Origin of the sequence: Actinomadura sp. NPDC048021, from assembly GCF_040653135.1 — a bacterium.
Taxonomy (GTDB): Bacteria; Actinomycetota; Actinomycetes; order Streptosporangiales; family Streptosporangiaceae; genus Spirillospora; species Spirillospora verrucosospora.
In genome coordinates, this window is the sequence record NZ_JBEZJQ010000021.1 from 117704 (window position 1) to 164455 (window position 46752).

Sequence of the window (46752 nt, forward strand, 5' to 3'; positions counted from 1 at the left end):
GCGTTCGCACGTCCGGGCGGCCGGGTCTCCCCGGCGCCGGGACGCGGTCGAGGGGTGTGACGTGAAGCTCTTGCTGCTCATCGCCGTCGCCGTCGCCTGCGTGGCGCTCAGCTTCGCATGGCGGGAGCCCTGGATCGGCGGCGTCGGCCTGCTGGTCGCCTTCGTCGCCATGTTCACCGACCGCGACGACGTGCGGCTCGACGACGAGCGCGGCAGCTACGAGACCACCAGGTCGGTCCGCAACATGCGCGGCCGGGGCCGCTAGCGTTCCCAGCGGGTGTCGCCCGCGACGTGCTGGTCGCCGGTGGGCGGCTGGGCCTGGCCGGGCTGGTTCTCCCGCGCGTAGCGCCCGTACACGAGCGGTTGGGTGGTGTTGGACCCGGGCGGTTGTTCGGGCTCCTCCAGCCGCCGCTCGCGGACGCCGACCACCGCGAACCTGCCGAGCGCGAGCGCGGCGAGGAACACGATCACGACGCCGAGGCCGGTGAAGCCGGCGAGCTGCTCGGCGACGCGCCGCCCCTCGCTCGCGCCGAGGGGGGCGCCGACGCCCGGGACGTTCCACAGCGTGGCGAGGGTCGGCCCGACGGCGAACCAGGCGCCGGCGAGCGCTGCCAGCCAGCCGCCGAACATCCCGACGGCGCGGTTGGCGCTGAACAGCAGGATCAGCCCGCCCAGAACCGTGGCGGCTCCGGGGGCGATGCTGAGCTGCAGGCGGTCGGCGGTGTAGACCCAGGTGTCGTCCGGCGTGAATCCGAAGTGGAAGTAGGGGCCGACGAGGGGCAGCAGCGCGCCCCACAGCCCCAGCAGGATCAGCAGGATGCCGCTGAGGACGCCTCGGGTGCGCGGAACTCGCATGGTCCCAGCCATGATCGATTCCTCCTGACCGGGAGTGTGATTCTCTTATCAGCAGCGTTTACCCGTTGGTAAGCGGTCCACACGGCCAGAAAGGAGGCGCCGCATGGACGACGGCGTCACCCTCGTCCACGCGCGGGAGGAGCCGCCGGACCGCTGGGACGCGGCCGTCTTCCTCGCGGGCCCCACGCCCCGGGCGCCCGGGGTCGCCTCGTGGCGGCCCGGCGCCCACGCCGAGCTGCGGGACCGCTGGCGCGGCGGACGGCTCGTGGTGTTCGACCCCGAGCACCGGAAGGGCCGCTACGACGACTACGACGGCCAGATCGAGTGGGAGGAGCGCTGCCTGCACCTGGCCGACGAGGTCGTCTTCTGGGTGCCGCGCGACCTCGCGACCATGCCCGCCTTCACCACGAACGTGGAGTGGGGGATGTGGCACGACAGCGGCCGGGCGGTGTTCGGCGCGCCGCCGGAGGCGCCGAGGAACGGCTACCTGCGGCACTACGCGGAGAAGTCCGCGGTGCCGACGGCCTCCAGCCTGCCGGAGACGGTCGCGGCGGCGCTGCGCCGGATCGGCGCCGGCGCGCCCCGGGCCGGAGGGGAGCGCGAGGTCCCGCTGCTGCTGTGGCGGGACGCGGCGTTCCAGCGCTGGTACGCGGGCCAGCGGGGCGCGGGCAACGCGCTGCTCGGGGCGCGGGTGGTGTTCCGGTTCGGGGTGTGCTGGGGCCTGCGCGTCCGGGTCCGCGTGGCCGCGGAGGACCGGGTGAAGGACAACGAGATCGTCATCGGGCGGCCGGACATCTCGGCGGTCGTGCTGTACCGGCCCGGCGCGACGCTCGACGAGACGCAGGTCGTGCTCGTCCGGGAGTTCCGGAGCGCGGGCGCGGACGGGGCCGTCCACGAGCTGCCGGGCGGTTCCGGGCCGGGCGGCCCCCGCGAGGTGGCGCTCGCGGAGGTCGCCGAGGAGACGGGGCTGGCGCTGGAGCCCGGCCGGCTGCGCGAGCACCGCTCCCGCCAGGTGAACGCGACCCTCTCGGCGCACCGCGCGCACCTGTTCTCCGCCGAGGTCACCGCCGAGGAGCTGGAGCGGCTCCGGGGCTCGGGCCCGTACGGGGCGGCGGCGGCCGGCGAGCGCACCTACGTCGTGGTGGCCGCGTTCGGGCGGATCAGGCGGGAGGGGCTCGTGGACGCCGCCAACCTCGGGATGATCGCCGAGGCGCTGCTGGAGGCGCGCTGACTCAGCCGTCCAGGGCGTCGCGGACGAACGCGCCGAGCGCGGCGATCGCGGCGCGCGACTCGGGCAGGTACGGCCCGAACATCTGGAACACGTGCAGCTGCCGGTCCCACACCTGGAGCGTGACCGGCACCCCGGCCTCGGCGAGGCGCCGCGCCATCAGCTCGGAGTCGCAGTACAGCAGCTCGGTGGACCCGGCGGTGAGCAGGACGGGCGGCAGCCCCGCGAGGTCGGCGCGGACGGGGGAGATCGCCGGGTCGGTGAGGTCGAGGTGGCCGAGGAACCCCTCGACGAGGCGTTCCAGCAGCGCCCCGGGGTCGGAGGGGTCGAGGCCCATGTTGGCGTGGGCGAGCTTCCCGGTCAGGTCCATGTCGAGCATGGGGGACAGGGCCGCGAGCGCGGCGGGCATGGGCAGCCCCTCCTCGCGGGCGCGCAGCGCCGTGGCGAAGGTGAGGTGCCCGCCCGCCGAGTCGCCCATGATCACGATGCGCCCGGGGTCGATGTCGCGCTCCTCCAGCAGCCACCGGTAGGCGGTGACGCAGTCCTCGACCTCCCGCTCGAACGGGACCGCGGGGATCATCCGGTAGTCCACCGACAGCGCCGTGGCGCCGGACGCGGCCGCGAACGAGGCGACCATCCGGCGGTGCGTGTTGAGGCCGCAGGAGATCCAGCCGCCGCCGTGCAGGTAGAGGATCGCCTCGTCGCGCGGCGGCGCGGCGCCGGGCGCGGACACCCACTCGGCGCCGAAGCCGTCGAGGCGGACCTTCTCCACGCGGACGCGCCGCGGCGTCCCGGCCCGCGCCGCGAGCCGGTCGATGAGCGCGGCGCGGCGCAGCGCCCGTTCGTCGAACGGCCGGCCCGCGAACCGGGCGAGGCCGGGGCGCACCAGCCGCCGGACGCCCGCCGAGACCGCCCGGGAGCGCAGGCTCGCCGTCCCGTGCCGTTCGATCACCAGGGTCGCGGGGCCTTGTGCCGTCACGGGTCCTCCTCGCCTCGGGGGATGTAAGTAGATGGTGACATCCGGGCGAGCGCGAGGGAAGACGGGGTGGCGTCCGCCGTGCCTGCAAGGCCGATCAGGACAGAAGTGTCGCTATATCGAGTGACTTATCGCTCTTCCCCTTGCATTTGCGACTCTCTAGGATTTGCGGGGTGACGACGTTCAGGATCAGCGAGGCCGCCGCGCTCCTCGGGGTCAGCGCCGACACCGTCCGCCGCTGGGTGGACGGCGGCCGGCTCCCGGCGTCCCGGGACGAGCACGGGCACCGGCGGGTGCCGGGGGCCGCGCTGGCCGCCTTCGTGCGCGACCAGGCGCGCGGCAGCGGACCCTCCGACCAGGCCGAGCGCTTCTCCTCGGCGCGCAACCGCCTGCGCGGGATCGTCACCGAGGTCATCCGGGACGGGGTGATGGCGCAGGTCGAGATCCAGGCGGGACCGTTCCGCGTCGTGTCGCTGATGAGCCGCGAGGCGGCCGACGACCTCGGCCTGGAGGCGGGCGTGGTCGCCGACGCCGTCGTCAAGTCCACGAACGTCGTCGTCGAGGTCCCGGATCAGGGCTGAGGAGGCACCGTGTTCAAGCGAACGGCGTCGGCGGCGGTGCTGGCGCTCACCCTCCTGGCCGGCTGCGGCGACGTGGGGGGCGAGGGCTCCTCCGGGAGCGGGAAGCCGGGCGGCGCGACCCTGACGGTGTTCGCGGCGGCCTCGCTCACCGAGGCGTTCACCGCGCTCGGGAAGACGTTCGAGGACGCGCATCCGGGAGTGAGGGTCAGGTTCCAGTTCGGCGGCAGCTCGACGCTGGCCCAGCAGATCACGCAGGGCGCCCCGGCGGACGTGTTCGCGGCCGCGAGCCCCGCCACCATGAGGACGGTGACCGGCGCCGGGGACGCGTCGGGGCAGCCGCGGGTGTTCGCCCGCAACCGCCTGGTCATCGCGGTCCCGAAGGGGGACCCCGGCAAGGTCGCGAAGGTGGGCGACCTCGGCAGGCCAGGGCTGAAGGTCGTGCTGTGCGCGGTGCAGGTGCCGTGCGGCGCCGCGGCCGGGACCGCCCTGGCCGCGGCCGGGGTCGAGGTCGAGCCGGTGTCGCGGGAGAAGGACGTCAAGGCCGTCCTGACGAAGGTGGGGCTGGGGGAGGCCGACGCCGGGCTCGTCTACCGCACCGACGTGAAGGCCGCCGGCGGCGAGGTCGCGGGCATCGAGTTCCCGGAGGCCGCCAAGGCGATCAACGACTACCCGATCGTCGAGGTCGCCAGGGCGCCGCACGGCGCGCTCGCCAAGGAGTTCATCCAGCTGGTGGTCGGTGAGCAGGGCAGGTCGGTGCTGAGCCGGGCGGGCTTCGAGGGGCCGTGACCCGACCGGGGAGAGCGCCGCGGGAGGTGGACCGGCTGCCGGGGAGGCCGCCCTGGGTGCTGCTCGCGCCCGCGCTGCTCGGGCTCGCCTTCCTGGTGCTGCCGCTGGCCGGCCTGCTCGTCCGGGCGCCGTGGTCGACGCTCGGCACGCGCCTCCTGCAGGCACAGGTCCTGGAGGCGCTCCGGCTCTCGCTGCTCACCGCGACCCTGGCCACCTGCCTGTGCCTTCTGCTCGGCGTCCCGCTCGCCTGGACGCTCGCCCGGGTCCGCTTCCCCGGCGTCCGGCTCGTCCGGGCCCTGGTGACCGTGCCGCTGGTGCTGCCGCCGGTGGTCGGCGGCGTCGCGCTGCTGCTCGTGCTCGGACGGCGCGGGCTGGTCGGCGGGTGGCTGGACCGCGCCTTCGGCCTCACGTTCCCCTTCACCACGGCCGGCGTCGTGCTCGCCGAGGCGTTCGTGGCGATGCCGTTCCTGGTGATCAGCGTGGAGGGCGCGCTGCGCGCCGCCGACCTGCGCTACGAGGAGGCGGCCGCCACGCTCGGCGCCGGCCGCTGGACGGTCTTCCGGCGGGTCACGCTGCCGCTGGTCGCACCGGGCGTCGCGGCCGGGACGATCCTGTGCTGGGCGCGGGCGCTCGGGGAGTTCGGGGCGACGATCACGTTCGCGGGCAACTTCCCCGGCCGGACGCAGACGATGCCGCTCGCGGTGTACCTGGCGCTGGAGACCGACCCGCAGGCGGCGATCGTGCTCAGCCTCGTCCTGCTCGCCGTGTCGGTCGCCGTTCTCGCCGCGCTCCGGGACCGTTGGGTGGGCGGCGCGAGATGAGCGGTCCCGGGGGGCTGGACGCGCGGCTGGTCGTCCGCCGGGCCGCGTTCGACCTCGATCTCGCGCTCACCGCGGGGCCGGGCGAGGTCGTGGCCCTGCTCGGCCCGAACGGCGCGGGCAAGAGCACCGCGCTGCGCGCCCTGGCCGGGCTCGTGCCGACGGCGGGCGGGCATGTCCGGGTGGACGGCGCGGACCTGCGGCCGCTGCCGCCCGACCGCCGCGGCATCGGCATGGTCTTCCAGGACTACCTGCTGTTCCCGCACCTCACGGCGCTGGAGAACGTCGCGTTCGGGCCGCGCTGCCAGGGCGCGGGGCGCCGGGCCGCGCGGCGGATCGCCGGGGACTGGCTGGAGCGGGTGGGTCTCGCCGAGCACGCGTCCGCGCGCCCGCGGGCCCTGTCGGGCGGGCAGGCGCAGCGGGTGGCCCTCGCCCGCGCGCTGGCCGTCGACCCGCGCCTGCTGCTGCTGGACGAGCCGCTCGCGGCGCTCGACGCGCACACCCGGCTGGAGATCAGGGCCGCGCTGCGCCGCCACCTCGCCGGGTTCGGGGGCGCCGCCGTGCTCGTCACGCACGACCCGCTGGACGCCATGGTCCTCGCCGACCGCCTCGTCGTCGTGGAGGGCGGCCGGCTCGTCCAGCAGGGGACCCCCGCCGACGTCGCGCGCCGGCCCCGCACCGACTACGTCGCGCGCCTGGTCGGCCTGAACCTGTACCGGGGCAGGGCCGAGGGGGGCACGGTCGCCCTGGGTGACGGCGCCGCGACCCTCGACACTGTCGACTCGCTCGAAGGTGAGGTGTTTCTCGCCTTCGCGCCATCGGCGGTCGCGCTGTACCGGACCCGCCCCGACGGCAGCCCGCGCAACCTCTGGCGCACGACGGTCGGCGCGGTCGAACGGCACGGGGACCGCGTCCGGGTGCGGCTGTCCGGCCCGCCTTTCGACGCCGTAGCGGACGTCACTCCCGCGGCCGTCGCGGAGCTCGGATTGGCGGAGGGAAGCCCCGTTTGGGCCGCCGTCAAGGCCACCGAAACCCACGTTTACCCAGCTTGAACGCCCCCGCGCCGTCCGGAGGGCGGATGCGGGCGGTCGGTGCCGTCGACCAGTGATATCCCTCACAGAACCGGGCATCATGCCCCAAAAGCGGACGTGATTGGTCCAGACCAAATGGCAAAAACGACGGGTCTTGTTCATCATGCAAAGATCCTGCGAACAGCTGAAGGAGACGCCCCGTGTCCAACCAGGTCCCCGGCCTCGACCAGGCCCCTACCGGCCACACCGAACTGATTGAGTGGGTACGCGGGATCGCCGAGCTGACCGGGCCCGACCGGGTCGAGTGGTGTGACGGCTCGGAGGAGGAGTGGGAACGGCTCACCGGCCTCCTCGTCGAGCAGGGCACCCTGACGCGACTCGACCCCGCCAAACGGCCCAACAGCTTCCACGCGGCCTCCGACCCCACCGACGTCGCCCGCGTCGAGGACAGGACGTTCATCTGCTCGGAGAAGCAGGAGGACGCCGGTCCCACCAACAACTGGATCGCGCCGGCCGAGATGCGCGAGACCCTGGGCGGCCTCTTCGCGGGTTGCATGAAGGGCCGCACCATGTACGTGGTGCCGTTCTGCATGGGCCCGCTCGGGGGCAACATCTCGCAGCTGGGCGTGGAGATCACCGACTCCGCCTACGTCGCCGTGTCCATGCGGATCATGACGCGGATGGGCGAGGGCGCGCTGCGCCTGATCGAGGAGCGCGGGTCGTTCGTCCGGGCCGTCCACTCCGTCGGCGCCCCCCTGGAGCCGGGCCAGGAGGACGTCAAGTGGCCGTGCAACTCCACCAAGTACATCACCCACTTCCCCGAGACCCGGGAGATCTGGTCCTACGGGTCCGGGTACGGCGGCAACGCGCTGCTCGGCAAGAAGTGCTACGCGCTGCGCATCGCCTCGACGATGGCCCGCGACGAAGGCTGGATGGCCGAGCACATGCTCGTGCTGAAGCTGACGCCGCCCACCGGTGAGACCCGCTACGTCGCCGCCGCGTTCCCGTCGGCGTGCGGCAAGACCAACCTCGCCATGCTGGAGCCGACCATCCCCGGATGGAAGGTCGAGACGATCGGCGACGACATCGCCTGGATGCGCTTCGGCGACGACGGCCGCCTCTACGCCATCAACCCCGAGGCCGGGTTCTTCGGCGTCGCGCCCGGCACCGGCGAGAGCACCAACGCCAACGCGGTCAAGACGCTGTGGGGCAACAGCATCTTCACGAACGTCGCCCTCACCGACGACGGCGACGTGTGGTGGGAGGGCCTCACCGACGAGCCGCCCGCGCACCTGACCGACTGGAAGGGCAACGACTGGACGCCGGACTCCGAGAGCCCGGCCGCCCACCCGAACGCCCGCTTCACCACCCCGGCCGGGCAGTGCCCGATCATCGCCGACGAGTGGGAGGACCCGAAGGGCGTCCCGATCTCGGCGATCCTGTTCGGCGGCCGCCGCGCCTCCGCAGTCCCGCTGGTCACCGAGTCGTTCGACTGGCAGCAGGGCGTGTTCCTCGGCGCCAACGTCGCGTCCGAGAAGACCGCCGCCGCCGAGGGCGCCGTCGGCGAGCTGCGCCGCGACCCGTTCGCGATGCTGCCGTTCTGCGGCTACAACATGGGCGACTACTTCGGCCACTGGCTGGAGATCGGCAAGGCGACCGACGCGGAGAAGCTCCCGCGGATCTACTACGTCAACTGGTTCCGCAAGAACGCCGACGGCAGGTTCATCTGGCCCGGCTTCGGCGAGAACAGCCGCGTGCTGAAGTGGATCGTCGAGCGCCTCAACGGCAAGGCCGACGCGGTCAAGACCCCGATCGGGCACCTGCCGACCCGGGAGGCGCTCGACACCGAGGGCCTGGACATCGACGACGCCGACCTGGAGACGCTGCTGTCGGTGGACACCGAGGTGTGGAAGCAGGAGGCCGCCCTCGTGCCGGAGTTCTTCGAGAAGTTCGGCGACCACACGCCGAAGGCGCTGTGGGACGAGTACCACGACCTGGTGCGCCGCCTGGAGCACTGACGCTCGGCCGGAGCCGTGCCACCGGCCGGACCCGTGGGCCGGTCGCGAACTTTGCGAAGTTCGCGACCGGCCTTTGCGTTCCCCGAAAGGGGCGGAGACGGACACTAGAGGAGGTTCCGTCCCCGGGGAGGCCGGCATGTTCGATCTGATGACCCGCCACTGGTGGGTGCTCGCGCTGCGCGGCACGTTCGCGATCATTTTCGGCATCGTCGCCTGGGTGTGGCCGGGCATCACCGTCTTCGCGCTGGTGGTGCTGTTCGGCGCGTACGCCCTGGTGGACGGCGTGTTCGCCGTGGCGCAGGCGATCCGCGGCACGTCCGGAGGGCCGCGCGGCCTGCTGGCCCTGTCGGGGGCCGCGGGGGTCGCGCTCGGCGTCGCGGCGCTGGTGTGGCCCGGCATCACCGCGTTCGTCCTGCTCATGCTGATCGCCGCCTGGGCGGTCGCCACCGGCGTGCTGGAGATCGGGGTGGCGCTCGCGATGCGCAAGCAGCTCAAGGGCGAGTGGGCGTACGTGCTCACCGGCGCCGTCTCACTGATCTTCGGGATCATGCTGTTCGCGTGGCCCGTCTCCGGCGCGATCGCCATCGTCTGGCTGATCGGGCTGCTGGCCGTCCTGACCGGCGCCGCCATGATCGGCGCGGCGTTCCGGCTGCGCCGGCTCGGCCAGGCCGCCGAGCGCCCGGGCGGGCCGAGCCCGGCCGCCCAGTACCGGCCGGGCCCCCACTACTGACCTGGTCGCCGCCCGCCAGGGCAACCTCAAGCGCGGTTGAGGAACGCGTAGGATCCGGTGCATGACGCGGCTGGAGCACCGGGTGCACGAACTCACCGTCGGGCAGCTCGCCGAGCGGAGCGGCGTGGCCGTCTCGGCGCTGCACTTCTACGAGTCCAAGGGACTGATCAAGAGCCGCCGCACGGCGGGCAACCAGCGGCGGTTCAGCCGGGACACGCTCCGCCGGGTCTCGTTCATCAAGGTCTCGCAGCGCGTCGGGATCCCGCTCGGCGACATCCGCGACGCGCTCGCCACCCTCCCCGAGGAGCGCACCCCCACGGTGGCGGACTGGGCGCGCCTCTCGGAGCGGTGGCGCGGCGACCTCGACGCGCGCATCCGGCAGCTCGAACGGCTGCGCGACGACCTCACCGACTGCATCGGCTGCGGCTGTCTGTCGATCAACAAGTGCGCCCTCGCCAACCCCTACGACCGGCTCGGCGACGAGGGGCCCGGGCCGCGCCGCCTGCTCGTGCCGGCAGGCGCCGGGGAGCCCGCGCCCCGCCCGGCGGACGGGACGCGGGCCTCCGGGGCGGACGGCTGCGCGCGCGTCTGCGCTCCGGGGAGCGACCCCGCCTAGCGGCGGCGGGGATCGCGCCCGTGCGGGTCGATGCGCCGCGGGGCCGGTTCCCGCCCCGCCGGCTGCGTCACCGGCGGGCGCACCGGGATCTGCTCGATCGGCAGCTCGACGGGCTCGTCGGCGAGCGTGAACCGCTCGCCGTGGTGCCACAGCGTGAGGCCCCGGCCGTCCAGCAGCTCGTAGCGGGCCGCCTCGCCCGTCACGCTGACCTTGATCCGGTTGCCGCGGTACCGCATCCGGAACGCCAGCCGGCTGATCCCGCCGGGCAGCCGCGGCGCGAACCGCAGCGTGCCCCTGCCCGCCCGCATCCCGCCGAACCCGGCGACCAGGCCGCTCCACGCGCCCGCCATCGAGGCGATGTGCAGCCCGTCGCGGGTGTTGTGGTTCAGGTCGTGCAGGTCCATCAGCGCGGTCTCGCCGAGGTAGTCGTGCGCCAGCTCCAGCTGCCCGACCTCGGCGGCGACGACCGCCTGCGTCTGCGCCGACAGCGAGGAGTCGCGGACGGTCAGGCCCTCGTAGTAGGCGAAGTCGCGCTCCTTCTGCTCCTCGGTGAACGCGTCGCCGCACAGGTGCAGGGCGAGCACGAGGTCGGCCTGCTTGACCACCTGCTTGCGGTAGAGGTCGAAGTAGGGGTAGTTCAGCAGCAGGGGATAGTGGTCGGGTTTGGTGGCCGAGAAGTCCCAGCGGGCGTGGTTGGTGAAGCTCTCGCTCTGCGGATGGACGCCGAGACGCTCGTCGTAGGGGATGAGCATCGCCGCCGCCGCGTCCCGCCACGACGCCGCCTCCTCGGCGTTCACGCCGAGCCGGTCGGCCACGTCCGGGTGGCGCATCGCCGTTTCGGCGGCCTCCTGGAGGTTCCGGCGCGCCATCAGGTTGGTGTAGACGTTGTTGTCGACCACCGCGCTGTACTCGTCGGGGCCGGTGACCCCGTCGATGCGGAACACCCCGCCCACGTCGTGGTGGCCGAGGCTGCGCCACAGCCGGGCCGTGTGGACCAGGATGTCCAGGCCGATCTCCCGCTCGAACTGCTCGTCCTGCGTGGCGTCCACGTACCGGACGACGGCGTCGGAGATGTCGGCGTTGATGTGGAACGCCGCGGTGCCGGCCGGCCAGTAGCCCGAGCACTCGTGCCCGCGGATCGTGCGCCACGGGAACGTCGCGCCCTCCAGGCCGAGCTGGTTGGCACGGTCCCGGGCCAGCGGCAGCGTCATGTGCCGCCAGCCGAGGGCGTCCGCCGCGGCGCCGGGGGAGGTGTAGGTGAGGACCGGCAGCACGAACGTCTCGGTGTCCCAGAACGTGTGCCCGTCGTAGCCCGGCCCGGTCAGCCCCTTGGCCGGGATCATGCGGCGCTCCGCGCGGGCGCCGGCCTGCAGGACGTGGAACAGCCCGAACCTGACCGCCTGCTGGATCTCGGCGTCCCCGTCGACCTCGACGTCGGCGCCCTCCCAGAACTCGTCGAGGTACTCGCGCTGCTCGTCCAGCAGGCCCTGCCAGCCGGTCTGCCGCGCGCCCGCCAGCGCCCCGACCACCTGGTCGTGCAGCGCGGGACGCGACCGCCGGCTCGACCAGCCGTAGGAGATGTACTTGACGATGCGCAGCCGCTGCCCCGGCTCCAGCCGCGTCGCGACCGTCAGCCGCCCCACGTCCTTGGAGCTCTCGGTGTCGATCGCCATCGACTCCGGGCCCTCGATGTCGTGCGACATCCCGGCGGCCATCCGCAGGCCGCTCTGCCGCGTCCGGTGCAGCAGCAGCACCTTGGTGCCGTTGGCGACGTGCTCCTCGCCGACGAGCGGGCTGCTCAGGATCGCCGACTCGCGCGGGTCCTTGCCACCGCCGGGCAGGGCCTCGTTGGCCACCAGCTCCGACTGGGCGACGACCCGGACCGCCTCGTCGACCGGCTCGACCTCGTAGCAGATCGCCGCGACGGCGCGCTGGGTCAGCGACACCATCCGGACCGAGGTCACCTTGATCGTCCGGTCGGCCGGGGAGGTCCACTCCACGTGCCGGGTCAGCGTCCCGGCGCGCATGTCGAGGATCCGCTCGTGGTGGTGCAGCCGGCCGTAGCGCACGTCGAGCGGCTCGTCGTCGACGAGCAGCCGGATCACCTTGCCGTTGGTGACGTTGATGACCGTCTGGCCCATCTCGGGGTAGCCGTAGGCGGTCTCGGCGTGCGGCAGGGGGCGCTGCTCGTAGAAGGAGTTCAGGTAGGTGCCGGGGAGCCCGTGGGGCTCGCCCTCGTCGAGGTTGCCGCGCATTCCGACGTGCCCGTTGGAGAGGGCGAACACCGACTCGGTCTGGGCCAGCCGGTCCAGCCGCAGCTCCGGCTCCCGCACGCACCACGGCTCCACGGAGAACACGGGCCGGTCGGCCCCGGCCTGGCCTTCGTGCGTGCTCACGGCGCCTCCAGCAGCTCGGACAGGTCGTCGACCACCACGTCGGCGCCGTGCTCGGCGAGCGCCTTCGCGTGCTCGTCGCCGACCCGGTTGACGCCGACGACGTAGGCGAACGCTCCGGCCCGCCCCGCCTGGACGCCGGCGAGGGCGTCCTCGAAGACCACCGCCTTGCCGGCCGGGACGCCGAGCTCCTCGGCCCCCGCGAGGAACGTGTCGGGGGCGGGCTTGCCGGGCAGGTTCCGCTCCGCCGCGACGACGCCGTCGACGCGCGCGTCGAACAGGTCGGTGATGCCGGCCGTCCGCAGGACCTGGACGGTGTTGGCGCTGGAGGAGACCACGGCCGTCTTCAGCCCCGCCTCCCGCGCCTTGCGGACGTAGTCGATCGAGCCCTCGAACGTCTCGACGCCCTTCTCCTCGATCAGCTTCAGGACCAGGGCGTTCTTGCGGTTCCCCAGACCCCTGATCGTCTCCTTCTCGGGCGGGTCGTCCGGATCGCCCTCGGGCAGGGAGATGCCGCGCGACTCCAGGAACGAGCGCGTCCCGTCCTCGCGCCTCTTGCCGTCGACGTACCGGCCGTAGTCGCGCACGGGGTCGAACTCGGTGAACGCCTCACCGGTCCGCTCCGCCCGCTCGCGCAGGTAGCCGTCGAACATCTCCTTCCACGCCGCCGCGTGAACTGCCGCGGTCCGGGTCAGCACCCCGTCGAGATCGAAAAGACACGCGGCCGCCTCGTCCGGCAGTCCCAGCATCGCACCCCCAGGTAGATGGCACTATCGATAGTGGTCCTCAACGCGCGGCCCTTTCCCGCGCCGGGCGCGGGCATGCGGTCCCGGGCGCTCGAACGGGGGGATCATGAGCCGCGTACAACCCCTTGGTCAGGGTCGCACACGAGGAGGAGTGAGCCAATGCAGAAGGCGCGAATCGGTGTCACCGGGCTGGCGGTGATGGGGCGGAACCTGGCCCGCAACCTCGCCCGGCACGGGCATCCCGTGGCCGTGCACAACCGCACGTCGGCCAAGACCAAGGCGCTGGTGGAGGAGTTCGGCGACGAGGGGACGTTCCTGCCCGCGGAGACGCCGGAGCGGTTCGTGGAGTCGCTGGAGCGGCCCCGGCGGCTGGTCGTCATGGTGAAGGCGGGCGGCCCGACCGACGCGGTCATCGACGAGTTCGCCCCGCTGCTGGAGCCCGGCGACATGATCGTCGACGGCGGCAACGCGAACTTCGCCGACACCCGCCGCCGCGAGGCCGCGCTGCGCGAGCGCGGGATCCACTTCGTCGGCACCGGCGTCTCCGGCGGCGAGGAGGGCGCGCTGCACGGCCCGAGCATCATGCCGGGCGGCTCCGCCGAGTCCTACGAGGCGCTCGGCCCGCTGCTGGAGGACATCTCCGCCAAGGTCGACGGGACGCCGTGCTGCACGCACGTCGGCCCGGACGGCGCCGGGCACTTCGTGAAGATGGTGCACAACGGCATCGAGTACGCCGACATGCAGCTGATCGCCGAGGCCTACGACCTGCTGCGGCACGCCGCCGGGCTCGCGCCCGCCGAGATCGCCGAGGTGTTCCGCACCTGGAACACCGGGCGCCTGGAGTCCTACCTGATCGAGATCACCGCCGAGGTGCTCGCGCACACCGACGCGTCGACCGGCAAGCCGTTCGTGGACGTCGTCCTGGACCAGGCCGAGCAGAAGGGCACCGGCCGCTGGACCGTGCAGACCGCCCTCGACCTCGGCGTCCCGGTGGGCGGCATCGCCGAGGCCGTGTTCGCCCGGTCCGTCTCCGGCCACGCCGCGCTGCGCGAGGCCGCCCGCGGCCTGCCCGGGCCGTCCCGCACGGTCATGGCGGGCTCCGGCTTCGCCGACGCCGTGGAGAAGGCCCTGTACGCATCAAAGATCGTGGCGTACGCGCAGGGGTTCCACGAGATCCAGGCGGGCAGCGCCGAGTACGGATGGAACATCGACCTCGGCGCGATGGCCACCATCTGGCGCGGCGGCTGCATCATCCGGGCCCGGTTCCTGGACCGCATCCGCGCCGCCTACGAGGCCGACCCGCAGACGCCGACGCTGCTGACCGACGACCACTTCGCCGAGGCCGTGGGTGACGCCCAGGGCGCCTGGCGCGAGGTGGTCGCCGCCGCCGCGCACATCGGCGTCCCCGCGCCCGGCTTCTCCACCGCCCTGGCCTACTACGACTCGCTGCGCGCCGACCGCCTGCCGGCCGCGCTCACCCAAGGGCAGCGCGACTTCTTCGGCGCCCACACCTACCGCCGCACCGACCGCGACGGCTCCTTCCACACCCTCTGGGGCGGCGACCGCACCGAGGTGAGCGCCTGACGGTCAGCCCTTCCGCCACTCCGGGGACTCCAGAGCCCCCGCGGCCTGCGGCCCCATGAGCCCGAGGCCGCCGTCCACGAACAGCGACGCGCCCGTCACGTAGGAGGCCTCCGGGCTCGCCAGGAAGGCGATCGCCTCCGCGACCTCCCCGGCGTGCCCGGGCCGCGCCAGCGGGTATCCCGCCCGGCTCTCCGGCTCGGGCGGCCGGTCGTGCTGCCCGGTCATCGGCGTCGCGATCTCTCCGGGCGCCACCGTGTTGACGGTGATCCCGTGCTCGGACAGCTCCAGGGCCAGCACCCGGGAGAGCATCTTTAGCCCGCCCTTGGCGGCGCAGTACGGCCCGGCCCCGACCCGTGGGTACTCCTCGTGGACGCTGGTCACGTTGACGATGCGGCCGCCCTCGCCGCGGCCCGCCATCCGCCGGGCGGCCCGCTGCGAGCACAGGAACGCCCCGTCCAGGTCGACCGAGACGACCTCGCGCCACTCCTCGAAGCCCATGTCGAGCAGGTGCCGCATACTGCCCGTCCCGGCGTTGTTGACCAGCACCCCGGGCCCGCCGAGCTCGTCGGCCAGCTCGTCGACGGCCCCGGCCGCCCGCACCGGGTCGGTCAGGTCGTGCCGCCGGACGGCCGCCCGCCGTCCCTCGCCCTCGACCTCCCGCGCCGTCCCCTCGGCCCCTTCCCGGTCGGACCGGTAGGTGATGCCGACATCGAATCCCCCGCGGGCCAGCGCGACCGCGGTCGCCTTCCCGATGCCCGAGTCGGCACCCGTGACGACGGCGACGCGGTCGTAGCTCACGGCTCCTCGTCCGGGTCCAGTTCCACCCCGGCGATCGGGTCGCCGCCGCGGGTCCCGCTCTCGGCGTCTCCCTCGTACCCTTCTTCGGCGCTCTCGCTGCCCGGGACGACCCGCTCGTGCGGCTGGTCCTCCAGCCCGGAACTGGCTCCCGGGCCCCGGTCCTCCGGCTCCTTCTTGTCCATCCGCTCGGCTCCTCTCGCGTTCCTCGATTCGTTCAGCCCTTTGTTGCCGCACGGTCCGTCCCTAATCACCGCGCGGGCGCCGCGGCCTTAAGGTCGTGGGGTGGAGATACCGGGGGACGACGAGATCCGGGCGCTGCACGAGCGGTACGCGCCGGGGGAAGCCGCGTTCGAGGCCGTGTGGACGCACTGCGTCATCGTGAGCGAGATCGCCGAGCGGATCATGGACGGGGCGGGGCTCGCGGTCGACGCGGACCTCGTGCGGGCCGGGTGCCTGCTGCACGACCTCGGCGTCTACCGGCTGTACGGCCCGTCCGGGGCGATCGACCTCAGCGGCTACGTCCGGCACGGGGTGCTCGGTCACGAGATCCTCCGGGACGAGGGGTTCCCAGAGGAGATCTGCCGGTTCTGCTCGTGCCACACCGGGGTGGGGTTGACCAGGGAGGACATCGCGCGGCAGCGGCTTCCCGTGCCCGCCGGCGACTACGTCGCCGTGACCGGCGAGGAGCGGCTCGTCATGTACGCCGACAAGTTCCACAGCAAGACCGATCCGCCGACCTTCGTGTCCGCCGCCGCGTACGCCGGCCGCGTCCGGCGGTTCGGGGAGGAGAAGGTCTCCGTGTTCGAGGCGATGCGGGAGTCCTTCGGGGAGCCTGATCTCGAACCCCTCATGGCGAAGTACGGCCACGGGCTGGTCTAGGACGGGGGCAGCGTCCGGCGCGGGCAGTGGGTGATCGGGGGCAGGATGGAGGGGTGAGCCTTATCGATGAGCTTCCCTCCGGAAACGACACCGACGCCGACTCGCTGTTCGAGGCGTTCGAACGGTGGGTGTCGGGGCGCGGGATCACGCTGTACCCCGCCCAGGAGGAGGCGCTCATCGAGGTGGTGTCCGGCGCGAACGTGATCCTCTCCACGCCGACCGGGTCGGGCAAGAGCCTGGTGGCGGCGGGGGCGCTGTTCGCCGGGCTCGGCCGCGACCAGGTCGGGTTCTACACCGCGCCCATCAAGGCGCTGGTGTCGGAGAAGTTCTTCGACCTGTGCGAGATGTTCGGGCGCGACAACGTCGGGATGATGACCGGCGACGCCAGCGTGAACGCGGACGCGCCGATCATCTGCTGCACGGCCGAGGTGCTGGCGAACATCGCGCTCAGGGACGGCGCGGACGCCGACATCGGCGTGGTCGTGATGGACGAGTTCCACTTCTACGCCGAGCCCGAGCGGGGCTGGGCGTGGCAGATACCGCTGCTGGAACTGCCGCAGACCCAGTTCCTGCTCATGTCGGCCACCCTCGGCGACGTCTCGTTCTTCCAGAAGGACCTGACGCGGCGGACGGGGCGGCCGACGGCCCTGGTGACGTCGGCGGAGCGGCCCGTGCCCCTCATCTACGACTACCGGGTGACGCCGCTGCACGAGACGATCGAGGAGCTGCTGGCCGAGCAGAAGGCGCCGATCTACCTGGTGCACTTCACGCAGGCGGCGGCGATCGAGCGGGCGCAGGCGCTGATGAGCATCAACGTGTGCACCAAGGAGGAGAAGGCGCGGATCGCCGAGCTGATCGGCAACTTCCGGTTCACCACGAAGTTCGGGCGCAACCTGTCGCGGTTCGTCCGGCACGGCATCGGGGTCCACCACGCCGGGATGCTCCCCAAGTACCGGCGGCTGGTGGAGCGCCTCGCGCAGGCGGGCCTGCTGAAGGTCATCTGCGGGACCGACACCCTGGGGGTGGGGGTGAACGTCCCCATCAGGACCGTCGTGTTCACCGCGCTCAGCAAGTACGACGGGCACCGGGTGCGGCGGCTCAGGGCGCGGGAGTTCCACCAGATCGCCGGACGGGCGGGACGGGCCGGGTTCGACACGGTCGGGTTCGTCGTCGCGCAGGCGCCCGAGCACGTGGTGGAGAACGAGAAGGCGCTGGCCAAGGCCGGCGACGACCCGAAGAAGCGGCGGAAGGTCCAGCGCAAGAAGCCGCCGGAGGGGTTCGTCGGCTGGGACGAGGACGTCTTCAAGAAGCTGCAGGAGGCCGCGCCGGAGATGCTCCGGTCCCGGTTCCAGGTCAGCCACGCGATGCTGCTGTCGGTGATCGCGCGGCCGGGCAACGCGTTCCAGGCCATGAAGCGGCTGCTGACCGACAACCACGAGGAGCCCGCGGCGCGGCGCAGGCACATCTCCCGCGCCATCGCGATCTACCGTTCGCTGCTCGCGGGCGGCGTCGTCGAGGTGCTGCCGGAGCCGGACGACGCCGGCCGGTACGCGCGCATCACCGTCGACCTCCAGGAGGACTTCGCGCTCAACCAGGCGCTGTCGACGTTCGCGCTCGCGACCTTCGAGATCCTCGACCCGGCGTCGCCGTCGTACGCGCTGGACGTGCTGTCGGTGATCGAGGCGACGCTGGAGGACCCGCGGCAGATCCTGGCCGCGCAGGTCAACAAGGCGCGGGGCGAGGCCGTCCAGGAGATGAAGGCCGAGGGCATCGAGTACGAGGAGCGGATGGAGCTGCTCCAGGACGTCGACCACCCGAAGCCGCTGGAGGACGTGCTCGGCGCCGCCTACGAGGTGTACCGGGCCGGGCACCCCTGGGTCGGCGACCACCCGCTGCGCCCGAAGTCGGTCGTGCGCGACATGTACGAGCGGGCGATGACGTTCACCGAGTACATCGGCCACTACGAGCTGGCGCGGGGCGAGGGGCTCGTCCTGCGGTACCTGTCGGGGGCCTACAAGGCGCTGCAGCAGACCGTCCCGGAGTCGATCAAGACCGACGACCTGATCGACCTGATCGAGTGGCTGGGCGAGCTGGTCCGGCAGGTCGACTCCAGCCTGCTGGACGAGTGGGAGCAGCTCGCCAACCCCGCCGCCGAGGATCTGGACGAGCCGATCGAGGAGCGCGTCACCAGGGTCACCGCGAACGCGCGGGCGTTCCGGGTGCTGGTGCGCAACGCGATGTTCCGCCGGGTGGAGCTGGCGGCGCTGGAGCGCTACGGCGACCTCGGCGCGCTGGACCCCGACTTCGGCGCCGACGCGTGGGCGCAGGCCATGGACCGCTACTTCGAGGAGCACGACGAGCTGCTCACCGGGCCCGACGCGCGGGGGCCGAAGCTGCTGCAGATCGAGGAGGTCCCGGAGGACGCGCTGTGGCGCGTCCGGCAGGTCTTCGACGACCCGGAGGGGCACCACGACTGGGGCGTCAGCGCCGAGGTCGACCTCGCGGGCTCCGACCAGGAGGGCGAGGCCGTCGTCCGGGTGACCGGCGTCGACAGGATGTAGGAGGACGTATGGTGCGGGTCGCGGTGGCGCAGTTCGCGCCCGGGACAGACAAGGGCGAGAACCTGGCGGCGATCGGCGGGCTGGCCGCCGAGGCGGCCGGGCAGGGCGCGCGGGTCGTGGTGCTTCCCGAGTTCTCCATGTTCACCGCGCCGAAGATGGACCGGCGTTTCGTCGACTCGGCCGAGCCCCTGGACGGCCCGTTCGTGGCCGGGCTCGGCGAGCTGGCACGGCGCCACGGCATCCACGTCGTCGCGGGAGTGAACGAGCGCCTGGACGACCCGGACCGCATCTCCAACACGCTCGTCGCCGTCGCCCCCGGCGCGGGCGTCGTCGCCGAGTACCGCAAGATCCACCTGTACGACGCGTTCGGGTACGAGGAGTCGGCGCTGGTGCGGCCCGGCGAGATCGGCGAGCCGCGGACCTTCGCCGTCGACGGCGTCACGTTCGGGATGCAGACCTGCTACGACGTGCGGTTCCCCGAGGTGACGCGGCGGATCGTGGACGCGGGCGCCGACGTCCTGGCGCTGCCCGCCGAATGGGTGCCGGGGCCGCTCAAGGAGGACCACTGGCGGACGCTGGTGCGGGCCCGGGCGATCGAGAACACGATCTACGTGGCGGCCGCCGACCAGTGCGCCCCGACCGGCGCGGGCAACAGCATGGTCGTCGACCCGATGGGCGTCGTCGTGGCCGCGCTGGGGGAGGGGACCGGGGTCGTGTCCGGGGACGTCTCGCCCGAGCGCGTCAAGGCCGTCCGAGCGAAGAACCCGGCGCTCGACCTTCGCCGTTTCACCGTCACCCCGGCCGGGGGCTAGAGGGCCCCGGCCGCGAAGTCCGGCGTGACCGGGAAGTCCTCCGGCGCGGGTTGTGGTGGTCGGTGTCGGCCTTCTCCGCGTTGGCCGAGAAAATCGCCCTGCGCGCGTGGCGGCGCCCCTAGCCAAGGTATCGAGCTGGCAACGGTTGCGGCGCGTCTCCGTGTCCGGACGGGTGCGCAGCGTGACCATCGTGGGGTGCGCCTTTCTTCCAGCCTTCCGCCCGCCGGGTTCACCCGCGGCGAGCCCCGGCCGCCCGTCCGCCGTCCGAGCCGCCTGTCGGCGGTCGTCGCGGCGCTCGCCCTCGCCGCGGGGCTGTTCCTCGTCATCGCGTACGGGTCGACACGGGTCGCGCCGGCCCGTCCGGCGGACGGCGTCACCACGCCGGCGCCGTCGGCCAAGCCCGTTCCCGCGTCGACCCCGCCACCGGGACGGGACGTTGCGGAGCCCCGCGCGTACCCGTCCCGCCACCACGCCGGGAAGAAGAAGCGGGCCCACCGCCGCGAGCACGCCGCCGCCTCGCCGCGCCGGCACCACCGCCCCGTGCGGCGGCACCACAGGCCCGCGGCGCGAAAACCGCCGCGGGCCCGCCACGCCCCGTCGTGGGTCTCGGGCGAGTGCAAACGGCGCTTCCCCTACGATCCCGCCCGCGGCGCCGCCTGCGTCGGCGCCCTCACCGGCGCCTTCGGCTGACCGGGCGGTCAGGCCGCCTTGGCCGCCAGCAGGCGGCTCATCTCGGCGCGCAGCTCCTCGACGTCCGCCCCCGCCTCGGTGGCCAGCCGCACCGACGAGAAGTCGCCGTCGTGCAGGACGCCGAGAAGGAGGTGGCCGCTGCGGATCTCCTTCTGGCCGAGCCGGAGGGCGTGCCGCAGGCTCAGCTCCAGCGCCTTCTTGGCGTGCGGCGTGAGGGGGATGTGACCCCGGCGGACCCGGCCGCTCCTCCCGGCCGGCGCGTCGAGGGCGCCCTCGCCGAAGCTCTGCTCGGTGGCCTCGCGGACGGCGTCCAGGTCGATCCCGATGCTGCGCAGGGCGTCGGGGTCGAGGACGTCGCCGCCCGCGCGGTTGAGCCGAACGATCCGGGCCCGCAGGTCGTCCGGGCCGAGCCCGTGCTCGCGCAGGACGCGTCCGGTGGCGCTCTCGGCTCCCGCCAGGGTGAGCAGGACGTGCTCGGTGCCGATGCGGCCGTCGCGCAGCGCCCGCGCCTCGGCCTGGGCCCCGATGACCGTCTGCCGCGCGTCCGCGGTGAAACGCTCGAACATCGTCTACTGCTCCTTCTTGAGTAGGCGGCGGCCGGTGCCGTGCTTCTTGTGGACGGCCTGCCGGCTCACGCCGAGGCAGACCGCGATCTCCTGCCAGGACCAGCCCTGGTCGCGGGCGCTGGCGACCTGCAGCGCCTCCAACCGCTCGGCCAGCTCGCGCAGCGCGCGCACGGCCCGCAGTCCCACCGCGGGGTCCCGGCTGCTCGCCTCCTGGGCGAGCGTCACTCCGTCGCTCATGGCTGTCAATGTAGGTTGACATCCGAGGCGTGTCAACCAATGTTGACGCTTCGACGGTCAGCGCACGGCCATCAGCGTGGTGAGCAGGTCGTCCAGGCTGACCAGGCCGGCGACGCGGCCGTCCGGCCCGACGGCGAGACCGAGGTGGCTGTGCCCCGCCTTGAGGATCGCGACCGCCTCGCCCACGGGCGTGCCGACCGGCATCGCCGGAACGGGGTGCGCCAGGTCCCCGGCGGGGGTGGCGCGGCCCCGCGCGCGGGCCACGAAGGCGTCCCGGACGTGCACCATGCGGGCCTGCCCCGGTCGCCCGGCGCCCCGCAGCATGAGCCGGATGTGGCCCGTGCGGGCCGACGCGTCGATGACCTCCTGCGGCGTCGCGGACGCGGGGACCGACACGATGTCCGAGACCGGCACCACGAGGTCGGCCAGCGGGGCGCGGGGCGCGTCCAGGGCGGCGGTGAGCAGCGTCAGCTCGCTCTGGCCGATCAGCCCGAGCCTCCGCGACTCCTGGGCGATGCTGCGCAGCTGCTCGGGGGTGCGCGACACCTCCCGCGAGTCGGCGGGGCGGACGCCCACCAGCCGCAGGAGCAGGTTCGTCGCGCCGTTCAGCGCCGCCAGCACCGGGCGCACCATGGTGGCGAACGCGCGGAAGGGCAGGCCGAGCACGCTCGCCGAGCGCTCGGGGTCGGCGATCGCCCACGACTTCGGCGCCATCTCCCCGACGACCATGTGCAGGAACGTCACGAGCGCCAGAGCCAGCACGAACGCGACGGCGTGCGCCGCGCCCTCCGGCAGCCCGGCGGAGTGGAACAGCGGCGTGAGGGTCCCGGCGAACACCGGCTCGGACACCAGGCCGAGGCCGAGCGAGCACATCGTGATGCCGAGCTGCGCGCCCGCGAGGGTCACCGACAGCTCGTCGATCCCCGCGACGGCCGCGCCCGCCCCCCGCCCGCCGCGGGCGGCGGCCCGCTCCAGCCGCGGCCGCCGCGCCGCCACCAGCGCGAACTCGGTGGCGACGAAGAAGCCGTTGCCCGCCAGCAGCGCCAGCGTGACCAGGGCGCCCAGCCCGAGGTTCACCCGTCCTCCTCCACGGTGCGGATGCGGATCAGCTCCGGCACGTGCCGGTGGACGGTCAGGACCTCCACCACGGCGGTGCGGGCCGGCTCGTCCAGCCGGGTCGGGGCCAGCGGCACCCGGACGACGTCGCCCGGCCGCGCGACCCGGCCGAGCCGCTTCATCAGCAGGCCCGCGACGGTCTCGTAGTCGCCCTCCGGCAGCGCGATCCCGGTCTCGTGGGCGACCTCGTCCATCCGCAGCCCCGCGTCGGTCGTCCACCACTCGCCGCTGCGGATCGCGAGGTCCTCGCCCGGCTCGTTCTCGTCGGCGATCTCCCCGACCAGCTCCTCGGCGACGTCCTCCCAGGTGAGGATGCCGGCGAAGCCGCCGTACTCGTCCACCACGCAGGCGAGGGGCTCGCCGGCGCCCTGCAGCCGCAGCACCACCTCCGGCAGCGGCAGCGACGACGGCAGCAGCAGCGCCGGCCGGGCGAGCGCGCGGACCTCGGTGCGCGCGGCCTCGTCCGGGCCGAGCGCGACCAGCTCCTCCAGCCCGACGACCCCGACCACGTCGTCGACGCCCTCGCCGAGGACGGGGTAGCGGGTGTGCCCGCTCGCCGCGATCACGTCGCCCAGGTCGGCGGCCCGCGCCGCGGCGGGCACGGTCACCACGTCGACGCGGGGCACCATGACCTCCTCGGCGTCCCGCTCGGAGAACACCAGGGCCCGCTCCAGCAGGTCGGCGTGGCCCGCCTGGAACTGCTCCCCGGACTCGCCGATCATGTGCCCGAGCTCCTCCAGCGTCGCGCCGTGCCGCAGCTCCTCCACCGGCTCGATGCCCACCGCGCGGACGAGCCGGTTCGCGGACACGTCGAACAGCCTGATCAGCGGGCCGGCCGCGGCCAGGTAGAACAGGGTGGACCCGGCCAGCGCGCGGGCCAGCGACTCCGCCCGCGCCAGCGCCAGGTTCTTGGGGAAGAGCTCGCCCAGCAGCATCTGGATCACCGTGGCCAGGACGAACCCGAGCGCGACCGCCACCCCGCCGGACGCCGCGTCCGGGACCCCGCCCGCGCGCAGCGCCGGCGCGATCAGGTCGGCGAGGGCGGGCTTGGCGATGAAGCCCACGACCAGCGCGGTGACCGTGATGCCGAGCTGCGCGCCCGACAGCATGAACGAGAGCCGGCCCATCACCCGCACCGCGCGCCCCGCGGCCCGGTCGCCCTCCGCCGCCCGCTGGTCGAGCGCCGGGCGGTCCGCGGTGACGAACGCGAACTCCTGCGCCACGAAGTAGCCGGTCGCGGCGGTCAGCACGAGGACGGCCAGCAGTCCGAGCGCGGCGTTCACCCGGGCCTCCTCCTCACGCGCGGCACCTTCGAGACCCCTCCTACCCCCGCCCGGGCCGTCCCTCCCCGGAGGGCGGGACGGTTATCGACCGCTCTGCGTGGAATGAATCACTGTGCAGGCGAACCGCAGTGCAGGCGAAGAGGCCGGGGCCACGACCGCGAGGGGGCGCCCATGCCGAAACCGTTCGCGTCGTCCGCGGACCTGAGCGACAGGACGCAGACGCTGGAGGTCCTCGCCGACGGGGTGTACGCGCTCACGGCCGAGGGCGACCCGAACGTGGGGGCCGTGGAGGGCGAGGACTTCCTCGTCTGCTTCGAGGCCCTCGCCACGCCCGCCGCGGCGCGCGACTGGCTCGCCGTGCTGCGCGAGCACACCGACAAGCCCATCCGCTACCTGGTCCTGTCGCACTACCACGCCGTCCGCACGCTGGGCGCGAGCGCGTTCGGCGCCCCGGTGGTCGTCGCGCACGACCTGACGCGCGCGCTGATCGCCGAGCGCGGCAAGCAGGACTGGGAGTCGGAGTACGGCCGGATGCCCCGGCTGTTCAAGGACCCGGACGGCATCCCGGGGCTCACCTGGCCGACCGTGACGTTCACCGGCACCCTCACCATCGACCTCGGCGGCGACCGCGGCGACCTCGACCTGGCCTACTGCGGGCGCGGCCACACCGAGGGCGACATCGTGGCGTGGCTGCCCCGGCACCGGATCCTGTTCGCCGGCGACCTCGTGGAGACCCAGGCCGCGCTCTACACCGGCGACGCGTTCCATCGCGAATGGGCGTCCGGCACGCTCGACCACGTCCACTCCTTCGGGGCCGAGACCCTCGTCGGCGGGCGCGGGGCGGTCGCGCACGGCCGCGACGCCGTGCAGGCGGCCGTCCGGCAGACCCGCGACTTCCTCACCACGATGATCGGCGAGGTCGAACGGGTCCGGCGGGAGGGCGGCGCGCTCAGGGACGCGTTCGCCGCCGTCCACACGGCGCTCGCCCCCGCCTACGGCGGCTGGCCGATCTTCGAGCACTGCCTGCCCTTCGACGTCTCCCGCCTCTGGGACGAGCTGGACGGCATCGAACGCCCCCGCATCTGGACGGCCGAGCGCGACCGGGAGGTCTGGGCGGAGCTGCAGGACTAGCCGGTACCGGAGGAGGGATGCCCAGGGACCGCAGGAATGTCCGGATCTCGTGACAACCCGGAGACGGCCGGGCCCCGCGTGGAAGGCTCGGAACCGTCCGGCACAGGGTTCCCGACGCGGAGGGGAGTGGCGATGACCGAGCGATACCGTCCCCGCCCGGTGTTCGATCCCGGCATCGGCGGCGAGGAGCGCGCCCTGCTGGCCGCCGCGCCCGAGCGGCTCGTCCCGGCCTGCCTGCCCACTCCGGCGCCCCCGCGGCTGCGCACCGGCACGGTCGCGGCGCGGCTGGTGTGGATCCCGGCGTTCGCGCTGTTCTACGGCGTGCTGCCGGGCGGATGGCTGCGCGTCTGCTTCGTCGCCTCGCTGGACGACGACGAGCTCGTGGGCGGCGCGGTGCGCTGGGGGAGGCTGCCCGTGGTCGCGATGATGGTCGTCCCGGCCGTGCAGGTCCTCCTGCTGCTGCTCGGCCAGGTGGAGGCCGCAGTCGTCCTCGCGGCCGCGAGCTTCGCCGCCTGGGTCGCCGGGGCGCTGCGGTACGTCCGGGAGCCCGCCGCCGCCCGCGCCGCGCGGGAGCACCACGGCCGCTACCTCCTGCCGGCCGACTTCGACGAGCCCGCCTCGGGGCTCCTCGTCCGCGCCCAGCGCGCCGTGGACGCCGTGCTCGGGTCGCGGGCGCACGGCGCCGGGCTGCTTGACGACATCAACAACGCGGTCGTCCTGCCGCGCCAGGAGTGGGCGATCGCGGGCGCCCTCGCCGAGCACACGCGGCTGCGCCGGGAGCGCCGCGCCCAGCGGCCGGAACGCCTCTCGGCGCGCGTCCGGGCCCTGCTGGAACCGCAGGACCGCGCGCTGGAGCTGTCGATCCGCTCGGTCACCGGGCGGATCGAGGCGCTGGAGGCCTACGCGCGCCGGGCGGGGGAGGCCGACGACGCCTACCACGAGGCGGGCGTCCTGCAGGGGCTGCCCGAGCAGAACGCCCGCTACCGGGACCTGCTGGCGAGCACCGTCGGGGACGCCCTGGCGGGCGAGGAGATCCGCGGGATGGCCGAGGACGCCCGCCAGGCCGAGCTGGCGCTGCGCGAGCGCGTCGCGGGCGCCGTGCGGGCCGGGCACGAACTGGGCCCGCCGCTCCGCTGACCCCGGGTCCCGCTCAGTTCTCGGCGAGCACGATGACGCGGTCGTCGGCCGAGAGCGTGAGCGGCGCCCACTTGTCCGGGTTCAGCACCACCCCGTAGCCGGGCGGCTCGTGGAACCGCTCCGTCAGGCGGTAGCCGAGCGCGACCTCGCCGCGCCGCCGGGCCGACTCGATGAGCGTCGCGAAGTCGGCCTCGGCGCCCGGCGCCAGGTAGTCGCAGGCGGGCTTGAGGTAGATCTCCGAGCCGGCCGGGTCGAGCAGGTCGGCGAACACCTCGTACAGGTGCCGGTTCTCGCTCAGCTGGGTCAGCATCAGGCTGATCAGCTTCTCGCTGACGACGAAGTCGTCGGCCTTGGTGACCTGCGCGATCTCCCGGTTGGCGTCGTCGTTGATCTCGCTGACGATGGCGAAGGGGTCGCCGAGCCCGTCCTCGATGTCGCGCAGGTGCAGCAGCGTGACGAGGGTGCGGGCGTCGGCGTGCTCCCGGTCGCGCCCGGCGTCCGACAGCACGATGACGCGCTGGAACGAGCCGAGGTCGAGGGACTCCAGCGCCGGCCGCTCGGTCGGCTCCGCCCGGACGAAGTCGATCTTGAGGTGGGCCGCCGGGGGCAGCGCCCCGGTGGGGTCCTCGCGCGGCGCGGCGACGACCAGCGCCGAGTCCGGGGCGAGGAACTCGTCCAGCAGCTCGATGATCTTCGGTGCGCGGTGGTTCCAGCCGAGCATCAGCGTGCGCTCGGGCACCGGGGGCCGCGCGGTCGCCGTCGTGATCGCCGCCTCCCGGACGGGCGGCGCGGGCCCGGTGGCGAGCCGGATCAGCAGGTCGTCCTCCGCCAGGAGGATGATCTCGTCGTCGGCGCGGATCACGGTGTCCATCGGCGGGTTCAGCAGGACGGCCCCGTCCGCCCGCCGCAGTCCGGACGGGACGCCGAGGTCGTAGGCCGACAGCGACTCCCCGAACGTCCTGCCCGCGAGGGCCGGTTCGGTGCGCATGTAGAACTCGTGGCCGATGAAGTCCAGCAGCTCGGTGCAGACCTGCGACAGCCCCGACTGGCGGTGCGACTGGACGATCAGCCGGATCGCCACGTCGTCGGCGTCGATGACGTGCGCGGCGGGGCCGCCCGCGAGCCGGGCGGCGGGCAGGTTGGCCGAGTCGTGCACGGCGGCGACCACGTGCGGGCGGTGCCGCCCCCAGGTGCGGGCGCCGAGCGACAGCAGCACCTTGATGATGCGGGCGTCGGCCTCGTCGACCTCCGGCGTGACCACCATGATGGACCGCGCGGTGCCCGGGCTGACCAGCTCCACGTCCGCGACCTTCAGCGGGTCGCCGGTGCGGCACACGATCCTGGTGCGGCCGAGGTCGCCGACGCGCGCGCGGATGGCGTCCTCCATCTCGACCTTGTCCCGGTCGGCGAGGATCGCGACGCACGACCTGCGCCGGCTCTGGTTGGCCTCCACCAGCTCCGCCACCACGGTGAAGACCTGCTCGGACCAGCCGAGCAGCACCGTGTGGTCGTGCTCGACGATCCGCGACCGGCCCTTGCGCAACTCGGTGATCTTCGCTTCCAGGCCGGTGGTGAGCACGCCGATGAGCGAGCTGACGATGAAGATCCCGCCGATGGTCGAGACCAGCATCAGGCCGAGGTACGGCGCGGTGCCGGTGTCGTCCCCCATCGTCCCGGGGTCGAGCGTGCGCAGCAGGCTGCGCCAGACCATGCCGGGCCAGTGGCCGTTGGACTCGCTGTCGCCGGGCGCGAGCATGACGGCCGCGGTCGCCACCACCAGCACCAGCGCCCCGGACGCGAGCCCGAGCCAGCCGATGAGGGCGGGCGTCCCCTTCGCCATCGTCCGGTCGAACCAGTACCGGACCTTGTCCCGCCGCGTCACGCGTGTCAACGGGCCGCCCCCTCCGCCGTCGCCCCGGCGCCAGCTTATTGTGTTGTCTCGCACCATTACTGGCATTCTCTCCCGCAATGGGGGGAGGATTTGCCCGATGCACACGCAAGAGGGCCGGGGCGTGGATAAATCCGCCCCGGCCCCTCGCCGCGCGCCGGAACACCCCCGGCCGCGCGGCGGCCGCTAGTGTGCGGCTTCGTACTGCTCGATCACATTGGCGGGGATACGGCCCCGCTCATTGACCTTGATGCCGCGGTTCTTCGCCCACTCGCGAATCTCGGCGGAGCGCTCGCGGCTGCCCGCGGTGCGCGTCCCGCGGCCGCCCCGGCCCGCGGCCTTGCGCGCCTTGCGGGCGCCGGCCACGAACGGCTCCAGGCCGCTGCGGAGCTTGGCGGCGTTCTTCTTGCTCAGGTCGATCTCATAAGACGTGCCGTCGAGGGAAAAGCTGACGGTCTCGTCAGCCTCTCCGCCGTCGATGTCGTCCACGAGAAGGACTTCGACCTTCTGTGCCATGCGGGGACTCCCTCTAGCTATGCGTCCGGCTTGGCGTCCGGATGTGCCTCGATGAATGCAGCATAGACCTCATCCGATATCTTGCCACGTTCGGAGACTTCGATGTCCTCACGCAATGCCCACGCGCGGACATCGCCGTTCGTGTAGCCCTTGATCTTCGCGGTGCGCGACTTGCGGCCCTTCCCTGCCGGCTTCACCTCGGCGGCGTTCTCGATGAAGGGCGCGAGGGCGTCCAGCATCTCGTTCAGCCGCTTGTAGTTGTCATCGTTCAAGTCGATCGTGAACGTCCGGTCGAGGACTTCGAAGTCCCGCTTTGCGACATCGGCTCCTTCGGAGCCGTCGATGTCGTCCACCCGAATGACCTTCTCGGCCATGTGTTCTGTGTCTTCCTTCCCCTTGCCGACGCGGCGACCTTGACCGTAGCGGATTCCGGGGGCGGACATGGTGGCGGGACGCGCGGGGAGCACGGAAGAAGGGTGCGCGCCGGCCGCCGCGGCGCCGGTTCGCACGGTCGCCGTTCCCGTCCTCCCCGGGTCAGAGCGAGCACGAGCGCCTGGACCGGGTGGGACGGAGGGAGGCCCAAGTTCCGGTCAAACAACGCATGCCGCGGAGTTACCGGGGTAGCCGCCCCATCACGGGCGCAGCCACCGCCACCGACTCATCACCCGAGGAGCCAGAGCATGGGCGACCCCACCGGCCGCAACGACCGGAAGCAGGAGCAACTGGACCCTCGGCGGGTGAGCCCGGAAGGGGCGAGGCTCACCACCGACCAGGGCATCCGGGTCGACGACACCGACAACTCGCTCTCCGCGGGGGAGCGCGGACCCTCGCTGCTGGAGGATTTCCATCTGCGCGAGAAGATCACCCATTTCGACCACGAGCGGATTCCCGAGCGGGTCGTGCACGCGCGCGGTTCGGGAGCCTACGGCCATTTCACGCTGCACGAGTCCCTCGCCGAGTACACGACGGCCGAATTCCTGACGGACACCTCGCTGACGACGCCGGTGTTCGTGCGGTTCTCCACCGTCGCCGGGTCCCGCGGCTCCGCCGACACGGTCCGGGACGTCCGCGGGTTCGCCACGAAGTTCTACACGCGGCAGGGCAATTTCGACCTCGTCGGCAACAACATGCCGGTCTTCTTCATCCAGGACGGCATCAAGTTCCCCGACTTCGTGCACGCGGTGAAGCCCGAGCCGGCGAGCGAGATCCCGCAGGCGTCCTCCGCGCACGACACCCTCTGGGACTTCGTGCAACTCCAGCCCGAGACCATGCACATGATGATGTGGCTCATGTCGGACCGGGCGCTGCCGCGCAGTTACGCGATGATGGAGGGCTTCGGCGTCCACACTTTCCGGCTCGTGAACGCCGAGGGGCGCGCGACGTTCGTGAAGTTCCACTGGAAGCCCAGGCTCGGGATCCACTCGCTCGCCTGGGACGAGACCCAGAAGATCGCGGGGAAGAACCCCGACTTCAACCGGGCCGACCTCTGGGAGCGGATCGAGGCCGGCGCCTTCCCCGAGTACGAGTTCGGGGTCCAGCTCGTCCCGGAGGAGGACGAGCACGCGTTCGACTTCGACCTGCTCGACCCGACCAAGATCATTCCGGAGGAGCGGGTGCCGGTGCGGCCGGTCGGCACGCTGGTGCTCGACCGCAACCCCGACAACTTCTTCGCCGAGACCGAGCAGGTCGCCTTCCACCTCGGCAACGTCGTGCCCGGCATCGACTTCACCAACGACCCGCTGCTGCAGGCGCGGCTGTTCTCCTACCTGGACACGCAACTGATCCGGCTCGGCGGGCCGAACTTCCCGCAGCTCCCCGTGAACCGTCCCGTCGCGCCCGTCCGCAACCACCACCGCGACGGCTACCACCAGACGGACATCCACCAGGGGCGGGCGAGCTACCACAAGAACTCGCTGTCGGGGGGCTGCCCGGCGGTGGGCGGCGAGGGCTCCTTCACCCACTACCAGGAGCGGGTGGACGGCAACAAGATCCGCAAGCGCAGCGAGAGCTTCGCCGACCACTACTCCCAGGCGACGCTGTTCTGGAACAGCATGTCCGAGTGGGAGAAGGAGCACATCGTCGGCGCGTTCCGGTTCGAGCTCGGCAAGTGCGACCACCGGCACATCCGGGAGGGCGTCATCGAGCACCTCAACCACGTCGACCACGCCCTCGCCGTCCAGGTCGCCGAGGGCGTCGGGGTGGAGCCGCCCGGGGAGCCGGCGACGGCGAACCACGGCCGCACCTCGCCCGCGCTGAGCCAGGCGAACGCGCGCGCGGACTCCGTCCAGGGCCGCAAGATCGCGGTGCTGGTGGCGGACGGGGCCGACTCGGCGGCCGTCGCGGCGGTCGGCGACGCGCTCACCGAGGCCGGGGCGGTGGTCGAGGTCCTCGCCGCGAAGGACGGCTTCGTCCAGGCGGCGAACGGCGGGCAGATCGAGGTGACCCGCGCCATGCCGACGGTCGCGTCCGTCCTCTACGACGCCGTGCTCGTGCCGGGCGGCGAGCAGAGCGTGCGGACGCTGGCGGGGGACGGCGACGCCGTGCACTTCGTCGCCGAGGCCTTCGTCCACTGCAAGGCGATCGGCGCGCTCGACGAGGGCATCGGCCTGCTGGAGCGGGCCGGCATCGACGGCGTGCGGTTCTCCGACGGGGACGCCGTCAGCGACGCCGGCGTCGTCACCGGGCGCGGGGCGGGCGGCGGCTTCCCCGCCAAGCTGGTCGAGGCGGTCGCGGCGCACCGGCACTGGACGCGCAAGAAGGCGCACGTGCCGGCCTGACCCGCGGCCGGGGACGGCCTCCCGCCCGCGGGCGGGACGGATCGGGGGACGGGGCCCGGCGCGGCGGACGCTCACGCGAGCCGCCGCGCCGGGCCCCGCCGCACTGGCCGCATTCTGCCAATAATCTGTGGGCAACGTCACAGAGCACGGTCGATCCGGGCAATTGAAGAATAATTTGAAAATATACCTTGTGCGATCCGCCGGATAATGCGCGGCGTTGATCAGGTGGAAACGCGCGGCGCTCGGTCTCCCGGAAGGCGGGTGACGTGCGCGATCGACGCCGCCCGCGGCCGGCCGCCCTCTCGCAAGCGGACGCTGACATGCGGTTTCCGGGCCGGCGGCGCCTGTCGCGGAGCGTGTCCGCGTCGTGCCGGTTGCCGGACCGGGCAGCCCGGCGCGCCCCGGACTGCCCAGGGGTGCAGTTCATGGATCCGCTTTTCTGTAGCAAGATGACGGCCGTCCGGTCGGCTTTTCCGCCCTTCCCTGGAAGAGCGTCCGGCGCCGTTTCCTGAGCGGGTCGGCGAGCGTCGGGCCGGGAAAAGGAAACGCGCATGGCCGGGTCCGTCATCGCTCGATTTCGTGAGCCGGCGTTCCCGACGGCGCCCGGATCGAGCCGGACGGCGGCGCCGGCACGGCTCGCGACACCCCGCAGCAGAGGAGTTGGCACGTGGACGAGGGAGCGTTCGGCAGAGCCGCCCAGGAACGGGCGATCGCCGAGGTCGAGGTGGAGATGGCGAGGCTGTGCGAGCTGCTCGCCGAGGGCCTCGCGATGGGCGTCGACGGGGGCCGCGAGATGGTCGGGGGCGCCATGTCGGAGTTCCTCGTGGAGTTCTTCGGGCTCGTCCGGGCCGAGGGCCCGCGTCCGGGCGTGAGAGAAGTGATCACGCTGCCGCTGCTGGTGCACGGGGCGGAGACCGGCGCGCCGGGCCCCGCCATGCCCGTCGCCGTGCTGCACCTGCTCTGGTGGGCGTCGGCGCGCCACCTCGACGACCTCACCTCCGCCGGCGCGCCGGCCCCCGCGGGCGCCGCCGCCGGCGGGAGGGTGCTCACCGCGCTGGCCGTCGGCGGCCAGCTGCCCGGCCGGCTCATCGCCGGCATGCCCGTCGGCGCCGCCGTGCGCGCCGCGCTCGCGGACGAGCTCTCGCGCGCCTGGGTGGACGCCGTCGACGGGCGGCTCCGCGTCCTCGCCGAGCGGGCGCCGAACGCCACCTGCGAGTCGGTGCTGCGCGGCTACGAGGGCAGGACCGGCGCGCCCTACGCGATGGCCGCGGCCTCGGCGGCGCGCCTCGCCGGAGCGGACGACCACCGGGTCGCGGGCTGGCGGGCGTACGGCCGCGCGTTCGGCGTGCTGTGCCGGCTCGCCGACGACCGGCGCGACCTCGTCTCCGGGCGGCACGAGGGCCTCGCCGCCGGCACCGCCACGCACCTGCTCGTCCACCTGCTGGCCGGGCTGCCGCCCGCGCGGCGCCGCGAGGCCCTCGCGCTGCACGCCTCCGCCCGCCACTCGGCGTCCGCGCGCGCCGAGATGGCCGCCTGGATGCTCGACGAGGAGGTCGCCGAGTCCCACGCCGCCTCCGTCGCGCCGCTGGCCGGGCGCGCCCACGGCCTGCTCGACATGCTCGGCGGCGATCCGGGCTGCGTCCGGGAGCTGCACCGGGCAGTGGAGGGCACCGTCGGCCACCTGCCCGGGCTGCCGCTGGCCGCGGCCTAGGGGAGGATCGTCGATGACCGTTTCCGGCGGCCTCCCGGAAGTCCTCGCCGCGCACTGCCCGCGGGTCGCCACGGCGATCCGGGAGGCCCTGCACGGCCACCCCGCCTACCAGCCGATCCGCCGGGCGGCGGGCCCGATGTTCGGCGGGCGCCGGGAGACCTGCGCCCGGCTGCTCGGCCTCGTCCTGCGCCGGTCGCCCCTCCCCGAGGACGACCGCGACCGCTTCCGCGACCTCGGCGTCCTCGCGGCCCGGCAGGCGATCCCGCTGCCGGTGCTGTCGGAGGCGTGGGACCTGGCCCTCGCCGCCGCGGCGCGGTCGTGCTGGACGGTCGCGCCGCCCGGCTGCTTCACCGAGATGGCCGAGCTGACCGCGCACGCGGCCCGGCTCGCGGCCGGCGCGCGGGAGGCCTGCATCCAGGGGTACGCGGAGGCGCCCCGCGAGGGGACGATATCGCGGCCGCTGCGCCGGCTCCTCGCCGAGACCCTGATCGACGGCGCTCCCGCCGGAGTGATCGCCGACGCGGCCGGCGTCCGCCTCGCGCCCGCCTACCTCGTCCTGCGGTGCGAGGCCCCCGCGCTCGCGGAACAGGACTGGGAGCGGGAGAGCGAGCGCCTGGAGTCCTGGGAGGGCGTGCTGTACTCCGGCGGCCCGGAGGGGCTGACCGTGCTGTTCCCGGCCGCCGAACCGCTGCGCGCGGAGGACCTGGCCGCCGAGTTCACCGCGGGCCTCGCCGCCCGTTCGCGCGGGCCCGTGCACGCCGCCCGGTCCTGCCGGCGCGGCGTCGCCGGCATCCCGGCGGCGCTGGAGGAGGCCTCCCGCGTCCTGACGATCGCCAAGGCCATCCCGGACGCCGAGGACCGCCCCTACGGGGCCGACGAGCTGCTCGTCGAGCTGGCGATCCTCGGGCAGCCCGCGATCCGCGGGCGGCTCGCCGCCGTGCTGTCCCCGCTCGACGCCGGCACCGACCTGCGGCGGACGCTGGAGGTGCTGCTCGCCTGCAACCTCGACCGCGAGCGCGCCGCGCGGGAGCTGTGGATCCACCGCCGCACGCTGCACTACCGGCTGGACCGCATCCGGGCCCTGTCCGGCGTCGACCCGAGCTCCGCGCGCGGCCTCCAGCTGTTCCGCGCCGCCCTCACCTCGGCCCGGCTGGCGCGCCTCGAGCACGAGGGCCGCCGCGCCGAGGACGGCTCCCTCCCCTCACCGGTGAGCGTCTGAAGGGAGGCCCGGGGTCAGGCGAGGCCCATCTCGCGTCTGACGTTCTCGTACTGCACCGCCATCGCGTCCGCGAGCGCCTGCGCGCCCGACAGCGGCCGGACCATGACGCAGAACTCGTCGATGAGCCCGGCGTCGTCGTGGTGCAGGAAGTCGCAGCCGTGCACCTCGCGGTCGCCGATCCGCGCCTTGAAGACCAGCGCGTGGTCCCGGCCGCCGCCGATCTCGCGGACGTAGCGGAAGTCGGCGAAGACCCGGGTCACCGCGCGCAGGATCGCGGTGGCCGTGGCACGTCCCTCGTACGGCGCGAACGCCACCGGGCTGAGGAACGTCACGTCCTCGGCCAGCAGCGCCGGAAGGGCGTCCAGGTCGCCCTTCTCGATGGCGGCGCGGAACGGGTGCATCGGGTCCACCTCCAGAGCCTCGGTCATCGGCACGCCCGAGGACGTGCCGGAAAGCCTAGGGCGGGCGGCCCTGGTCCGCGATCACCCGGCGGGCGCCGTCACGTGCCCGGCCGCAGCAGGATCTTGACGGCGCCGTCCCGCTTCTTCTGGAACATCTCGTAGGCCTCGGGCGCCCTCTCCAGCGGCCAGCGGTGCGTGGCGAGGTCCATCACGCCGAGCGGGTCGGCGTCGTCGGCGATGAGCGGCATCAGGTCGTCGATCCAGCGCTTGACGTGGGCCTGGCCCATGCGCAGGGTGACGCCCTTGTCGAACATCTGCATCATCGGCAGCGGGTCCGTCATGCCGCCGTACACGCCGCTGAGGGAGATCGTCCCGCCCCGCCGCACGACCTCGATGGCCGTGGTGAGCGCCGCGAGCCGGTCCACCCCGACCCGCGCCATCAGCGGCGCGGCGGAGTTGCCCGGCATGAGCCCGGTGAGGGCCTGAGCGATCTTGGCGCCGGGGGAGCCGTGCGCCTCCATGCCGACGGCGTCGATCACCGAGTCGGTGCCGCGCCCGCCGGTGAGCTGCCGGACCGCGTCCGGCACGTCGTCGGCGTCGGAGGCGTCGATCACCTCGATCCCGTGCCGGCGCGCCATCTCCAGCCGCTCCGGGACGAGGTCGACCGCGATCACCCGGTGGCCGAGACGGCGGGCCACGCGGGCCGACATCTGCCCGATCGGGCCGAGCCCGAGCACGGTGACCGAACCGCCCTCGGGGATGTCGGCGAAGGCCACCGCCTGCCAGGACGTGGGGAGCACGTCCGACAGGTAGACGAACCGCTCGTCCGGCGGCCCCTCGGGCACCTTGATCGGCCCGAACTGGGCCTGTGGTACCCGCAGGTACTCGGCCTGCCCGCCGGGCACCTGCCCGTACAGCCGCGTGTAGCCGAACAGGGCCGCGCCGGTGTTCTGCTCGCGGACCTGCGTCGTCTCGCACTGGGCGTACAGCTCGAGGCCGCACATGTGGCAGTGCCCGCACGCGATGTTGAACGGGATGACCACGCGGTCGCCGGGTCGGACGTGGGTGACGTCCGGCCCGGTCTCCTCGACGACGCCCATCGGCTCGTGGCCGAGGATGTCGCCCTCGCTCATGAACGGCCCGAGCACCTCGTACAGGTGCAGGTCCGATCCGCAGATGCCGGTCGAGGTGACCCGGATGACCGCGTCGTTCGCCTCCTTGATCTTCGGATCGGGGACCTCGTCGACGCGGACGTCGCGCTTGCCGTGCCAGGTGACAGCCTTCATCGTGCTCCTCCGGTGGGACGGGCTCCGTCCCAGGCGGCCCTACCCGGGCGGCCGGGGCGAAACGTCCGCGCCCGGCCGTCAGGGGCAGCGGTGGGCCCGCGCGACGGCGCGCACGGCCGCCGTCCTGGTCGCCCAGAGGGAGGGCATGGCGGGCGGGTACGCGTCCGGCCCCGGTTCGGGGCGCAGCCGGAATCCGCGGGCGTCGTAGGCCTCCCAGCCCGTCCTGCGGCCGCGCAGGTTCAGGACGTGCGTCACGGTCCCGGCGGCGTGCCCGTCGTGGCGCAGATGCCAGCGGTGGGCGTCACGGTCCGCGGTCGTGAACTGGTACAGCCGCCAGCCGGGCCCGAAGCGGTGGGCCAGGTCGAGGGTCACGAGCGGCTCGCCGCTGCCCGGCCGCCGGGTGCGTTCCCGGGTGCCGGTGCCGGTGCCGGTGCCGGTGCCGGTGCTGGGACGCGGTCCGTGGTCGCGGACGAGCCGGGCGAGTTCGCGTGCGGCCTCCGCCAGGGCGTGCGCGGCTTCCGCGAGCCGCCGCTCGTCCGCCGGCGGCGCGCCGGCGGCGGCACCGGTCTCGCGTTGCGCCCGCGCCATCCTCCTGCGCGCGGCGTCCAGCCGGTCGAGCGCGCGTGCGGCCTCGTCGCGCGCGGCCGCGACACCGGCCTGCCCGCCGGCGTCCCGCGGGCGCGGTGGTCCGGCGGGCTCCCGGGCCCGGGGGGTGAGCTTCTCGTCTCGCACGGGGGGCTCCTTCGAACGTGCCATTCTTCGGCGCTTTCCCGAACTTCGCGCCTTCATCCCTCGCCCGATTCCCCAGGCCATCGGCTTGTGGGCTTTTAAGGAGAAATGCCGGATTTCAGGGCCGCTCCGGCCCCCTCCCGCCGCGTTTGAAACCGGCGTGCGCGGCAAGTGGCCGGATGGGGCCGGACGGGGGGAGGGGAGGGCCGGGATGACGACCGTGCAGGGGCGGCAGGACACGAGCGTCGCCGACGCGCTCGCGCGGCACCGCAAGGGAACGAGAATCGGCCACGTGCTGGCGACGACCGACCACAAGATGGTCGGCTACCTCTATCTGGGAACGTCGTTCGGGATGTTCCTGGCCGCCGGGCTCATGGCCATGCTGATGCGTGCCGAACTGCTGGAGCCCGGCAAGCAGGTGGTGAGCAACCAGACCTACAACGAGCTGTTCACCATCCACGGCACGATCATGATGCTGCTGTTCGCCACCCCGCTCTTCGCCGGGTTCGCCAACGTGCTCGTCCCGCTGCAGATCGGCGCGCCGGACGTGGCCTTCCCGCGGATGAACGCGCTCACCTACTACCTGTTCCTGTTCGGCGCGCTCATGGTGCTGGCCTCGTTCATCATGCCGGGCGGGGCCCCCGGCTTCGGCTGGTTCGCCTACACGCCCCTGTCCACCCAGACGTACACGCCGAACCAGGGCGGCGACATGTGGGCCATGGGACTGATCCTGTCGGGCCTGGGAACGATCCTGACCTCCGTGAACATGATCTCCACGATCATCGCGATGCGCGCCCCGGGCATGGTGATGTTCCGGCTCCCGATCTTCACCTGGAACGTGCTGCTGACCAGCCTGATGGTCCTCATCGCCTTCCCCGTGCTGACCGCGGCGCTGTTCGCGCTGGAGGCCGACCGCAGGCTGGGCGCCCACATCTACGACCCCTCCAACGGCGGCGCGCTGCTCTGGCAGCACCTGTTCTGGTTCTTCGGCCATCCCGAGGTCTACATCGCGGCGCTGCCGTTCTTCGGGATCATCACCGAGATCCTCCCGGTGTTCAGCCGCAAGCCGCTGTTCGGCTACCTCGGCATGGTCGGCGCCACCATCGCGATCACCGGGCTGTCGATGACGGTCTGGGCGCACCACATGTTCGCCACCGGCGGCGTGCTGCTGCCGTTCTTCTCCATCACCTCATTCATGATCGCCGTGCCGACCGGCCTGAAGTTCTTCAACTGGGTCGGGACGCTCTGGAAGGGGCATCTGACCTTCGAGACGCCCATGCTGTTCGCGCTCGGGTTCCTGGTGACGTTCCTGTTCGGCGGCCTGACGGGGGTCATCCTCGCCTCGCCCCCCATGGACTTCCACCTCACCGACTCCTTCTTCGTCGTCGCCCATCTGCACTACGTGCTGTTCGGCACCGTGGTGTTCGCGATGTTCGGCGGGTTCTACTTCTGGTGGCCGAAGATGACGGGCCGGAAGCTGAACGAGACCTGGGGGAAGGTCCACTTCTGGTCGCTGTTCTTCGGCTTCCACACCACCTTCCTCGTCCAGCACTGGCTGGGCGCCGAAGGCATGCCGCGGCGCTACGCCGACTACGCCGACCAGTTCGCGACCCTGAACTTCGTGTCGTCGATCGGCTCGTTCGTCCTGGGCGCCTCGACGTTCGCGTTCCTGTGGAACGTGCTGTGGTCCTGGCGGCACGCCGAACGCGTCGGGACGGACGACCCGTGGGGCGCCGGCGCCTCGCTGGAATGGGCGACCTCGTGCCCGCCTCCCCGCCACAACTTCACCTCGATGCCGCGCATCCGCTCCTCGCGCCCCGCGTTCGACCTGCACTACCCGCCGAAGGAGCCGCCGCAGGAGGCCGAGCCGGCGCTGCCGCCGCCGGGATGGTCCGGCTGACGGGCGCCGGTCACTCGCCCTGGCCGTCCTCCGGGCCGCTCTTCCGCAGGTCGCCCTGGCCGCCGCCGTGCGACTCCGCCTGGTAGTTGAGATAGAAGCGGTTGACGCGGGTCCGGACCTGCGTGCGGGCCCGGTCCGGTGTCGGCAGCGGGATCACGTGGTGCGGGTAGGGCGCGACCAGGTCGCCGGGCCGCCGGGCCCGCATCAGCGCCTCCGCCTCCTCCGACGGCTGCTCGTGCCGCTCCCGGAACCCCCCGTCCGGCGTCAGCGAGACCAGGCCGCTCTCCACGCCCTCCTCGCGCGTCCGCAGGTCGCGGCGCTGCAGGCTCAGGCAGACCCGGCGGGTGACGGCGAAGGCCGCGATCGGGAGGACGAAGAAGCCGGCGCGGAAGAACCAGGTCGTCCAGAACAGCGGGATCTTGAAGGTCGAGGAGAGGTAGTCGTTGCCGCCGGCCGCCAGCAGGTTGCCGTACCAGGCGATGACGGCGGCCCCGATCGCGGTCCTGGTCGCGGCGTTGCGCGGCCGGTCCAGCAGGTGGTGCAGGCGCTCGTCCCCCGTGGCCCAGCGCTCCACGAACGGGTACAGGCCGATGAGCGTGAAGAACGCGCCGGGCAGGAGGACGGCGGGGACCAGCACGTTCCAGGAGATCGTGTGCCCGGCGACGGTCGTGGACAGGGGCGGCATGATGCGCAGCGAGCCTTCGAGGAACCCGACGTACCAGTCGGGCTGGGAGCCGAACGACACCTGGTCCGGGTCGTAGGGGCCGTACAGCCAGACCGGGTTGATCTGGAAGAAGGCCGCCAGCCCGGCCAGGACGCCGAAGGTGAAGAGGAAGTAGGCCGTGCTCTGCGTCGCGAAGTGCGGGAAGGTCGGCTCCCCGGTCACCGCCCGCTCCCGCCGCCCCCGGCCCGGGAAGATCGTGTGGGTCTGGTGCCAGAGGATCATCAGGTGCGCGGTGATGAGGGCCAGCAGGATCCCGGGGATGAGCAGGATGTGCACGGTGAACAGCCGCGGGATGAACTCCTCGGCGGAGGGGAACTGCCCGCCGAAGGCCCACAGGGCCGCGTACGTCCCGGCGAGCGGGACCGACAGCAGGATGCCCTGGAAGATCCGCAGGCCGGTGCCCGACAGCAGGTCGTCCGGCAGCGAGTACCCGGCGAACCCCTCGGCGACGGCCAGCGTGAACAGCGTCGTGCCGATCACCCAGTTGATCTCCCGCGGCTTGCGGAAGGCACCGGTGAAGAAGACCCGCAGGAGGTGGACGCAGATCGCCGCGACGAAGACGTTCGCCCCCCAGTGGTGGATCTGCCGCATCAGCAGCCCGCCCCGCACGTCGAACGACACGTGCAGGGTGGAGGCGTACGCCTCGCTGACCCTGACGCCCTTGAGCGGGCCGTACGAGCCGTCGTAGACGATCTCCGTGCCGCTCGGGTGGAAGAACAGCGTCAGATAGACGCCGGTGAGCAGGAGGACGACGAACGAGTAGAGCGCGATCTCGCCGAGCAGGAACGACCAGTGCTTGGGGAACGCCTTGCGGATGTTCTTGTCCAGGAACTCGGCGGACCCGAGCCGGTCGTTGACCCCCCAGAAGAGCTGCCGCACCCGCTCGGCCTTCGCGGTCTCGCTCCCGTTTTGCCCTGCCATAGCGTTCTCCCCCGCCGAGCAGTGGTGTCCTCTGGCGGCTACCCGGGGTGGGTAGGGACAAACGCTCCGTGTCGGCGGCGCGGACAGGGTCAGGCGCCGGCCGCGTAGAGCACCTCCCGCATGCCGGGAAGGGCTTCCCGGTCGGCGCGCCAGACGAGGCGGAGGCCCAGGTCCGGGGCGTCGAACGCCAGCCGGGCGAGGGTTCCGGTGGCCAGCCGGTCGCGGACGGCGAACTCGGGGAGCAGCGCGATGCCGAGGCCCTGCTCGGCCCAGGACGCCATCACGGTGACGCTGCCCGCCCTGACCCGCTCGACCGCGGAGCCGAGAAGCCGCTCGCCGGCCATCCAGAACGAGCACGCCGGCACGTTGACCAGCAGCTTCTCGCCGTGCAGGTCGCCGGCGGCCAGGCGGGGGGCCGCGGCGAGCCGGTGGTCCGGCGCGGCGACGAGGGCGAGCGGCACCGGCTCCACGTCGACGAAGTCCAGCGGCGCCGGCGGGGGCGGGAAACCGAGCCCGCCCACGTCCTCCCCGGCGTCCAGCAGCAGCGCGGCCTCCAGGTCCCCGGAGGCGACCGCGTCGAGGAGCCGGTCGCGGGCCGCGTCCGACCGGACCTCGACCCGCAGCCCGGGCCGCCGCTCGGCCAGCCTGGCCAGGACGCGGGGGACGTGCGTGGCGGCGATCGACTCCAGCGCGCCGAGCCGCAGCACCGGCCGCTCCCCGGCCACCTCGCGGCGGGCCTCCTCCGCCTGCCGCAGCAGGCGCCGCGCCCACCCGCGCATCCGCTCGCCCGCCTCGGTCGGCCGCATGCCCTTCGGGCCGCGGTGGAACAGCGGGACGCCCAGCGACGCCTCCAGCGCGCGGATCTGCTCCGACACCGACGACGGCGCGAGACCGAGCGCGTTGGCCGCGTCGGTGACGGTCCGGTGGGCGAGGACGGCCTCGAACGTCCGCAGCTGGCGCAGTTCCATGCCGGTGGCAACCCGGCCCGTCCGTTCGGATATTCCGAACGCGCCGTGCGGTTCCGCCGGTGGAGCCCGGCGGCGCGGATTCCCAGACTGGGGCCCCATGACCTCGGCTCTCCCCTCCGCACCGGCGGACGCGGCCCCCGGGCGGCGCGGCCTCGCCCTCCTCGGCATCTCGCTCGGCTACTTCATGGTGCTGCTCGACACGACCGTCCTCTCGGTGGCCGAACCCGACCTCGCCGACTCCCTGAACGGGACGGTCGCGGGCCTGCAATGGGCCGTCACCGGCTACACCGTCGTATTCGGGGCGCTGCTGCTGTCGGCGGGCGCCCTCGCCGACCGGTACGGCGCGCACCGCGTCTTCCGCGCGGGCGTCGCGGCCTTCGGCGCGGGGTCGCTGCTGTGCGCCGCGGCGCCGGACCTGTGGACGCTCGTCGCGCTGCGCGCGGTCCTCGGCGCCGCCGCCGCGGCCTGCGTGCCCGCGTCCATGGCGATGATCGTCCGCCTGTACCCCGCGCCCGCCGAGCGCGCCCGCGCCGTGGCGACCTGGGCGGCGACCAGCGGCGCCGCCCTCGCCGCCGGCCCCGTCGCGGGCGGCGCCCTGGTCGGCCTCGCGGGCTGGCGCGCGATCTTCCTGGTGAACGTCCCGCTCGCCGCCGCCGTCCTCGGGCTCGCGGCGGGACGGGCCGTGCGCTGCCCGCGCGGGGTCCGGCGCATCGACCCGGCGGCGCAGCTCCTCGCGTGCGCCGCGCTGGGACTGCTGACCGACGCCCTCATCGCCCTGGGCGGCGGCCCGGGCGTCCACGCGGCCGCCTCGGCGGCCGGAGCGGTCGCGGCCGGCGCGGCGTTCGCGGTCCGCGAGCGCGGGAGCCGGGCGCCGGTCCTGGTCCCGGCGGTGCTCCGGGCGCCGGGAATGCGAGCCGCGCTGGCCGCCGGCGCCGCGGTCAACTTCGTCATGACCGGAGTGCTGTTCGTGCTGCCGCTGGTGTTCCGGCAGAGCCTCGGGCTGACGCCGTTCCAGACCGGCCTGGCGTTCCTGCCGATGACCCTGCCGTTCGCTTTCAACCCGCTGCTCACCGGGCGCATCGTCGCGCGGACGGGGCCGCGCCGCCCCGTCCTGGCGGGACTGGGCCTGCTGACCGCCGGGGGAGTGCTGTTCGGCGCCGTGCTGCCGGACGGCGCGTCCTACCCGCCGCTCGTCGCGGGCCTTCTGTGCACCGGGTTCGGCGTGTCGTTCGCGCTGCCCGCCCTCGCGACGATGGTCGTCGCCGCGGCCCCCGAGGGCGCGGCCGGCGCGGCGGGCGGCCTGCTGAACGCCGTCCGGCAGCTCGGCGCCACCCTCGGCGTCGCGATCATGGGGGCGTTCGCGCCGGTCGGAGCGGGGGACGGCTCCCGCGATCCGGCCGACGCCCTGCTCGTCGCCGCCGCCGTCTGCGCGGTCGCCTGCGCCTACGTCCTCGCCGCTACGCCACGCGCACGTTCGCGCCGGACGCCTTGAGGTCGTCCCGCAGGGCGCGGATGTCGGTGCGCAGCCGCTCGGCGGCCCGCGGGTCCGGTTCCAGGCCGCCGAGGCCGTCCTCGATGAGGGCGAGCTCGGCGGTCCGGAGCCGTTCGAGCAGCTGGCGCGTCTCCCCGGCCGGCACGCCCCACTGCTCCTTCCGGCGCCACTTGCGGAACGCGAGCACGTGGCCCTCGCCCGGTATCAGGACGCCGCCCCGCGTCTCGGCGTGCACCGTGCGCCGGAAGTGCGAGAGGTAGCGGCGCCTGGCCAGGCGGTAGGAGACGACCGCCGCCAGCAGGATCGGCGCGCCCTTCACCGGCATCAGCACCAGCCCGGTCAGGACGGGGGCGTCCCACCAGGAGTGCAGCGCCATCGCCAGGACGAACGCGCCCACCGCGGCGGTGAGGTGCGCCTTGGAGGCGCGTCCGATCAGGCAGCCCAGGCCCGCGCCGCCGACCGCCGTCATCGCCCAGTGGCTCCACCACGCCCCGCAGACCACCCGGGTGCCGAACGAGAAGAACGCCGCGTTCGCGTCGTGCGTGGCGCCCGTGAGGACGATCGTGTTCAGTACGTACAGGAAGTTCTCCGCGAACTGGAAACCCAGCCCCGACAGCGCGCCGTAGCCCCACCCGTCGAGCGGCCCGCGGACCGCGGCCGGCGCCATCAGCGCCAGCGTCGCGACGCCGAGCAGTTTCAGGATCTCCTCGTCCACCGGCGCGGCGATCGACGCGCCCCAGGCGGCGTTGAACCCCGGCCCGGCGGTCTTCCCGACGATCGCCTGGAACGCCGCGTTGGCGGGCAGCGCGGTCCCGAACGCGGCCAGCCCGCCCCACGCCACCGCGATCAGCGCGTAGCCGAGCGGCGGCGAGCGGACGGGGTGCAGCCGCCGCAGCAGCCACACTCCGCCGGCCAGCGCCGGCGCGAGCAGCACGGCCCCGGCGATCGCGCCGGAGGGGAAAGCCGCGACGTGCGCGCCGATCCCGCGCAGCGCGATCCAGGCGCCGAGCAGGCACGCCGCCGCCCACAGCCAGAACGCGGGACGGCGCACCGGCCCGCCGCGGGTCATCCCCATGGCGCCGCGATCCTGATCGTCCGCACCATCGCCTCGACCTGCGGGGCCGCGTCCCCGAAGGCGCGCGGCGGGCCCGTCGCCGTGACCGCCGCGCCGAGCGTCCCCTTGGCGAACACGGTCGCCGTGCCGACGCGCTCGCGCCCCGCGAGCCGTCCGGTCAGCCCGGTCAGGCCCTGCGCGGTCGTGAACGGGACGGGGCCCGTCCCGAGGCGCGTGCGCCCGCCCGCGGCGACGATCCGCCCGAGGCCGCCCCACAGCGCCCGGGTGTCCGCCGATCCCAGCGGGACCACCACGCTGAGGTCGAAGACCACGTCGCCGCTGAGCAGTTCGGCGCTGCTGGCGAGGGAGGTGGTGCCCCGGTTCAGGACCCAGCCGGGGGAGGTGACCGAGAACGTCACCGGGCGGACGCCGCCGCGCTCCGTCCCGACCGACACCACCGTGCCCGGCGCCAGCGGCTGCCCGCGGGTCCCGAGGGCCCGGTCGAGCAAGGGAAGCCCGGCGCCGAAGACCAGCAGCACCAGCGCCACCACGCCCGTCCCCCACCATCTGACCCGCACCACGCGACCCCCCGACGACGTGCGCTGCGGAAATGCCCTTTGACAGGCGGAAATGCCCCTTGACAGGGCGGCTAAACAAGATCAGGCCGCGGGGGTCACCAGTGCGCGGGCCGCGCCAGCGCGGCGGGAAGCCGCGTCGCCGCGTCGCCGCGCGCCGAGTCGAGCTGCGCCTGGGTCAGGAAGAGGCATCCGGTGAGGTCGGCGCCCCGCAGATCGGCGTCCCGCAGGTCCGCGCCGGTCAGGTCGGCGACCCGCAGGTCCGCCCCTCGGAGGTCGGCGGCGATCAGATACGCGCCGCGCAGGTCGGCGCCCCGCAGGTCGGCCCCCTTGAGCCTCGCCCCCACCAGATCCGCCCCCCGCCGGTTCTTCCTCCGTCCGGGGACACCCGCCCTGGCGAGCTCTCCCGCCCGCGACAGCAGGCCGTTCACCCTCTCCCGGACGGCCCGGACGTCCACCTCGGCGACCTCGGCGGGGCCGCCCTCGGTGAGGCGGTCGACCTCGGCGGACGCCCGCCGCAGCTCGTCGCGGATCGGGCCGGAGGACGGCATCGCCGCGGCCTGGTCCAGGTACCAGAGCATCTCGTGGAGCTGGCGCATCACGGGGAACACGGCGAACATGCGTCGCCCGACGTCCGGATCCCCGCGCCAGTCCGTGCCGGAGAAGGTCTCGCGCGACACCTTCTGCCCGGCGCCGAAGCAGTCGAAGACCGTGCAGCCCGGAAAGCCGCGCTCCCGGAGGTCGGCGTGGATGCCGCAGCGGAAGTCGGCCAAGAGGTTGCGGCAGGGCTCGCCCGCGTCCTTGTCCACGGCGAAGTCGGCGGACCGCGAGAACGGCAGCGCGACGCAGCACAGCCCGAAGCAACTGGCGCAGTCGGCCTTCAGATCCGATCTCTCCGGCACTTCCCGACCCCCGGCTCGTGGACGACGCTCCATTGTCGCGCCGGGCCGGCCGTGCCCGGAACGCGCGGACCGCCGCGGTCCCGGATACAGTTGCGGACTCCTATGACACCACCCCTCACCGAACCCGCCATCGTCTCCAGACTCCGCGCCGCCGGCTGCGTGTTCGCGGAGGACGAGGCGCGGCTCATCCTCTCCACGGCCCGCACCCCGGACGACGCCGCCGCCATGGTCGAGCGGCGCGCGAACGGCGAGCCGCTCGAACACGTCCTCGGCTGGGCGATGTTCTGCGGGCTGCGGATCGCCGTCGAACCCGGGGTCTTCGTGCCGCGGCACCGCACCCAGTTCCTCGTCCGGCGGGCCCACGCCCTCGCGCCTCCCCGGCCGATGATCCTCGACCTGTGCTGCGGATCGGGCGCGCTCGGGGCCGCCCTCGCCTCCGGCGTGGGGGAGTGCGTCCTGCACGCCGCCGACATCGAACCCGCGGCGGTGCGCTGCGCCCGCGGCAACATCGCGCCGTACGGGGGCACGGCCCACGAGGGCGACCTCTTCGACCCCGTCCCCGGTGAGCTGCGCGGGCGGGTCGACGTGCTTCTGGCGAACGTCCCCTACGTCCCGACCGGGGACGTCGCGCTGATGCCTGCGGAGGCGCGCGACCACGAACCGCGCTCGGCGCTCGACGGCGGCCCGGACGGCCTCGACGTGCTGCGCCGCGTCACCGCCGAGGCGTCGCGCTGGCTCGCCCCGGGCGGCCGCCTGCTGTTCGAGACGAGCGAGCGGCAGGCCGCCGCGGCCGTCGCCGCCGTGGAGGCCGGCGGCCTCGCGGCCGCCGTCGCGGCGTCCGAGGAATTCTCCGCCACGGTCATTGTCGGCGCAAAGCCGGTGTAAAACTCCACAGGCGGGTATCGGTCGGTCAGGACCGAACCGAAGGAGTGAAGCCAGATGCGCCGCATCAGCGCAGCGATCAGCGCCATTGTCGGGACGATCGTCAGCGTCGTGACCCTGCCGTTCCGCGTTCTGGGGCGGTTGCTGACCCCCGGTCGCGGCCGCAGCCGCCGCGGGGCGGCGTGACGCATATCCGGATCGCCCCGGGCCGGTTCTCCCCGAACGGCCCGGGGCGATCGCATGGAAAAGGCGTTGCGCGCCCGGCCGGCGTCCCGCACCATAGGAGCAAGCCACTGATCGGAAACGGACGGGAAGGAGCGGCGGCCATGGTCACGACCATCACCCAGCAGGCCCCGCGGCTTTCCGGATTCGGCGCGGGTCAGGGTCCCGCCTTTATCGGAAACGCCTCTGGATAGGGCCGCCAAGCTCCGCCGGAGGCCGCCAGGGAGAGATCCCGGCGGCCTTTCGTTTCCCTCAAGGGTCAGTAGCTCAATGGGGAGAGCGCCCGCCTTGCAAGCGGGAGGATGCCGGTTCGAATCCGGCCCGATCCACGGCCTTCGAGCTCATGTGGACGAGCGCCCGGTCGAAACCCGGGAGGACGAGGTTCGACTCCTCGGACGGCCACCGAGCGGAGCTTTCCCGGCTCCGCGCGTCGCACAGGCCTGAATGGTGAGGCGGCTGGCTTCCACCCAGCAGAACCGGGTTCGATTCCCGGGTGCGGCTCTGGACTGGACCGGCGGGAGTAACGACCCCCGGCCGGTCCTCCCCGTGCCCACGGGCGGGCGGACGCCACCGCCCGCCGGCGGGCACCCGTGCTGGATCATCCAATGGCAGGATGCGTGACTCTGGATCACGTCATGCAGGTTCGACCCCTGCTCCAGCAGCTCGACGGCCGCGGGCCGCCGCCTCACCGGCGGAGCCCCGCAGCGTCAGTACTCGCCCGTCGAGGCCCGCTACTTCCACGAAACGACGACCCGGCGCTCGCCCTGCTGCTGCGGCACCTGTGACCGCCGGAGACCGCCTTGACGGCGCCAGCCCGCTCGCTTAATTTGGCGTCCAAATATTGGCCGTCAAAGTATCGGCCCGCATCCCCGGCAACCTGGAGGAACGATGAGCGACATTCCCTCGTACGCGCCGTCTGAGGAGCATGAGCTGCTGCGGAGTTCGGTGCGTGAGCTGGCCGAGGCCAAGATCGCTCCTTTCGCGGCGGAGGTGGATGAGGAGTCGCGGTTCCC

The 46752-nt window shown here is 73.4% G+C and carries 46 protein-coding genes, 4 tRNA genes and 1 pseudogene; 29 read left to right on the forward strand and 22 right to left on the reverse strand.

Translation table 11 applies throughout. The annotated features are described in order from the left end of the window. Positions 1 to 61: 61 nt before the first annotated feature. Positions 62 to 265, forward strand: coding sequence for a hypothetical protein (locus AB0C87_RS30150; protein ID WP_360580611.1), 204 nt, complete (start codon positions 62 to 64; stop codon positions 263 to 265). On the opposite strand, the gene AB0C87_RS30155 is transcribed toward AB0C87_RS30150, so the two are convergent. Continuing rightward, the gene (locus tag AB0C87_RS30155) at positions 262 to 867 is read right to left on the reverse strand and encodes a hypothetical protein (protein ID WP_345175272.1); all 606 of its coding nucleotides are present in this window, start codon (positions 865 to 867) and stop codon (positions 262 to 264) included. The genes AB0C87_RS30150 and AB0C87_RS30155 overlap by 4 nt on opposite strands. Positions 868 to 958: 91 nt before the next feature. Between AB0C87_RS30155 and AB0C87_RS30160 the strand changes: the two genes are divergently transcribed. After that, positions 959 to 2086 carry a nucleoside 2-deoxyribosyltransferase domain-containing protein gene (locus tag AB0C87_RS30160; protein WP_360580614.1) on the forward strand — a complete coding sequence of 376 codons (1128 nt, stop codon included), beginning with the start codon at positions 959 to 961 and terminating at the stop codon, positions 2084 to 2086. A gap of 1 nt (position 2087) precedes the next feature. Here AB0C87_RS30160 and AB0C87_RS30165 read toward each other — a convergent pair whose 3' ends face one another. Beyond that, positions 2088 to 3062, reverse strand: a complete 975-nt coding sequence (locus tag AB0C87_RS30165; protein ID WP_360580616.1) for an alpha/beta hydrolase — start codon at positions 3060 to 3062, stop codon at positions 2088 to 2090. Between the two features lie 170 nt (positions 3063 to 3232). On the opposite strand from AB0C87_RS30165, the gene AB0C87_RS30170 reads away from it, so the two are divergent. From AB0C87_RS30170 to soxR, 7 genes are all read left to right on the forward strand, one after another. Continuing rightward, positions 3233 to 3640 (forward strand): helix-turn-helix domain-containing protein, encoded by a 408-nt coding sequence (locus AB0C87_RS30170; protein ID WP_345175267.1) that lies wholly within the window; start codon positions 3233 to 3235, stop codon positions 3638 to 3640. A 9-nt stretch (positions 3641 to 3649) separates the two neighbouring features. Continuing rightward, complete coding sequence (modA, locus tag AB0C87_RS30175) at positions 3650 to 4426, forward strand: molybdate ABC transporter substrate-binding protein (protein WP_360580618.1); 777 nt, start codon at positions 3650 to 3652, stop codon at positions 4424 to 4426. After that, a complete protein-coding gene (gene modB, locus AB0C87_RS30180) occupies positions 4423 to 5247 on the forward strand; it encodes a molybdate ABC transporter permease subunit (protein ID WP_360580620.1) in 825 nt (274 codons plus the stop codon). Before modA ends, modB begins: the two co-directional genes overlap by 4 nt. After that, complete coding sequence (locus tag AB0C87_RS30185) at positions 5244 to 6296, forward strand: ATP-binding cassette domain-containing protein (RefSeq protein ID WP_353832068.1); 1053 nt, start codon at positions 5244 to 5246, stop codon at positions 6294 to 6296. Before modB ends, AB0C87_RS30185 begins: the two co-directional genes overlap by 4 nt. Before the next feature lie 179 nt (positions 6297 to 6475). After that, on the forward strand, positions 6476 to 8293 hold the full coding sequence (locus tag AB0C87_RS30190; protein WP_345175259.1) for a phosphoenolpyruvate carboxykinase (GTP): 1818 nt from the start codon (positions 6476 to 6478) through the stop codon (positions 8291 to 8293). Positions 8294 to 8429: 136 nt separating this feature from the next. Then, positions 8430 to 9023, forward strand: coding sequence for an HdeD family acid-resistance protein (locus AB0C87_RS30195; RefSeq protein ID WP_345175257.1), 594 nt, complete (start codon positions 8430 to 8432; stop codon positions 9021 to 9023). A 61-nt stretch (positions 9024 to 9084) separates the two neighbouring features. Then, complete coding sequence (soxR, locus tag AB0C87_RS30200; protein WP_345175255.1) at positions 9085 to 9639, forward strand: redox-sensitive transcriptional activator SoxR; 555 nt, start codon at positions 9085 to 9087, stop codon at positions 9637 to 9639. Here the strand turns inward: soxR and AB0C87_RS30205 are convergent. Both AB0C87_RS30205 and AB0C87_RS30210 read right to left on the reverse strand, forming a co-directional pair. Further along, complete coding sequence (locus AB0C87_RS30205; RefSeq protein ID WP_345175253.1) at positions 9636 to 12035, reverse strand: glycosyl hydrolase family 65 protein; 2400 nt, start codon at positions 12033 to 12035, stop codon at positions 9636 to 9638. The two genes, soxR and AB0C87_RS30205, sit on opposite strands and share 4 nt — an antisense overlap. Further along, positions 12032 to 12781, reverse strand: coding sequence for a beta-phosphoglucomutase family hydrolase (locus AB0C87_RS30210; RefSeq protein ID WP_345175251.1), 750 nt, complete (start codon positions 12779 to 12781; stop codon positions 12032 to 12034). Before AB0C87_RS30210 ends, AB0C87_RS30205 begins: the two co-directional genes overlap by 4 nt. 156 nt (positions 12782 to 12937) lie before the next feature. Here AB0C87_RS30210 and gndA point away from each other — a divergent pair, with 156 nt between their 5' ends. Then, positions 12938 to 14362, forward strand: a complete 1425-nt coding sequence (gndA, locus tag AB0C87_RS30215) for an NADP-dependent phosphogluconate dehydrogenase (protein ID WP_360358321.1) — start codon at positions 12938 to 12940, stop codon at positions 14360 to 14362. Between the two features lie 3 nt (positions 14363 to 14365). Here the strand turns inward: gndA and AB0C87_RS30220 are convergent, their stop codons facing one another. Further along, positions 14366 to 15160 (reverse strand): SDR family oxidoreductase, encoded by a 795-nt coding sequence (locus AB0C87_RS30220; protein ID WP_360580622.1) that lies wholly within the window; start codon positions 15158 to 15160, stop codon positions 14366 to 14368. Further along, the gene (locus AB0C87_RS30225) at positions 15157 to 15342 is read right to left on the reverse strand and encodes a hypothetical protein (protein WP_345175247.1); all 186 of its coding nucleotides are present in this window, start codon (positions 15340 to 15342) and stop codon (positions 15157 to 15159) included. The genes AB0C87_RS30220 and AB0C87_RS30225 overlap by 4 nt, the downstream gene beginning before the upstream one ends. A 100-nt stretch (positions 15343 to 15442) precedes the next feature. On the opposite strand from AB0C87_RS30225, the gene AB0C87_RS30230 reads away from it, so the two are divergent. From AB0C87_RS30230 to AB0C87_RS30245, 4 genes are all read left to right on the forward strand, one after another. Then, entirely contained in the window at positions 15443 to 16039 is a 597-nt protein-coding gene (locus AB0C87_RS30230) for an HD domain-containing protein (RefSeq protein ID WP_345175245.1), read from the forward strand. 53 nt (positions 16040 to 16092) lie between these two features. Continuing rightward, on the forward strand, positions 16093 to 18600 hold the full coding sequence (locus AB0C87_RS30235; protein ID WP_360358323.1) for a DUF3516 domain-containing protein: 2508 nt from the start codon (positions 16093 to 16095) through the stop codon (positions 18598 to 18600). A gap of 8 nt (positions 18601 to 18608) precedes the next feature. Beyond that, on the forward strand, positions 18609 to 19412 hold the full coding sequence (locus AB0C87_RS30240; RefSeq protein WP_360580624.1) for a carbon-nitrogen hydrolase family protein: 804 nt from the start codon (positions 18609 to 18611) through the stop codon (positions 19410 to 19412). A gap of 195 nt (positions 19413 to 19607) precedes the next feature. Then, positions 19608 to 20102: a hypothetical protein gene (locus AB0C87_RS30245; RefSeq protein WP_345175240.1), complete on the forward strand. Its 495-nt coding sequence runs from the start codon at positions 19608 to 19610 to the stop codon at positions 20100 to 20102. 8 nt (positions 20103 to 20110) lie between these two features. Here the strand turns inward: AB0C87_RS30245 and AB0C87_RS30250 are convergent, their stop codons facing one another. From AB0C87_RS30250 to AB0C87_RS30270, 5 genes and pseudogenes are all read right to left on the reverse strand, one after another. After that, positions 20111 to 20497 (reverse strand): Clp protease N-terminal domain-containing protein, encoded by a 387-nt coding sequence (locus tag AB0C87_RS30250; RefSeq protein ID WP_353832077.1) that lies wholly within the window; start codon positions 20495 to 20497, stop codon positions 20111 to 20113. Continuing rightward, a pseudogene (locus AB0C87_RS30255) lies at positions 20492 to 20668 on the reverse strand (Clp protease N-terminal domain-containing protein); the annotation flags it as partial. The gene AB0C87_RS30250 and the pseudogene AB0C87_RS30255, both read right to left, overlap by 6 nt. A gap of 3 nt (positions 20669 to 20671) precedes the next feature. Further along, a complete protein-coding gene (locus AB0C87_RS30260) occupies positions 20672 to 20905 on the reverse strand; it encodes a helix-turn-helix domain-containing protein (protein ID WP_345175238.1) in 234 nt (77 codons plus the stop codon). Positions 20906 to 20962: 57 nt separating this feature from the next. Then, positions 20963 to 21982, reverse strand: coding sequence for a CNNM domain-containing protein (locus tag AB0C87_RS30265; RefSeq protein WP_353832072.1), 1020 nt, complete (start codon positions 21980 to 21982; stop codon positions 20963 to 20965). Next, positions 21979 to 23304 carry a hemolysin family protein gene (locus tag AB0C87_RS30270; protein WP_345175234.1) on the reverse strand — a complete coding sequence of 442 codons (1326 nt, stop codon included), beginning with the start codon at positions 23302 to 23304 and terminating at the stop codon, positions 21979 to 21981. Before AB0C87_RS30270 ends, AB0C87_RS30265 begins: the two co-directional genes overlap by 4 nt. Positions 23305 to 23475: 171 nt before the next feature. On the opposite strand from AB0C87_RS30270, the gene AB0C87_RS30275 reads away from it, so the two are divergent. Continuing rightward, positions 23476 to 24435, forward strand: a complete 960-nt coding sequence (locus AB0C87_RS30275) for an MBL fold metallo-hydrolase (protein WP_360580627.1) — start codon at positions 23476 to 23478, stop codon at positions 24433 to 24435. A gap of 132 nt (positions 24436 to 24567) precedes the next feature. After that, positions 24568 to 25572 (forward strand): hypothetical protein, encoded by a 1005-nt coding sequence (locus AB0C87_RS30280; protein WP_360580629.1) that lies wholly within the window; start codon positions 24568 to 24570, stop codon positions 25570 to 25572. Between the two features lie 13 nt (positions 25573 to 25585). On the opposite strand, the gene AB0C87_RS30285 is transcribed toward AB0C87_RS30280, so the two are convergent. The 3 genes from AB0C87_RS30285 to AB0C87_RS30295 all read right to left on the reverse strand — a co-directional run bounded on the left by AB0C87_RS30285 (position 25586) and on the right by AB0C87_RS30295 (position 28485). Further along, positions 25586 to 27454 (reverse strand): potassium transporter TrkA, encoded by a 1869-nt coding sequence (locus tag AB0C87_RS30285; RefSeq protein ID WP_360580657.1) that lies wholly within the window; start codon positions 27452 to 27454, stop codon positions 25586 to 25588. A gap of 192 nt (positions 27455 to 27646) precedes the next feature. Further along, positions 27647 to 27976: an Lsr2 family protein gene (locus tag AB0C87_RS30290; RefSeq protein WP_179834013.1), complete on the reverse strand. Its 330-nt coding sequence runs from the start codon at positions 27974 to 27976 to the stop codon at positions 27647 to 27649. A 17-nt stretch (positions 27977 to 27993) separates the two neighbouring features. Beyond that, positions 27994 to 28485 (reverse strand): Lsr2 family protein, encoded by a 492-nt coding sequence (locus AB0C87_RS30295; protein ID WP_345175231.1) that lies wholly within the window; start codon positions 28483 to 28485, stop codon positions 27994 to 27996. Positions 28486 to 28656: 171 nt separating this feature from the next. Here AB0C87_RS30295 and AB0C87_RS30300 point away from each other — a divergent pair, with 171 nt between their 5' ends. From AB0C87_RS30300 to AB0C87_RS30310, 3 genes are all read left to right on the forward strand, one after another. After that, positions 28657 to 30753: a catalase gene (locus tag AB0C87_RS30300; RefSeq protein ID WP_360580631.1), complete on the forward strand. Its 2097-nt coding sequence runs from the start codon at positions 28657 to 28659 to the stop codon at positions 30751 to 30753. A gap of 667 nt (positions 30754 to 31420) precedes the next feature. Next, positions 31421 to 32464 (forward strand): hypothetical protein, encoded by a 1044-nt coding sequence (locus AB0C87_RS30305; RefSeq protein WP_360580633.1) that lies wholly within the window; start codon positions 31421 to 31423, stop codon positions 32462 to 32464. Between the two features lie 13 nt (positions 32465 to 32477). Then, positions 32478 to 33683: a helix-turn-helix domain-containing protein gene (locus AB0C87_RS30310; protein WP_360580635.1), complete on the forward strand. Its 1206-nt coding sequence runs from the start codon at positions 32478 to 32480 to the stop codon at positions 33681 to 33683. A gap of 14 nt (positions 33684 to 33697) precedes the next feature. On the opposite strand, the gene AB0C87_RS30315 is transcribed toward AB0C87_RS30310, so the two are convergent. The 3 genes from AB0C87_RS30315 to AB0C87_RS30325 all read right to left on the reverse strand — a co-directional run bounded on the left by AB0C87_RS30315 (position 33698) and on the right by AB0C87_RS30325 (position 36102). Further along, the gene (locus AB0C87_RS30315; RefSeq protein WP_345175609.1) at positions 33698 to 34084 is read right to left on the reverse strand and encodes a nuclear transport factor 2 family protein; all 387 of its coding nucleotides are present in this window, start codon (positions 34082 to 34084) and stop codon (positions 33698 to 33700) included. A 98-nt stretch (positions 34085 to 34182) separates the two neighbouring features. After that, the gene (locus AB0C87_RS30320) at positions 34183 to 35370 is read right to left on the reverse strand and encodes an alcohol dehydrogenase catalytic domain-containing protein (RefSeq protein WP_353832074.1); all 1188 of its coding nucleotides are present in this window, start codon (positions 35368 to 35370) and stop codon (positions 34183 to 34185) included. A 78-nt stretch (positions 35371 to 35448) separates the two neighbouring features. Continuing rightward, positions 35449 to 36102, reverse strand: coding sequence for a hypothetical protein (locus AB0C87_RS30325; RefSeq protein WP_360580637.1), 654 nt, complete (start codon positions 36100 to 36102; stop codon positions 35449 to 35451). 208 nt (positions 36103 to 36310) lie between these two features. Here AB0C87_RS30325 and ctaD point away from each other — a divergent pair, with 208 nt between their 5' ends. Further along, the gene (ctaD, locus tag AB0C87_RS30330) at positions 36311 to 37999 is read left to right on the forward strand and encodes a cytochrome c oxidase subunit I (protein ID WP_345175225.1); all 1689 of its coding nucleotides are present in this window, start codon (positions 36311 to 36313) and stop codon (positions 37997 to 37999) included. 10 nt (positions 38000 to 38009) lie between these two features. Here ctaD and AB0C87_RS30335 read toward each other — a convergent pair whose 3' ends face one another. After that, entirely contained in the window at positions 38010 to 39644 is a 1635-nt protein-coding gene (locus tag AB0C87_RS30335) for a ubiquinol-cytochrome c reductase cytochrome b subunit (protein WP_360580640.1), read from the reverse strand. An 89-nt stretch (positions 39645 to 39733) separates the two neighbouring features. Next, on the reverse strand, positions 39734 to 40612 hold the full coding sequence (locus tag AB0C87_RS30340; protein ID WP_360580642.1) for a LysR family transcriptional regulator: 879 nt from the start codon (positions 40610 to 40612) through the stop codon (positions 39734 to 39736). Positions 40613 to 40709: 97 nt separating this feature from the next. Here AB0C87_RS30340 and AB0C87_RS30345 point away from each other — a divergent pair, with 97 nt between their 5' ends. Beyond that, a complete protein-coding gene (locus AB0C87_RS30345) occupies positions 40710 to 42104 on the forward strand; it encodes an MFS transporter (protein WP_360580644.1) in 1395 nt (464 codons plus the stop codon). Here AB0C87_RS30345 and AB0C87_RS30350 read toward each other — a convergent pair. From AB0C87_RS30350 to AB0C87_RS30360, 3 genes are all read right to left on the reverse strand, one after another. Beyond that, entirely contained in the window at positions 42070 to 43179 is a 1110-nt protein-coding gene (locus AB0C87_RS30350; RefSeq protein ID WP_360580646.1) for a PrsW family intramembrane metalloprotease, read from the reverse strand. The two genes, AB0C87_RS30345 and AB0C87_RS30350, sit on opposite strands and share 35 nt — an antisense overlap. Beyond that, the gene (locus AB0C87_RS30355) at positions 43170 to 43739 is read right to left on the reverse strand and encodes a hypothetical protein (protein WP_360348496.1); all 570 of its coding nucleotides are present in this window, start codon (positions 43737 to 43739) and stop codon (positions 43170 to 43172) included. Before AB0C87_RS30355 ends, AB0C87_RS30350 begins: the two co-directional genes overlap by 10 nt. Before the next feature lie 92 nt (positions 43740 to 43831). Then, entirely contained in the window at positions 43832 to 44635 is an 804-nt protein-coding gene (locus AB0C87_RS30360) for a pentapeptide repeat-containing protein (protein ID WP_360580648.1), read from the reverse strand. A gap of 102 nt (positions 44636 to 44737) precedes the next feature. On the opposite strand from AB0C87_RS30360, the gene AB0C87_RS30365 reads away from it, so the two are divergent. From AB0C87_RS30365 to AB0C87_RS30400, 8 genes are all read left to right on the forward strand, one after another. Further along, entirely contained in the window at positions 44738 to 45520 is a 783-nt protein-coding gene (locus AB0C87_RS30365; protein ID WP_360580650.1) for a putative protein N(5)-glutamine methyltransferase, read from the forward strand. 54 nt (positions 45521 to 45574) lie between these two features. After that, complete coding sequence (locus tag AB0C87_RS30370) at positions 45575 to 45703, forward strand: LPFR motif small protein (RefSeq protein ID WP_268248260.1); 129 nt, start codon at positions 45575 to 45577, stop codon at positions 45701 to 45703. Positions 45704 to 45995: 292 nt separating this feature from the next. Beyond that, positions 45996 to 46068, forward strand: a tRNA-Ala gene (locus AB0C87_RS30375). Between the two features lies 1 nt (position 46069). Further along, a tRNA-Phe gene (locus tag AB0C87_RS30380) sits at positions 46070 to 46141 on the forward strand. Positions 46142 to 46168: 27 nt separating this feature from the next. Beyond that, a tRNA-Gly gene (locus AB0C87_RS30385) sits at positions 46169 to 46240 on the forward strand. A gap of 90 nt (positions 46241 to 46330) precedes the next feature. Then, positions 46331 to 46401: transfer RNA gene (locus AB0C87_RS30390), tRNA-Gln, on the forward strand. Then, a complete protein-coding gene (locus tag AB0C87_RS30395) occupies positions 46375 to 46524 on the forward strand; it encodes a hypothetical protein (RefSeq protein WP_360580652.1) in 150 nt (49 codons plus the stop codon). Before AB0C87_RS30390 ends, AB0C87_RS30395 begins: the two co-directional genes overlap by 27 nt. Before the next feature lie 103 nt (positions 46525 to 46627). After that, the coding region (locus AB0C87_RS30400) for an acyl-CoA dehydrogenase family protein (RefSeq protein WP_360580659.1) at positions 46628 to 46752 on the forward strand (125 nt) is incomplete at its 3' end.

Coding starts and splice junctions, on each gene's coding strand:
- AB0C87_RS30155 (WP_345175272.1), bottom strand. CDS start 867: ATGGCTGGGACCATGCGAGTTCCGCGCACCCGAGGCGTCCTCAGCGGC.
- AB0C87_RS30160 (WP_360580614.1), top strand. CDS start 959: ATGGACGACGGCGTCACCCTCGTCCACGCGCGGGAGGAGCCGCCGGAC.
- AB0C87_RS30185 (WP_353832068.1), top strand. CDS start 5,244: ATGAGCGGTCCCGGGGGGCTGGACGCGCGGCTGGTCGTCCGCCGGGCC.
- AB0C87_RS30195 (WP_345175257.1), top strand. CDS start 8,430: ATGTTCGATCTGATGACCCGCCACTGGTGGGTGCTCGCGCTGCGCGGC.
- soxR (WP_345175255.1), top strand. CDS start 9,085: ATGACGCGGCTGGAGCACCGGGTGCACGAACTCACCGTCGGGCAGCTC.
- AB0C87_RS30210 (WP_345175251.1), bottom strand. CDS start 12,781: ATGCTGGGACTGCCGGACGAGGCGGCCGCGTGTCTTTTCGATCTCGAC.
- gndA (WP_360358321.1), top strand. CDS start 12,938: ATGCAGAAGGCGCGAATCGGTGTCACCGGGCTGGCGGTGATGGGGCGG.
- AB0C87_RS30225 (WP_345175247.1), bottom strand. CDS start 15,342: ATGGACAAGAAGGAGCCGGAGGACCGGGGCCCGGGAGCCAGTTCCGGG.
- AB0C87_RS30240 (WP_360580624.1), top strand. CDS start 18,609: ATGGTGCGGGTCGCGGTGGCGCAGTTCGCGCCCGGGACAGACAAGGGC.
- AB0C87_RS30260 (WP_345175238.1), bottom strand. CDS start 20,905: ATGAGCGACGGAGTGACGCTCGCCCAGGAGGCGAGCAGCCGGGACCCC.
- AB0C87_RS30275 (WP_360580627.1), top strand. CDS start 23,476: ATGCCGAAACCGTTCGCGTCGTCCGCGGACCTGAGCGACAGGACGCAG.
- AB0C87_RS30280 (WP_360580629.1), top strand. CDS start 24,568: ATGACCGAGCGATACCGTCCCCGCCCGGTGTTCGATCCCGGCATCGGC.
- AB0C87_RS30290 (WP_179834013.1), bottom strand. CDS start 27,976: ATGGCACAGAAGGTCGAAGTCCTTCTCGTGGACGACATCGACGGCGGA.
- AB0C87_RS30300 (WP_360580631.1), top strand. CDS start 28,657: ATGGGCGACCCCACCGGCCGCAACGACCGGAAGCAGGAGCAACTGGAC.
- AB0C87_RS30310 (WP_360580635.1), top strand. CDS start 32,478: ATGACCGTTTCCGGCGGCCTCCCGGAAGTCCTCGCCGCGCACTGCCCG.
- AB0C87_RS30315 (WP_345175609.1), bottom strand. CDS start 34,084: ATGCACCCGTTCCGCGCCGCCATCGAGAAGGGCGACCTGGACGCCCTT.
- AB0C87_RS30320 (WP_353832074.1), bottom strand. CDS start 35,370: ATGAAGGCTGTCACCTGGCACGGCAAGCGCGACGTCCGCGTCGACGAG.
- ctaD (WP_345175225.1), top strand. CDS start 36,311: ATGACGACCGTGCAGGGGCGGCAGGACACGAGCGTCGCCGACGCGCTC.
- AB0C87_RS30335 (WP_360580640.1), bottom strand. CDS start 39,644: ATGGCAGGGCAAAACGGGAGCGAGACCGCGAAGGCCGAGCGGGTGCGG.
- AB0C87_RS30340 (WP_360580642.1), bottom strand. CDS start 40,612: ATGGAACTGCGCCAGCTGCGGACGTTCGAGGCCGTCCTCGCCCACCGG.
- AB0C87_RS30345 (WP_360580644.1), top strand. CDS start 40,710: ATGACCTCGGCTCTCCCCTCCGCACCGGCGGACGCGGCCCCCGGGCGG.
- AB0C87_RS30350 (WP_360580646.1), bottom strand. CDS start 43,179: ATGGGGATGACCCGCGGCGGGCCGGTGCGCCGTCCCGCGTTCTGGCTG.
- AB0C87_RS30365 (WP_360580650.1), top strand. CDS start 44,738: ATGACACCACCCCTCACCGAACCCGCCATCGTCTCCAGACTCCGCGCC.
- AB0C87_RS30370 (WP_268248260.1), top strand. CDS start 45,575: ATGCGCCGCATCAGCGCAGCGATCAGCGCCATTGTCGGGACGATCGTC.
- AB0C87_RS30395 (WP_360580652.1), top strand. CDS start 46,375: ATGCAGGTTCGACCCCTGCTCCAGCAGCTCGACGGCCGCGGGCCGCCG.